This window comes from Sphingomonas sp. Leaf412, assembly GCF_001425405.1.
Lineage (GTDB): Bacteria > Pseudomonadota > Alphaproteobacteria > Sphingomonadales > Sphingomonadaceae > Sphingomonas.
This window is the reverse complement of record NZ_LMQP01000001.1, coordinates 103,801-161,471: the sequence shown is the minus strand read 5'-3', so window position 1 is coordinate 161,471 and position 57,671 is coordinate 103,801. Positions and strand designations below refer to the sequence as shown.

Sequence of the window (57,671 nt, the reverse complement as noted above, 5' to 3'; positions counted from 1 at the left end):
CCGCATTGACGCGGCGCAGCTTGCCGCCGGCCCAGAACACGATTTCCCTGTCGCCCGGCGTCCAGGCGAAATTGGGGTACACGCCGGTCACGGCCCAGGTCTCCTGCACGTCGCGGTCGAGCGGGCCGTAGACGATGCGTTCCACGCCGGTGGCGAGGTCCTTGACCCACAGCTTCGACACGTTGTTGTCGCGGCGGACGAAGGCGATGCGCTTCCCGTCGCGCGAAGGCGTCGGGCGGACCGAGCCGCCGACGCCGGAAACCGCGGTGGTCACTTCCCCGCTGTCGATGTCGTAGCGTTCGATCTCGAACAGGCTGGTGCGCGAATTCTGCGCATATTCGAAAATGGGGCCGGGGGAGACGTTGCGGGTGTAGAAGATGCTCTTCCCGTCGGCGGCGTAGATCGGCTCGCCCAGTTCCTTCTGCAATTGCTCGCTGGCGCGCTTGACCAGCTGCACCCCGCCGCCACCCGACACGTGGTACAGCCAGACCTCGCCCGTGCCGAGCGAGCGGCCGGTGGTGAAATGCTTCTTCGCCGCGATGAAGCGGCCGTCGGGGCTCCACGTCGGCTGGTTCAGCAGGCGGAAGTCCTCCTTCGTCACCTGCCTCTTGTCGCTGCCGTCGGTGTTCATGACCCAGATGTTGTCGCCGCCGCCGCGATCGGAGGTGAAGGCGATGCGGCGGCCGTCGGGGGAGAAGCGCGGCTGATGCTCGAACGTCAGCCCTTCCGCGATGCGGGTCGGCGTGCCGCCCGCGATCGGCATCGTGTAGATGTCGCCGAGCAGGTCGAAGGCGAGCGTGCGGCCGTCGGGGGAGACGTCGACGTTCATCCAGCTGCCTTCGTCCACCGCGATCCGCGCCGTCCGCGTCGTCAGGCCGCGGGGGGCGTTGACGTCCCATTTTGCGGGCTTCTTCGCCGCGGCGGGCGCGGGAGTCGCGGTCGGCGCGGGGGCGACGGGTGCGCCGGTGGGGGCGGGCATCGGGGCCGTCGCCTCGTTCTCGGGCGCCTGCGTCTTCTCCACCGGCTTTTCGACCGGGGGCGCGACCTGTGCGGACAGGTGGCCCGCGAACAGCGCGAGCGCGATGGCGGTGAGGGTACGATGCGTGACGGTCATGGAAATCCCCTTGATCGCGCGGGAACCTAGACGATCCGTCGCGCGCGTCACGCGTCAAATGCTTCGCACCCCCGTATGCGCGTGGCATGGAGGGGAATGACCACGATCCGCATCCTCGTCGACGCCGACGCCTGCCCGGTGAAGGACGAGATCTATCGCGTCGCGTGGCGGCTGGCGGTGCCGGTGACGATCGTCAGCAACCAGCATCTGCGCATTCCCGCGCATCCGCTGGTGACGCGCGTCGTCGTGGACGACGGGTTCGATGCGGCGGACGACTGGATCGCGGAACGCGCGGATACGGCGGCGGTGGTGGTGACCGCGGATATATTGCTCGCGGATCGGTGCGTGAAGGCGGGGGCGACGGTCCTGTCGCCGACGGGGAAGGCGTTTACGTCCAGCTCGATCGGCAATGCGGTGGCGGTGCGCGCGATCATGAGCGACCTGCGCGCAGGCGGCGAGCAGATCGGCGGGCCGAAGCCGTTCGCGAAGGAGGATCGGTCGCGGTTCCTGTCCGCGCTCGATGCGGCACTCGTGCGGTTGCGGCGGTGACGCCGTCATTGCGAGCGTAGCGCGGCAATCCCGTGTGGCGCGCGGCACCCTGGGTTGCTTCGCTACGCTCGCAATGACGCGGTGGTCGCCAGCAGCGCGAAGGTCGCGAGCCAGTGCGCGCCCGCGTAATCGTCGTCGAGGTGCGGCAGGCTGGCGGCGAGATGCGCCTCCGCCGCGTGCAGCGCGGGCGACGCGACCGGGTGGCCGGGGCCGAGCGCGCTGGCGATGCCGCGCCAGCACCACGCGCGGCTGAGGTTCAGGCCGTCGAGGTGCGCGATCTTTCCGTCGCTGCGGTCCGACACGGTGGCGGGGGTGAACAGCGTCGCGGGTTCGCCGCCCGCCAGGTCGGGAAGGAAGGCGTCGAACCACGTCGCGAACGCGTCGGCGGGCAGGATGCGGCTCATCAACAGCGCCTCGACCAGCGCGGGCGACAGGAAGTCATCGCCCGATGGTTCCCACGCCTGGCACGCGCGGTCGGTCGCGAACCAGTCCCGTGCGCGTTCGCCGATCAGCGCGGCGAGCGCGGGATCGTGCGTCGTCGCCCAGTCGTGCGCCAGCACCAGCGCGAAGGCGGTGTTGCCGTGCGTGCCGGCGCGGACGGCGTAGGTCAGTTTCGGCAGGTAGCCCGCGAACCGCGTGGCGAAGGCGCGGGCGAGCGGCTCCAGCGCATCCCCCCAGCCTGCATCGTGGCGTGCGGCCTCGTCATGCAGCGCGAGGAGCCAGCCCCAGCCGTAGGGCCGCTCGAACCCCCCGCTGTCGGGGCGGTCGAGATAGGCCAGTTCGCCCGCCACCAGCGCGGGGGTCAGCATCGCGTCGGCGCGGGTGTTGACCGCCGCTGCCTCGGGCATGTCGGGGGCGCGGCGCAGGAGCGTCAGCAATTGCCACCACGCGTGGACGCAGCTGTGCCAGTCGAAGCTGCCGTGGAAGATCGGGTGGAGCGCGGACGGGGTCGCGGCATCCTGCGGCCCCGACAGGACGTGGTCCAGCTTGTGCGGATATTCGCGCCCGACATGCGCCAGCGTGATGCGGGCGAAGCGCGCGGCCGTGTCGGGATCGATCATCTCACCACCCACCATAACAGCAACAGGTTGAAGCCGAGCAGCGGCACTGCGGTCGCCACCTGCGCGCGGATCACGCCGTAGCGGTCGCGCAATTCCAGCAGCGCGGCGGGCACGATGTTGAAATTCGCCGCCATCGGGGTCAGCAACGTGCCGCAGAAGCCCGCCAGCATCCCCACCGCCGCAACCGGGGCGGGGTCGCCGCCATATTGCCGGATCAGCAGCGGCACGCCCACCGCCGCGGCCATGACGGGGAAGGCGGCGAAGGCGTTGCCCATCACGATCGTGAACAGCGCCATGCCGAGGCCGTAGGCGACGACCGCGCCCGCGATGCTGCCCGCCGGGATCGCCTGTCCGACCAACCCGCCGACGACCTCCCCCACCCCCGCCAGCGCGAACACCGCGCCGAGGCTGGCGAGGAGTTGCGGCAGGACCGCGGCCCAGCCGATCTCGTCCAGCAGGCGTCGTCCGGCGCGCAGGCCCGCGAGCGGGGCGGGGCGCAGGATCAGGTGGCACAGCAGCATGGCCACCAGCACGCCCGCGGTCAGCGCGACCAACGTCGCCTGTTTGGGATCGATCAGCGTCGGCATCCGCTCTGCCGCCAGCGTGCCCAGCAAGGCGCAGGCGGGGATGACGAGCGCCAGCGCGATCAGCGGCTTTCGCAGGTCGGTCGTGCCCTCCGCCGCCGGTTCGCCGCGGCGCATCCTGCCCGACGTGGCGACGCCCACCAGCGCCAGCACCAGCAGGCCGTTGCCGAGATCGCCGATGCGGTCGCCCGCCAGGAAGGACGCGGCGATCAGCGCATGGAACGCGGCATTGGCCCAGCGCCGGTCGTGCGCGCCGAGAAGGGCGACCCCCGCGAACACCAGCCCGGCGACGGTATAGACGAAGCCGAGGCCGATCATCGGCTGCGGCCCAGCCTGCGATCGAGCAGCCAGAGCCGGAAACCGTGGATCGCGAAGGCGGCGATCGCGGTCGGGATCGCCCAGACCGACAGCTGGAACGGCGCCAGGACGATGCCGTACCCCTCCAGCACTCCCTTCATCAGCAGGATCGATCCGATCGCGATGAAGATGTCCTCGCCGAAGAACAGGCCGATATTGTCGGTCGCCGCCGCCAATGCGCGAACATGGTCGGGGTCGTCGTTCCCCTGCGCCGCCGCCGCCGCCTCCGCCATCGGGGCGACGAGGGGGCGGACGGTCTGCGCCGGTCCGGCGATGGCGGTCAGGCCGAGCGCGGCGCTGACCTGCCGGAACAGCAGGTAGCCCGCGAGCAGCCGCCCCACGGTCAGCCCGCGCAGCCCCGCGACCAGCCCGCGCGCGCGATCCTGCAACCCGAACCGTTCCAGCAGGCCGATGACGGGCAGGACCATGTAGATGGCGGTGACGTAGCGCGTGTCGTTGAACGCCTTCCCGAAGCGCGCGAGGATCGCAAGCGGGTCCAGCCCCGCGGCGAGGCCGGTGGCGAAGGCGGCGACGACGATCACGAGCAGGGGGTTGAAGCGCAGAAGGAATCCCAAAGCGATGATCGCGATGCCCGACAGGACCAGCATCAGCGGTTCGCCTTTCCGTATCCGCCGCCGCCGGGCGTTTCGATGACGAACGTGTCGCCCGCCTCCATCCGCGCCGCGGCGACCGCGCCCAGTCGCTCGATTCTCCCATCCGCGCGCTCGATGCGGTTCGCGCCGGTCGCGCCGTCCCCGCCGCCCGCCATGCCGAAGGGGGGGATGCGGCGGCGGTTGCTGAGGATGTTGGCCTTCATCGGGTGCAGGAAGCGCACCCGTCGCGTCGCGCCGTCGCCGCCCGCCCACGCGCCGCCGCCGCCGGAGCCGCGACGGATCGAGAATTCCTCCAGCAGGACGGGGAAGCGCGTTTCGAGCACCTCCGGATCGGTCAGGCGGCTGTTGGTCATGTGCGTCTGCACCGCGCTCGCGCCCGCGAAGCCATCGCCCGCGCCTGCGCCGCCGGCGATCGTCTCGTAATATTGCAGCGTGTCGTCGCCGAAGGTGAAGTTGTTCATCGTCCCCTGGCTCGCCGCCATCGCGCCCAGCGCCCCCATCAGCGCGTCGGTGACGACCTGGCTGGTCTCGACATTGCCCGCGACGACGGCGGCGGGGAAGCGCGGATTGAGCATCGATCCCTCCGGCACGATCAAGGTCACGGGGCGCAGGAAGCCGTCGTTGAGCGGCGCGTCGTCCGCCACCAAGGTCCGCAGCACGTACAGCACCGCGGCGCGCACCACCGCCAGCGGGGCGTTGGTGTTGCCGGGCCGCTGATCGCTGGTGCCGGTGAAGTCGACCGTCAGCGCGCCCGCATCGCGATCGACGCGGACCGTGACCCGCACGGTCGCGCCGTCGTCGGTGGCGTAGGCGAACGCGCCGTCCGACAGCGTCGCGATCAGGCGGCGGCAGAGCGCCGCCGCATGATCCTGCACATGCGCCATATAGGCGGTGACGACGGCCACGCCCTGTTCGGCCGCCAGCCGTTCCAGCCCCGTCGCCCCGCGCGCGCAGGCGGCGAGCTGCGCGGCGAGGTCGGCCATGTTCTGGTCGATGTTGCGCGCAGGGTGCGGGCCGCTCGCCAGCAGCGCGCGCAGGTCGGCGGCCCGCAGGATGCCGTCGGCCATGACGGTCACGTCGTCGAACACGATCCCCTCGTCCGCGATGCTGCGGCTGTCGGCGGGCATCGATCCGGGGCTGGTGCCGCCGACGTCGGCATGATGCCCGCGCGCGGCGACGAAGAAGGCGGGCCGGTCCTGCCCCGCGAACACGGGCTGGACGACCGTGATGTCGGGCAGGTGCGTGCCGCCGCGGAACGGGTCGTTGACCGCATAGGCCTCGCCGACTCGCATCGCGCGCCGACTGGCGATCAGGTGGCGGACGCAATCGCCCATCGAGCCGAGATGGACGGGGATGTGCGGCGCGTTGGCGATCAGGAAGCCATCGGCGTCGAAGATCGCGCAGGAGAAGTCGAGCCGCTCGCGAATGTTGACCGAGGCGGCGCTGCGCTGGAGCGCGGAGCCCATCTCCTCCGCCAGCCCCATGAACACGCCGGCGAAGATGGCGAGGCGGACGGGGTCGGCGGCGGCATCCGCGGTGGCGGCGGCGCGGGCAACGGTACGCGTCAGGCGCAGCGTGCCGTCGTCGAGCACCGCGGCGGTCCAGCCGGGCTCGACCACCGTGGTGGAGGTCGCATCGACGATCAGCGCGGGCCCGGCGATGCGCGTGCCCGACGCGAGGGCATCGCGGCGGGCGAGGCGCGTGGGGCGGGTTTCGCCGTCCATGAAGGCATCGACGCCGTCGTCGGTCGCCGCGGCCGTCGCCTCATGGCCCGCGGCCAGTGGGCGGGTGGGGGCGACCGCCTCCACCTGTATCCGTTCCACCACCAGCCCGTCGTCGCCGGTGAAGCCGAAGCGTTCGCGATGCGCGACGTCGAACGCGGCGGTCATCGCGGCATCGTCCGCGACCGCCACGTCGATGCCCTGATCGGTGCGGGCATAGCGAAGCAGCGCGGTGGCGATCGTCGTCGATCCGGGCAGGTCGGCCTGCGTATCGGCGGCGAGCGCGGCCAGTGCCGCGCGCCATGCGGGATCGGCCAGCGGAATGCCCAGCGTCCGCTGCCGGACGAGGCGGCGGTCCGCCAGCGCGATGCCGTAGGCCGACAGGACGCCCGCCAGCGGATGGACCAGCACCGTCTCCATCCCCAGCGCGTCGGCGACGAGGCAGGCATGCTGCCCGCCCGCGCCGCCGAAGCTCATCAGGGCATAGCCCGCGGGATCGTGGCCGCGCGCGACCGACACCGCCTTGATCGTGTTGGCCATATTGGCGACCGCGATGCTGACCAGCCCGGCGGCGGCGTCCATCGCATCGGGGCGCGTGCCGGTCGCGGCCTGTACCTCGTCCAGAAGCGCATCGAGCCTTGCGGCGGCGGCGTCGGAGTCGAGCGGCTGGTCGCCGGTTGGGCCGAAGACCGCGGGGAAGAGTTCCGGCCGGATCTTGCCGAGCAAAAGGTTGCAGTCGGTGACGGTCAGCGGCCCGCCGCGGCGGTAGCAGGCGGGGCCGGGGTCCGCGCCCGCCGATGCCGGGCCGACGGTGAAGCGTCCGCCGTCGAAGGCGCAGATCGATCCGCCGCCTGCCGCGACGGTATCGATCCGCAGCATCGGCGCGCTGACGCGCGTGCCGCCGATCACCGCTTCCTGCCGCCGTTCGAAGTCGCCGGCCCACAGCGACACGTCGGTGGAGGTGCCGCCCATGTCGAAGCCGATGACGCGGTCCGCGCCCGCCGCTTTCGCCGCCGCCGCCATGCCGACGATTCCGCCCGCGGGGCCGGACAGCAGCGCGTCCTTGCCGTGGAAGGCGTGGCCGTCGACCAGCCCGCCGGACGATTGCATGAAAAGCGCGCCGGTGCCGAGCGCCGCCTCCAGTCCCGCGACGTAGCGGCGCAGGACGGGCGACAGATAGGCGTCCGCCACGGTGGTGTCGCCGCGCGCGACCAGCCGGATCAGCGGGGCGACGCGGTGGCCGACCGATACCTGTGCGAAGCCGATGCCGGTCGCCAGATCGGCCAGCGCAGCCTCGTGCGCCGGATGTTTCCAGCCGTGCATCAGCACGATCGCGATGCTGCGCAGGCCGTCGTCATAGGCCGCGCGGAAGGCGGCGTCGGCGGCGGCGAGGTCGAGCGCGCGGACGACGTTGCCGTCGACGTCGACGCGCTCGTCCACCTCCACCACGCGCGCCGCCAGCGGGGGCGGGCGGCGGATGTCGCGCGCGAAGATGTCGGGCCGGTCCTGATAGCCGATCGTCAGCGCGTCGCCGAAGCCGCGCGTGATCGCCAGCAGGGTCGGTTCGCCGCGCCGTTCCAGCAGCGCGTTGGTCGCGATCGTGGTGCCGATGCGGACGTCGGTCGCGGGCAGGGGGCCGTCCGCGATCCCGGTCAGTCGCCGGATCGCCTCCACCGCGGCATCGTCGTAGCGGCCGGGATCGACCGACAGCAGCTTCGCGACCGCGATCGTCCCGTCGCTGCGTTCCGCCACGACATCGGTAAACGTGCCGCCGCGGTCGATCGCGATGCGGACGAGGGCGGGGGGCGTATCGGTCATGCCGTGCCTTATCGCGCCGGGGGCGGCGCTGTCTGCCCCACTTTACCCGGTCGACGCGTCCGGACGGGGAAGGAAATGCCGGCGGCGGTTCGTCAGCGCGCCCAGCCGGGGGCCGCGTCCTCCAGCGTGGCGAGGAAGGCGTCGGCGCTGGCCAGATAGGCGTCGCGCACGTCGGGCTTCATCCGGTCCCAGTTGGCGTACATCTGCACCATCCGCCGGTTGCGGCGGAACCGGCGTTCGTGGCGCGACAGGAAATGCCAGTACAAGGCGTTGAAGGGGCAGGCGTCGGGGCCGACCTTCTTCTTCACGTCGTAGCGGCACGTCCCGCAATGGTCCGACATGCGGTTGATGTACGCGCCGCCGCCGGCATAGGGCTTCGTCGCCAGTCGCCCGGCGTCGGCGTGCTGGCTCATCCCGATGACGTTGGGCAGCTCCACCCACTCATAGGCGTCGACGTAGACGACCAGGAACCAGTCCGAGACATGCCTTGGGTCGACGCCCGCCAGCATCGCGAAATTGCCCAGCACCATCAGCCGCTGGATATGGTGCGCATAGCCGTGGTCGCGCGTGTTGCGGACCGCCTCCGACAGGCACAGCATGTCGGTGTCGCCGGTCCAGTAGAGTTCGGGCAGCGCACGCGTCGCCTTCAGCGCGTTGGCCTCCGCGACCTCGGGCATTTCCAGCCAATAGTAACCGCGGACATATTCGCGCCAGCCGATGACCTGGCGGATGAAGCCCTCCGCCGCGTTCAGGGGCACGTCGCCCGCCTCGTACGCATCCGCCGCCGCCTGCGCGACCTCGATCGCGGTCAGCAGGCCGAGGTTCAACGCGGGGCTGAGCCAGCTGTGGTAGAGCCAGTCCTGCCCGGTCACCATCGCGTCCTGATAGGTGCCGAAATCGGGCAAGGCGGTGCGGACGAAATGCGCCAGCGCGCGGCGCGCCTGCGTCGCCGTGACGGGCAGCGCGAATCCCTCCAGCCGGCCGAAATGCGTGTCGAAGCGGGTGGCCACCAGCGCCATCACCTCGTCCGTCACGTCGTCGGGCGTGAAGCGCATCGGTTCGGGATAGTTCAGCCCGCGTTTCGGGGGCGCGCGGTTTTCCTTGTCCAGGTTCCACTGTCCGCCCTCCGGCTTTCCGTCCGCGGTCATCAGCAGGCCGGTCTTCCGCCGCATGTCGCGGTAGAAGAATTCCATCGTCAGCTCGTTGCGCGCCTGCGCCCAGGTCTGGAATTCGAGCGTGGAGCAGATGAAGCGATCGTCGGGCAGGATGTCGACCGGCAGGCCGGTTTCGGTCTGCCAGCCCTCCATCGCCTCCTTCACGCGCCATTCGCCCGGCTCCACGACGCGGATCGCGGTGGCGCGGTGGCGTTTCGCCGCGCGCGCGACCTCGCCGCCGAAGCTGCCGGTGTTGCCCTTCGCGTCGAGGCGGACGTAGTCGACGGTCCAGCCCTTCGCGCGCAGCTCGTCCGCGAAATGGCGCATCGCGGACAGGACCAGCGCGATCTTGCGCTGGTGATGGCGGACGTAGGTCGTCTCGTCCGCCACCTCCATCATCAGCACGACCGCATCGTCGGGCGCGACGTCGCGCAGCGAGGCGAGGCCGTGCGACAATTGGTCGCCCAGAACGGGGATGAGGATCGTCATGCGTGGGGTCAACGCACGGGCGGGGGCGCGGATGCACAAGCGGATCCGGGTCGCGCGGCGGGCGCGGAGCGGACGGCTACCGGCTCCAGCGCGCGAAGATCGCGGTCGGCAGCGCGATGCCGCGCGCTTCCTCGCGCACCGCAAGTTCGCCCGCCTCCACCGTGCCGGGCAGGTCCGCGAACGCCTGTCGCAGCATCTCCCCTATCGCCAGCGCGGACATGCGCACGGCGTAGACGGTCAGGAACAGGAAGCGCGATTCGGCGTCCAGCAGCCGGCGGCAATCCGCGATCAGCGCGGGCAGATGCTCCTCCAGCCGCCAGACCTCGCCCGTCGGGCCGCGGCCGTACTTCGGCGGATCGAGCAGGATGCCGTCGTAACGCCGCCCGCGCCGCACCTCGCGCGCGGTGAATTTCGCGGCGTCGTCGATCATCCAGCGGACCGGCGCCTCCGCCAATCCCGACAAGCGCGCGTTGGCGCGGGCCGCCTCGACCGACTTCTTGCTGGCATCCACATGCACCATCTTCGCGCCGGTGCTGGCCATCGCCAGCGTGCCGACGCCGGTATAGCCGAACAGGTTCAGGCATTCGGGCGTCGCCATGTCAGCGACGTGCGCCTGCATCCACGTCCATACGGGCGCCATGTCGGGGAAGAAGCCCAGGTGCCGGAACGGCGTCGTCTGCGCGGTGAAGCGGACGTCGTGCCACGCCAGTTCCCACCCGTCGCGGGGGATCGACCGGGCATATTGCCACTGGCCGCCGCCGTCCTCGTCGCTGCCGGGCACGAATTCGGCGTCGGCGGACCAATCGTCCTGCGCGGGCGCCCACAAGGCCTGCGCCTCCGGCCGGACGAAGCGGTAGCGGCCGTAGCGTTCCAGTTTGCGGCCGTGCCCGGAATCCAGCAGCGCATAGTCGCGCCACGGTTCGCCGACGAGGGTGACGAGCTGCATCAGGCCCTCGGCGTCGCCCGCTCGGCGATATAGGCGCCGACTGCGTCGAACGTGGCGTCGAGCGTGACGCAGCGTTCCTCGCGATCGAACAGGTCGCCGACGCGGGCGGGCAGGCCGGGGCGCTGGCCGGTCGCCCGCTCCACCGCGTCGCGGAACTTCGCGGGATGCGCGGTGGCGAGCGTCACCATCGGAACGCCCTCGACCGCCTGCCGCCGTGCGGCGGACAGCGCGATCGCGGTGTGCGGGTCGATCGTCTGGCCTGCATCGTCGCTGGCCCAGCGCATCGCCAGCGCCATGTCGTCGACGTCCACGCGCTCGGGCACGAACAGGCCGCTCGCGCCGTCGCGCTGCGCATTGGTCAGCCGCATCGCGCGGGTCGCTTCGAACCCCTGCATCTGCGCCGCCAGCGCATGGCCGTCGCGCGCGCCGAGGTCGAACAGCAGGCGTTCGAAATTGCTCGACACCTGGATATCCATCGACGGGGTCGGGGTGGCGACGACCTGCCGGCTGGAATAGTCGCCGTCGGCCAGCGCGCGCGCCAGGATGTCGTTGACGTTGGTCGCCACGACCAGCTTGGCGACCGGCAGGCCCATCCGCGCGGCGACATAGCCGGCGAAGACGTCGCCGAAATTGCCGGTCGGCACGCTGAACGCGACCGCGCGATCCGGTGCGCCGAGACGGACCGCGGCGTAGAAATAATAGACCACCTGCGCCATCAACCGCGCCCAGTTGATGGAATTGACCGCGCTCAGCCGAAAGCGGGAGGAGAAGGCGGGGTCGTTGAACATGGCCTTCACCAGCGCCTGCGCGGTGTCGAAATCGCCGCGGATCGCGATGTTGTGGACGTTGGGCGCGCCGACGGTGGTCATCTGCCGCCGCTGCACCTCGCTGACCCGGCCTTCGGGGTGCAGCATGAAGATGTCGATGCCGCTGCGGCCCGCGACCGCGTCGATCGCGGCGGAGCCGGTGTCGCCGCTGGTCGCGCCGACGATCGTCAGGTGATCGTTCGTGCCGGTCAGGAAGCGTTCGAACAGCAGCCCCAGCAATTGGAGCGCCACGTCCTTGAACGCCAGCGTGGGGCCGTGGAACAGTTCCAGCAGCCACTGGTCGTGATCGAGCTGTACCAGCGGGGTGACCGCGGCGTGGCTGAAGCGGCCGTAGGCGGCGGTGCACAGGTCGCGCAACTCGCCCTCGTCCATGACGCCCGCGACGAACGGGGCCATGACCGCGACCGCGGTGTCGACGTAGGACAGGCCCGCCAGCGCTGCGATCCGGTCGGGCGTGAGGGTCGGCCACGTCTCGGGCACGTACAGTCCCCCGTCGGAGGCGAGGCCGGCGAGCGTGACTTCCCGGAAGTCGAGCGCGGGCGCGGTCCCGCGGGTGCTGACGTAGCGCATCGCGGCTCGCTACCCGTGCGGGCGCGCCGCCGCAACCGTCCGCCGCCGCAGCGCGACCGCGTAGATGATGCCCGCCACGCCCGCGAACAGGAACCATTGCACGCCATAGGCGAGGTGGTTGTTGGGGACGAGGCCGACGTCGGGGCGCGTGTTGGCCTTCAGCCCCGCGCGCGGCGCGTCGGCGACGAGCAGCATCGCCTGCGGCGTCGCGGCACCGACCAGCCGGGCGATCAGCGGGGTGGAATCGGGCGCATGGCTGACCCAGCCGGTGACGCTTCCGCCGCCCCAGGCCACGGTCGCCAGCGGATCGCGCGTCGTGCCCAACTGCACCTTCGCCCCGTTCGCGCAGGTCGCGATGATGCGGAACCCCGCGCCCCCCGCGCCCGCGCGTGCGGTCCGGACGGGGGGCATGCAGTCGAGGAATGTGCGGCGGAACAGCAGGCGTTCGTCGGGGGCGAGTGGAAAGGCGACCGGCGGGCGCGCGGGATTGGCGGCGAGCTGCGCCAGATACGCTTCCTTTTCGGGCAGGCGCACGAGCAGCTGCCACAGGCCGAGCGCGATCATCGCCGCGATCGCGATGCCGACGACCAATGTGGCGACGACGGGAACGCGCCTCACGGCTCGATCCGCCCCTCGCGCGCGGCGTTGCGATATTCCAGCGCGAGCAGCCAGCCCTTCGCGAGGCGCAGGCTGGCCATCACGCCCGCCAGGGTCAGGGGCACCCACAACAGGACGTGGACCCACCACGGCGGGGTGAAGCTCAGCTCGACCGTGATCGCCAGCGCGACGACGATCGTGCCGATGATGAGGGTCAGGAACGCCGCGGGCCCGTCGCCGACGTTGAATTCGGAGAAGCGGAGCCCGCAGGCGGGACAGGTGTCGGCGAAGCGCGCGAAGCCAGCGAACACGGTCTTCTCCCCGCACCGCGGGCACGCGCCCTTCAGGCCGGTGTCGATCGGGCGCGGCGCCGGCAGCGCCCGATCGTCATCCATCGATTAGCCGCCGTGGACCGGCGCGCCCCAGCCGCCCCAGACGTAGACGGTGACGAACAGGAACAGCCACACCACGTCGACGAAATGCCAGTACCAGGCCGCCGCCTCGAACCCGAAATGCTGCTTCGGCGTGAAGTCGCCCCGGTACGCGCGGATCAGGCACACGATCAGGAAGATCGTGCCGACCAGGACGTGGAAGCCGTGGAAGCCCGTCGCCATGAAGAAGGCGGCGGAATAGTTGATGCCCTTGAACGGGAAGGGCGCGTGGGCGTATTCATACGCCTGGATCGAGGTGAACAGCGTGCCCAGCGCGACCGTGAGCCACAGGCCCTTCAGCACGCCGTCGCGGTCGCCGACGCCCAGCAGGCCCCAGAACCCCTTCTTCTCGCCACCGCGCTGATCGTGGATCAACGCGTGGTGCGCCCAGGTGATGGTGGTGCCCGAACACAGCAGGATCAGCGTGTTGAGCAGCGGCAGTTCGAAGGCGTTGATGACCTCCAGCCCCTTGGGCGGCCATTGCGCCGCGATCGCGGCAGCCCCCTCGGCCGCGCGTTCGACCTGACCGTCGACGATCTGCATCGCGGTCGGGAACAGGGCGAAGTCGAAGAAGGCCCAGAACCAGCCGACGAAGAACATGACCTCCGACGCGATGAACAGGATCATGCCGTAGCGGAAATGCAGCTGCACGACCGGGGTGTGGTCGCCCGCATGCGCCTCCCGGATCACCTGGTGCCACCAGCCGTAGAAGGTCATCAGCACCGCGGCGAAGCCGATCAGGAACACCCAGCCGCCGCCGGTCGCCTGATGCATGTACATGATGCCGCCCGCCGCCATGATGAAGGCGGCGACCGATCCGATCAGCGGCCAGGGGCTGGGGGGCAGGATGTGGTAATCGTGGTTCTTGGCGCCGGCCATCGTGGCTTCCCCGTTCGTGTCTTGCGCTTCGCTTAGCTTGCCGTCTTCGCGGAATCCACCGGGTAAAACGTGTAGCTGAGCGTGATGGTGTCGATGTCCCGCGTGTCGGGATCGGTCAGGATCCTGGGATCGACGAAATAGATCACCGGCATCCGTTGCGTCTCGCCGGGCTTCAGCGTCTGTTCCGTGAAGCAGAAACACTGGATCTTCGTGAAATATTTGCCCGCCACCGCGGGGGTGACGTTGTACGTGGCGGTGCCCGTGACCGCCTGCGCGCCGCGGTTCGTGGCGGTGAAGAACGCCATGTCGCGCGCGCCAATGTCGACGGTCTCGCTCTCCTGCTCGGGCTCGAACCGCCACGGCAGCTTCGCGCTGGTGTTGCTGTCGAAGGCGATGCGGATCGACTTGTGGACGCCGCCGGGCGCCGTGTTGCCGCGCCCCGTCGTGCCGTTCAGGCCCGTCACTTCGCAGAACATGCGGTAGAGCGGCACGCTGGCGAAGGCGAGGCCGGTCATGAAGCAGATGCCGAGGACCGCGAGGATCGCGGTGCGCGTGGTGCGGTTCATGTACCCATGCCCTGGTTGATCTTGGCGATGGTGATGAAGAAGATCAGCACCACGAACCCGCCCAGCAGCAGCCCCATGACGATGGCGCGCGCCTTCTGCCGCTTGCGGATGATGTCGTCGTGATCGGTCATGCCAGCCACCTGTCGGCGACCAGCGCCCCGAAAATGATGAAGAGGTAGAGGATCGAGAAGGCGAAGAGCTTCTTCTCATATCCCATCGGCTTCGATGCCTTTGCGCCGGCCGCGACCAGGGCGGCCAGAACGCCGAACGCGGCGGTCAGCACGACCGCGGTGATGCCGTAGATCGCGCCGGTCAGGCCCAGCGGCCACGGCGCGATCGCGACGATCGCCATCGGGATAGTGTACAGCCCGATCTGCCGCCGCGTGACCTTCTCCCCCGCCACGACGGGCAGCATCGGCACGCCCGCCTTCGCGTAATCCGCCTCCATGAACAGCGCGAGCGCCCAGAAATGCGGCGGGGTCCACAGGAACACCAGGCTGAACAGCAGCACCGGCAGCAGCGCGACCTGCCCCGTCGCCGCGGCCCAACCGATCAGCGGGGGGAAGGCCCCCGCCGCGCCGCCGATGACGATGTTCTGCGGTGTCCGCCGCTTCAACCACACGGTGTAGATGAGGACGTAGAAGAGGATCGACACCAGCAGGATCGCCGCCGCGGCGAGGTTTACCGCCAATCCCATCAGGATCACGGAAAAGGCGGACAGCCCCACGCCGAAATGTAGCGCCGCCTGCCGGTCCATCCGTCCCGCGGGCAGCGGGCGCCCGGCGGTACGTTTCATCACCGCGTCGATATCCGCCTCATACCATTGGTTCAGCGCGCCGGCCGCGCCCGCGCCCAGCGCGATGCACAGGATGGCGGTGAAGGCGAGGACGGGCGCGATCTGCACCGGCGCGGCCAGCATCCCGCACAGGCCGGTGAAGACGACCAATGTCATCACCCGCGGCTTCGTCAGCGCGAGGAAATCCCGCCAGTCGGCGGGGGGGAGCAGGGGCGCGGCGATCGTCATGGTCTGTTCCGGCGCCTTACGCCGTTGGCGAGGCAGGGGAAAGGGGGCGTGCGCTTATGGTCGTAGCCGCCCCAGCCAGTCGAGCAGCAGCCGCGTCACCTCCGCCGGTCGCTCCTGCTGCGTCCAGTGGCCGCAGCCGTCCAGCATATGCCCTTCCAGATTCGGCACGTGCGGCGCCATCGCCGCGACCGGATCGGGGACCGCGCCGAACAGCGTCGAGGCCGGATCCTTCGTCCCCCCGATGAACAAGGCGGGCTGCTCGATCCGCCGTCCGGCGAACGCTTGCGTCCAGGCGAAGTCGCGTTCGTGGTTGCGATAGCGGTTCAGCGGACCGCGAAGCCCCGACCCCTCGAACTGCGCCACGTAATAATCGAGGTCCGCGTCGGTCAGCCAGGCCGGGAAGGGCGCCGGGTCCTGCAATCCTTGCAGCAACGGCGCGCCATGCGGCTTTTCCGGCCATGCGCCCGCGGGGGCGTCGCCGCTGATCGCGTAGATGAACTTGCGCAGGAAATCGCGCACGTCGGGTTCCAGTTCGCCCTCCGCGACGCCGGGCTGCTGGAAATATTCCTGGTAGAAGAAGCGGCCCTTTTTCGTGAACGCCTCGCGGAAGACATCGGTGAACGGCCGCTTCGCCACCCCCATGAACGGCACCGACAATGCCGCCACCGCGCGGAAGCGATCGGGCCGGGTCAGCGCGCCGTGCCACACGATCGGCGCGCCCCAGTCGTGCCCGACCAGGATCGCAGGCTCGCCCGGCCGCAGCGCATCGGCCACGCCGACGAGATCGCCGACCAGGGATTCCATGTCGTAGGCCGCGATATCGGCGGGCTTGTCCGACCCGCCATAGCCGCGCACGTCGATCGCGCAGGCGGTGAACCCCGCCGCCGCGACCGGGCCGATCTGGTGCCGCCACGAATACCAGCTTTCCGGAAAGCCGTGGACCATCAGGACCAGCGGCCCGTCCCCCTCCACCCCGGCGCGCAGGCGCACGGCGCCCGCATCGATCATGCGCAGTTCGCTCATCCCACCCTCTCCCGATAATGATAGCCATAGTGATCGCACAGGAAGCCGAGTCCGCGATAGAGCGCGATGGCGCGGGCATTGTCGGCCGCGACCTGCAACGCCGCATATGTCGCACCCGCGCCCGCGCCCCAGTGCAGCAGGGACGCCACGCAGTGCCGCGCCCGCCCCTGCCGCCGCGCGTCGGGATGCGTCGCCACTGCCTCCAGCACCAGCACGCCGTCCGCCACCGCGGCATAGGCGACCGCACGATCGTCGATCCGCGCGAAGGCCGCGGGTATCGCGAGCCGTGCGAGCGGTGCGGCGTAATCCTCCGCCATGCCGTCGATCGCCAGCGACAGCGTGGATCGCGTCGCCAGCCATGCCGCGTCCGGGGCGGTGGTCAGGATGACGCCGGCGTCCGGTACGGGCGCTCGATCCAGTGGTCGTCCCAATGTCCGCGTCCGTCCGTCGGGCGGCGCGAACCCCGCCGCGTCGAGCGCGGCGTCGACGGCGACCAGATCCGGCACGCGGACCCGCGCGACCTGCCCGGCGTAGATCGCGGCGATCCGCGCCACCGTCGCGGTATCGAGCGTCGCGTCGGGGCCGAGCGGGCTGGCCGAATTGATCCGGCGGCGCGGGCCGCCCGATACGGCGACGGCCCACGTGTCGACCGTCTCGCATCGCACGGGCGGAAAGGCCGCGGCGCACGCCCGCTCGATCCGCCAGTCCAGGCCATCGTCCATCCGCGGACGGTGCGGGTCGGCGGCGTGCGCGTCAATCGTAGGCGTTGGGGAGCCAGCGGCGGGTGACGATCACCTCGTCGCCCTTGCGCGCGTTCGCGTAGAGGATGCGGGCGAAGGCGGTGGGGACGCCGATGCAGCCGTGCGTGACCCAATCCTCCTCCACCGGGCTGCCGTGGATCGCCACCCCGCCCCAGGTCAGCCGCAACATGTACGGCATCGGGGCATTGTCGTAGGTGCTGGAATAGTGGTCCGCATGCTTCTGCAAGATCGGGAAGCGGCCCGTGGGCGTCGGCTGCTCCGGCGGGCCGATGACGATATAGGAGCGGCCGATCTCCACGCCGCCGCGATAGACGTACAGCCGCCGTTTCGTGACGTCGACGACGATGCGCGCGGGGCCGGTCGTCTCGCCGTCGTCCTCCCACACATAGTCGCCCGGCCCCAGCGGGCGGCCGACGTCGAGGATCGTATGCACGTCGGGCACGCCCGCGGCGCGCGCCTGTGCGGACGCGGGCGACAGCAGCAGGATCAGGAACAGCGCGAATCGGGTCATGGCGCGACCTTGCGCGCCGTGCGGGCTTGCGCCAGCCGCTAAAAACGGGACGTTTCGATACGGGACGGCACCGGACGTGCGATAGAGCGTTGGGAACCGATGAAGAAATCCGGGAGTGACGGCGGCATGGACGATACGGGGAGCCTCGCGATCTCGCGCCGGGGCATGATCGCGGGCGGGGCCGCGTCGGTGGCGATCACCGCCGCCCCCGCGGTGGCCGCGGCCGCACCGGCCGCGGCGGGGGCGACGATGCCGGTGTCGATGACGGTCAACGGCACGCGCCGCTCGCTGGTCCTCGACACCCGCACGACGTTGCTGGACGCCTTGCGCGAGCATCTCCGCCTGACGGGGACGAAGAAGGGGTGCGACCATGGCCAGTGCGGCGCGTGCACCGTGCTGGTCGACGGGAAGCGGATCAATTCCTGCCTCAGCCTGGCGGTGCAGCACCAGGGCGATTCGATCACGACGATCGAGGGGCTGGGCACCCCCGGCAAGCTGCACCCGATGCAGGCCGCGTTCGTGAAGCACGACGGCTATCAATGCGGCTATTGTACGCCGGGCCAGATCTGCTCCGCGGTGGCGGTGCTGGACGAGATCAAGGCGGGCAGCCCGAGCCACGTGACCGCCGACGTCACGCGCGCCAGCCCGCTGACGACGACCGAGATGCGCGAGCGGATGAGCGGCAATATCTGCCGCTGCGGCGCCTATTCCAACATCGCCGACGCGATGGCCGACGTCGCCGGAGTCACGGCATGAAGCCCTTTACCTATCAGCGCGCGAAGACGCCCGCGGAGGCTGCCGCGGCGGTGGCGCGGACGCCGGATGCGAAGTTCATCGCGGGGGGCACCAACCTGCTCGACCTGATGAAGCTGGAGATCGAGGCGCCCGCGCACCTGATCGATGTGCAGGACCTGAAGCTGGACCGGATCGAGAAGACCGGCGACGGCGGGCTGCGCATCGGCGCGCTGGTCAGCAATACCGCGCTGGCGAGCGACATGCGCGTGCGCAGGGATTACGCCGTCCTGACGCGCGCGATCGTGGCGGGCGCGTCGGGGCAGTTGCGCAACAAGGCGACGACCGCGGGCAATCTGCTCCAACGGACTCGCTGCCCGTATTTCTACGACACCAACCAGGCGTGCAACAAGCGCAGGCCGGGGTCGGGCTGCGCCGCGATCGGCGGCTATTCGCGGCAACTGGGGGTGATCGGCACGTCGGACGCGTGCATCGCGACCTATCCCGGCGACATGGCGGTGGCGCTGCGCGCGCTGGATGCCACGGTCGAGACGGTCGATGCGGCGGGCGCGACGCGGTCGATCCCGATGGCGGACTTCCACCGCCTGTGGGGCGACACGCCGCATGTCGAGACCGCGCTTGCCCGCGGCGAACTGGTGACGGCGGTGACGCTGCCCCGGCCGGTGGAAGGCACGCACATCTATCACAAGGTGCGCGATCGCGCGTCCTACGCCTTCGCGCTGGTCAGCGTCGCGGCGGTGATCCGCAAGGACGGGACCGGGCAGCTGGCGGTCGGCGGCATCGCGCCGCGGCCGTGGCGTGTCGAGGCGGCGGACGCGGCATTGCCGCAGGGGGCGAAGGCGGTGGCCGGGCGCCTGCTAGCCGGCGCGCGCCCGACGCAGGACAATGCGTTCAAGGTGCCCCTTGTCGAACGCACGATCGCAGCCGTTCTGGCGGAGTCGAAGGCATGAAGTTCACCACGCCCGCGGGCACGAACCCGATCGACCGGATGACGATCGTCGGCAAGCCGGTCGACCGGATCGACGGCCCGGCGAAGACGACGGGGACCGCGCCCTATGCCTATGAACGCCACGATGTCGCGGCGAACCAGGCGTACGGCTATATCGTCGGCGCGGGGATCGCAAAGGGACGGATTTCGGCCATCGACCTGTCCGCCGCGCAAGCCGCGCCCGGTGTCATCGCGATCGTCACGCACCGCAATGCCGGCACGCTGACGAAGGGCGATTTCAACACCGCGCCCCTGCTGGCCGGGCCGGAGGTCGCGCATTATCACCAGGCGGTCGCGATCGTGGTCGCGGAGACGTTCGAGCAGGCGCGCCATGCCGCGGGGCTGGTCCGTGTCGACTATGCGCGCGGCAGCGGGAAGTTCGACCTCGACAAGGCGCTGGAAACCGCGCCGTTGAAGGCGGATGACAAGATGTCCCCGCCAGTCGTGCGCGTCGGCGATTTCGGCGCGGCGTTCGCGAAGGCGGCGGTGACGCTGGACCGGAAGTATACGACGCCCGACCACAGCCATGCGATGATGGAGCCCCACGCCAGTATCGCGGCGTGGGAGGGGGAGAAGCTGACGGTCTGGACCTCGAACCAGATGATCGCATGGGCCGCGGGCGACCTGGCCAAGACGCTGGGCATCGCGAAGGAGAATGTCCGGGTCGATTCGCCCTATGTCGGCGGCGGTTTCGGCGGGAAACTGTTCCTGCGCGCCGACGTGGTCCTGGCGGCGCTGGCCGCGCGCGAAGCGAAGCGGCCGGTGAAGGTGGCGCTGCAACGGCCGTTGATCGCCAACAACACCACGCACCGCCCCGCCACCGACCAGCGTATCCGCATCGGATGCGCGAAGGACGGCACGATCCTCGCGATCGCGCACGAGAGCGGATCGGGCGACCAGCCGAACGGCGGGCCGGAGAATGCGGTGGCGCAGACGCGGCTGCTTTATGCGGGGGCTAACCGGCTGACGTCGCTGCGGCTGGCGGTGCTGGATCTGCCCGAGGGCAACGCCATGCGCGCGCCGGGCGAGGCGCCGGGCCTGATGGCGCTGGAAATGGCGATGGACGAGATGGCCGAGAAGCTGGGCATGGACCCGGTCGCGTTCCGCGTCGCCAACGACACGCAGGTCGATCCGGAGAAGCCGGGACGAAGGTTCTCGCAGCGCAAGCTGGTCGAATGCCTGCGACAGGGCGCCGACAAGTTCGGCTGGGCGCGGCGCAACGCCAAGCCCGCCAGCGTGCGCGACGGGCAATGGCTGGTCGGCATGGGCGTCGCGTCGGCGTTCCGCAACAACATGAACATGACGTCGGCGGCGCGCGTGCGCCTCGCCGATGGTCGCGTGACGGTCGAGACCGACATGACCGACATCGGGACGGGCAGCTATACGATCATCGCGCAGACCGCGGCGGAGATGATGGGCGTACCGCTGGATCGCGTGTCGGTGAAGCTGGGCGATTCGTCCTTCCCCGTGTCGGCCGGATCGGGTGGTCAATGGGGCGCGAACAGCGCGACCGCGGGCGTCTACGCCGCGTGCGTGAAGCTGCGCGAGGCGGTGGCGCAGAAGCTGGGCTTCAACGCCACGGATGTGGTGTTCGAGGGCGGGAAGGTGACGTCGGCGGGGCGCAGCGTCAGCCTGTCCGACGCGGGTACGCTGAGCGTCGAGGACAAGATGGAATATGGCGACCTCGCCAAGGAGCAGCAGCAGTCGACCTTCGGCGCGCATTTCGTCGAGGCGGCGGTCCATTCGCTGACCGGCGAAATCCGCATCCGGCGGATGCTTGCGGTATGTTCGGCGGGGCGCATCCTGAACCCCAAGTCGGCGCGCAGCCAGGTGATCGGCGCGATGACGATGGGCGTCGGCGCGGCGTTGATGGAGGAACTGGCGGTCGACAGGCGCTTCGGCTTCTTCGTCAACCACGACCTGGCGGGATATGAGGTGCCCGTCCATGCCGACATCCCGCATCAGGAGGTCGTGTTCCTGGACGAGGTCGACCCGACGACATCGCCGATGAAGGCGAAGGGTGTCGGCGAGCTGGGCATCTGCGGCGTGGCGGCGGCGGTCGCGAACGCGATCTACAACGCCACCGGCGTGCGGGTGCGGGATTATCCGGTGACGCTGGAGAAGCACATGGCGAAGTTGCCGGTGGTCGCTTGAGTTTCGTCATTACGAGCGGAGCGAAGCAATCCAGCGGGTCGCGCGTGGCGGTGGATTGCTTCGCTCCGCTCGCAATGACGGAGGCGGGGCGTCAGAAGTCCTCCGCCGCCAGTGCGTACAATTGCGCGGCCGGCGCGCTGGCCGCGGCTTCCAGTCCCAGGGCCTCGGGGACGACCTGCTCCAGATAGAAGGCCGCCACCGCGCGGCGGACGTCGTCGGCGTCGTCGGTGCGGGCGAGCTTTTCCAGCAGCCAGCCGCAGGCCGCGACCGACAGCATCGTCAGGAAGGGGTAGCTCGCCGCCTGCCGCTCGTCGGTGTCGGCGGTCTGCAACCGGCGACCCACTTCCTCGCACGCGTCGACCAGCGCGATCAGGCGCGGGTGGTGCGCCTCCGACCGCATGTCCGCGATCAGCGTCGCGAAGGCGGCGCCGTTGGACAGCGACAGCTTGCGCCCCACGAGGTCCGCGGCCTGGATGCCGTTGGTGCCTTCGTAGATCGGCGTGATGCGCGCATCGCGGAAGAATTGCGCCGCGCCGGTCTCCTCGATGAAGCCCATCCCGCCGTGGACCTGGATGCCGAGCGACGCGACCTCGTTGCCGATGTCGGTCGCATGCGCCTTGGCCAGCGGGGTCATGATCTCCAGCCGGTCGCGGGCCGCGGCGTCGCCCGCGGCGGCGCGGTCGACCTGCGCGCAGGCGTAATAGACCAAGGCGCGCGCAGCCTGAGTCTGCGCCTTCATCCGCATCAGCATGCGGCGCACGTCGGGGTGGCCGACGATCGCGGCGGGCTTCCCCTCGCGCACGCCCTGCACGCGTTCGCGCGCATAGTCGGCCGCCTTCTGCGTCGCGCCCTCCGCGACCTGCACGCCCTGAAGACCCACGTTCAGCCGCGCATTGTTCATCATCGTGAACATCGCGCGGATGCCCCCGAACTCCGCGCCGATCAACTCGCCGATGCAATCGTCCGCGTCGCCGAAGGACAGGACGCAGGTGGGGGAGGCGTGGAGGCCCATCTTGTGCTCGATCGACACCACGCGCACGTCGTTGGGCGTGCCGTCCAGCCGGACCTTGGGGACGAGGAAGAGCGAGATGCCGCGCGTTCCCTCCGGCGCACCCGGCGTGCGGGCGAGGACGAGGTGGACGATATTGTCGGTCAGGTCGTGGTCGCCGAAGCTGATGTAGATCTTCGTCCCCTTCAGCAGGAACGTGCCGTCGCCGCGCGGGGTCGCGGTCGTCCGCAGGGCGCCGACGTCGCTGCCCGCCTGCGGCTCGGTCAGGTTCATCGTGCCGGTCCATTCGCCGGTCGCCAGTTTCGGCAGGTACGTCGCCTGCTGCGCGGGCGAGCCGTGGTGGGACAACGCCTCGATCGCGCCGACCGTCAGGATCGGGGCGAGCGCGAAGCCCATGTTGGCGCCGCCCAGCGTTTCCAGCACCGCGGCCTGCACGACGAAGGGCAGGCCCTGCCCGCCGTGATCCTCGCCCACGCCGATCGTGCCCCAGCCGCCGTCGACATAGGCGCGATAGGCGGCGGCATAGCCCGCGGGCATCGTCACGCCGTCGGGCGACCATGTCGGCCCGTTCGTGTCGCCGCGGCGCGCCAGCGGGGCCCATTCGCCCTCCGCCAGCCCCGCGATCCCCTCCAGCACCGCGTCGATCGTGTCGGAATCGACGCCGGTATCGGCGATATGGGCGAGGACGAAGCGCTGCTCGGCGACGGGGGCGGTATAGGTCATTTCTCTCTCCGTTCTCCTCCCGCTATAGCCGCGGTCGATGGCCGCTCAAGCACCCGAAATCCTTGGCTTCGACCAAGACGCGGTCGCGCGCGCCGCCGCCGCGATCGCGCGGGGCGGGATCGTCGCGGTGCCGACCGAGACGGTGTACGGCCTCGCCGCCGATGCGCGGGTGCCCGAGGCGGTGGCGCGCATCTATGCGGCGAAGGGGCGGCCGTCGTTCAATCCGTTGATCGTGCATGTGCTGGACGTGGCGGCGGCGGGGCGGCTGGCGGTGCTGGACGAGGATGCGCGGATGCTGGCGGCGCGTTTCTGGCCGGGGCCGCTGACTCTGGTGCTGCCGTTGCGGGGCGATGCGGGGCTGGCGGGCGCGGTGACGGCGGGGCTGGGGACGGTGGCGATCCGGGTGCCCGCGCATCGCGCGATGCGCGCGCTGCTGACGGCGAGCGGCGTGCCGCTGGCGGCGCCGTCGGCCAATGCCAGCAACCATATCAGCCCGACGCGGGCGGCGCATGTCGCCGGGAGCATGGGCAACAGGGTGCCGTTGATCCTGGACGACGGCGCGTGCGCGGCGGGGGTGGAATCGACGATCGTGGCGGGGCGGACGATCCTGCGCCCCGGTCCCGTCACGCAGGAGATGCTGGCCGCGGTCCTGCCCGTCGCGCCGGGGCGCACCGCGCATGTCAGCGCGCCGGGGCAGCTGGCGCATCATTATGCGCCGCGCAAGCCGGTGCGGCTGGACGCGGTCGAGCGGGACGGCGACGAGTGGCTGATCGGGTTCGGTGCGGTGGCGGGGGACGATAACCTGTCGGCGGCGGGCGATCCGGTGGAGGCGGCGGCGCGATTGTTCGATGCGCTCCACCGCGCGGATGCCAGTGACCGGGTGCGGATCGCGGTGGCGCCGGTGCCGGCGGGGGGGATGGGCGCGGCGATCAACGACCGGTTGCGGCGCGCGGCGGGGTGAATGGCCATGTCAGTGTGTCCCCGCGAAGGGCACCCATCAAAGTAATACTTTGATGGGACCCAAGGCGGGGACCCAGTCTGGGCTCCCGCCTTCGCGGGAGCACAGGGAGGGGCGGTGGCGACCGCCATCCTGGTGAATCGCGAATCGCGTAAGTGACTGTTTTCGCTGCGTCGGGAATCGCGAATGTTGCGAATGTTGAGGCGCTGGCGCGGTATTGTGGGCTGGACGCGGTGGTGGATCGGTTCGGCGATGGGAAAGAGCGGTCGGCGCGAAGCATATGAGGTTCGCGGCGTGTAGGACAGGCTTGTTCGTTGAACGGGCGTTCCTGTCGGTGCGATACCGTCCCCTCTCCCGGCTGGCGCTAGATGCGTTCCGCCGCGTTCACCACGTCGGTCGCGCGGAGTGCGGCGAGGAGGCGCATGAGCTGGTGGGCGTCGTGGACCTCGACGTCGATCGTGTTCGCGTGGAATTGCGTGTCGCGGGTGTCGAGGCGCAGGTTGATGATGTTCGCCTTGTGCTGCCCGATGATCGTCGCCAGCGCGCCCAGCGCGCCGGGTTCGTTCTTCACCTCGACCGAGATGCGCGCCGTCGCGCCTTCGGTCTTGTCGCCCCATTGCACGTCGATCCAGTCGGTCTCCTCGTCCGACCGCTCGGCGAGATCGGCGAGCGTCGCGCAGTCGATCGAATGCACCTCGATCCCCGCGTCGGGGCGGCGCAAGCCGACGATGCGGTCGCCGGGCACGGGGTGGCAGCAGGTGCCCAGTTCGTAGGCGACCCCCGCGGTCAGCCCCTTGATCGAGATGGCGGAGGATTGCGGCGCGGTCGCGGTTTCGGCCGCGGCCGATCCGGGCATCAGCGCCTCCATCACCTGCCCGTCGGTCAGCGTCCGGCGCGCGATCGCCTGCATCAGCGCGCCTTCGTCGGGCAGGTTCATCCGTTTCAGCGCGGCGTCGAGCGCGCCCGGCCCCAGCGTCGCGGGCAGGCGCGCGACGATATCGTCGTACAATTTGCGTCCCAGCGTCACCTGCTCGTCGCGCTCCACATGGCGCAGGTGGCGGCGGATCGCGGCCAGCGCCTTTCCGGTGATCGCGAAGTTCAGCCAGTTGGCCTGCGGCACCTGCGCGTTCGAGCGCAGCACCTGCACCTGGTCGCCGTTCTCCAGCACCGTCCGCAACGGCACGACGCGGCCGTTCACCTTCGCCCCCACCGCCTGATCGCCCAGATCGGTGTGGACCGCATAGGCGAAGTCGATCGGGGTCGCGCCCTTGGGCAGCTGGATCAGCTCCCCCTTCGGCGTGAAGGCGAAGATGCGATCCTGATACATCGCCATGCGGGTGTGTTCGAGCAGCTCCTCCGGCGTGGCGGCGGTGTCGAGGATCTCGACCAGGTCCGCGATCCAGCCGGGCTTGCTGTCGGGCTGCACCGGCGGCCGGTGGTCGCCCGCCTGCTTGTACGCCCAGTGCGCGGCGAGGCCGAATTCCGCCTCCGCATGCATTTCGGGCGTGCGGATCTGGATCTCGATGCGGCGATTCTCGGCGTGGATCACGCTGGTGTGGAGCGAGCGATAGCCGTTGCGCTTGGGGGTCGAGATGTAGTCCTTGAACCGGCCGGGCACCATCGGCCAGCGGCGGTGGACGAGGCCCAAGGCGCGGTAGCAATCCTCCTCCGTCGGCACGAGCACGCGGAACGCCATGATGTCGCTCAGCTGTTCGAAGCTGATGTGGCGTTCCTGCATCTTGCGCCAGATCGAGAAGGGATGCTTCTCGCGCCCCGACACCTCCGCCTCGATCCCGCTGCGCGCCAGCAGCAGTTTCAGGCCCGAGCCGATCTTCGCGATCCGGTCCCCGCCGCCCTCCTGCAATTGCGCCAGCCGGCGATCGATCGATTCGTACGCCTCGGGTTCGAGCTGCCGGAAGGCGAGCGTCTGCATCTCCTTCATGAATTCGTACATGCCGATCCGCTCCGCGAGCGGGGCGTAGATGTCCATCGTCTCCTTCGCGATGCGGCGGCGCTTCTCCGGCTTCGCGATGTGATGGAGCGTGCGCATGTTGTGGAGCCGGTCGGCCAGCTTCACCAGCAGGACGCGGATGTCGCCCGACATCGCCAGCAGGAACTTGCGCAGATTCTCCGCCGCGCGCTCGTTCTCGGTCTGCGCCTCGATCTTGCTCAGCTTCGTCACGCCGTCGACCAGGCGGGCGACGTTGCCGCCGAAGATGCGTTCGATCTCCTCCGACGTGGCGACGGTGTCCTCCACCGTGTCGTGCAGGATCGCGGTCGCGATCGTCTCGTCGTCCAGCCGCAATTCGGTCAGGATGCCCGCCACCTCGATCGGGTGGCTGAAATACGGATCGCCGCTGGCGCGCTTCTGCGTCCCGTGCGCGTTGACCGAGAAGACGTAGGCGCGGTTCAGCATCGCCTCGTCGGCGTTCGGGTCGTAGGCCAGGACCCGGTCGACCAGCTGGTATTGTCTCAGCACGGGATCAGCATGGGGCGGCGCATCGGTGCATTGCAACAACAATGGCCAACAAAAAACGTCCCCCGCCGCGCGGGGCGACGGGGGATCGTGACGGAAGGAGGGCCGGGCGCGCGGCGCGTCCGGGGGGAGGGGGGAATCAGTTGCTGGCGACGGCGGTCGTCGCGGCCTTGCCGTTGCACTTGCCCAGCTGCGCCGCGTCATAGGCCTTGCCGCCCGCGCTGAACGAGGACAGCGCGCCGATGTCGCGCGCGACGAGCTGGCACAGCACCAGATCGCGCTCCGGCGCGCGGGCGGCGACGAAGGCGCCGTTCTGCAACTGCCACGCGGTGGAGCGGGTGATGAGGCGATCCTTCGCCGGCTTCGCCGCCGGGGTCGCGACGTAATAGCCGGACGTCTGCGCCTGCACGCCGGCGGCGGCGAGGAGGGCGGCGGAGGTGATGACGGCGGAAACGAAGCTGCGGAACATGGAAAGCCTCCCTGGGGTCGGTTGCTGATCGCTACCTAGATATTGCGGATGCGAGTTGCAAGGGGAAACTCGCACTTGCGAGTACGGATTTGCAACCTATTATTGGGACGGGCTTTTGCGCTTGCGCCATCGGGGCGCGGCGCTACCCTTTTTGCGGACGAGGAGACGCCGTTGGGCGAGGTGCGTGAAAACCTGAAGGAATGCAGCCTGCCCGCGGCGCTGGAGTCGATGGGCGAGCGCTGGGCGTTCCTGATCCTGCGCGCGGCGTTCAACGGACTGCACCATTTCGAGGAATTCCAGCAGGAGCTGGGGATCGCGCGCAACATCCTGGCCAACCGGCTGGCGCGGTTCGTCGAGCACGGCATCATGGAGCGCGCGTCCGTGCCGGAGGACCGGCGCAAGATCGTCTACAACCTGACGCCCAAGGGGTTCGCGCTGCTGCCCACGATGATCGCGTTGCGGCAATGGGGCGAACGGTGGGAAACCGGATGCCCCGCGTTCCCAATCCTGGTCGACGTGCGCGACGGCCGTCCGATCCGGCAGGTCGCGGTGATGAGCCACGACGGCCGCGTGCTGGACAAGGGCGACCTGCACTGGGCGCTGCCGGGCGACGTCGACGCCCTGGCGCAGGCCGCCGAATAAGCGGGAACCGCGGGCGCCGCCGTTCGGTTGGCGGCGATGACCGGACGAATCGACTGGGATGCGATCCCCTGGACCAATGTGGCCGGCCACGCCGCGATCTTCGCCGCGGCGATCCTGGCCGCGCTGATCCTGCACGTCGCGATCGTGCGCATCGCGACCCATGCCGCGCGGCGGACCCCCGGCAGCGCGGACGATGCGATCGTCGCGCGGATGGCGCCGCCGCTGCGCTGGGTCCTGGTCGCGGTGGGCGTCGCGGTGGCGGGGCGGTTCCTGCACCCCGATGCGGAGCCACCGGCGTGGTTCCGCCAGATCACGGGGCTGGCGATCCCGGCGCTGATCGGGTGGATGGTGCTGGCGGGATGGCGCGCGGTGGTGGACGTGGTGACGATCCGCGCGGACATCAGCGTGGAGGACAATCTGCGCGCGCGCCGCCGCCGTACGCGCGCAGGCATCCTGGGCCGGATCGGCAGCCTGTTCATCATGTTCGTGACCCTGTGCCTGATGCTGCTGAGCGTGCCGGGCATCCGGACGCTGGGCGTCACGCTGATGGCGTCGGCGGGGATCGTCGGCCTGGTCGTGGGCGCGGCGGCGCAACCCGCGCTCAAGAACCTGATCGCGGGCATCCAGATGGCGTTCACCGAACCGATCCGGCTGGACGACGTCGTCATCGTCGACAACGAATGGGGGCGGATCGAGGAGATCCGGCTGACCTTCATCGTCATCCGGCTGTGGGACGACCGCCGCCTGGTCGTGCCGGTGGCCAAGTTCCTGGAGCAGAGCTTCCAGAACTGGACGCGCGAGACGAGCCAGTTGCTGGGCAGCGTGTTCTGGCACCTGGACCCCGCGACGGACGTGGCGCGGATGCGGGAGAAGCTGGCCGAGGTCGTGCAGGCCAATCCGCGCTGGGACCGGCGTTTCTTCAACCTTCAGGTCACCGACATGAAGGCGGACGCGATCGAGGTCCGCGCGCTGATGACCGCGAAGGATGCATCGACCGCGTTCGACCTGCGCGCCGACGTGCGCGAGGCGATGCTGGCGTGGCTGCGCGCCGAGATGCCGGAGGCGTTGCCGCGGCGGCGGGTGATGTTGGAGTAGCGGTCGCCCGTGCTCCTGCGAACGCAGGAGCCCAGAGCAGAAAGAGCCGCCGGCCGTCGTTCTGCGTAACCCTAGGTTCCCGCTTTCGCGGGAACACGAATAATCAGGCGGGTTCGCCGACGTGGACGTCCTCCAGCGCGTTCAGGAACAGGTCGCACCACCAGTGGACGTCCTCGCGCCGGACGTTGTCGATCAGCACCTCCCAGCGGCGGATGCGTTCCTCGCGCGGCATTTCCAGCGCGGTGGCCAATGCGTCGGACATCTCCTCCGCGCTGTGCGGGTTCACCAGCACCGCCCCGGTCAGCTGCGCCGCGGCGCCCGCGAAGCGCGACAGGATCAGGACGCCGGGATCGCGCGGATCCTGCGCGGCGACGAATTCCTTCGCCACCAGGTTCATGCCGTCGCGCAGCGGCGTGACCAGCGCGATGCGCGCTGCGCGATACACGCCCGCCAGCTCCGCGCGGGGAAACCCCTTGTTCACGTAGCGCAAAGGGGTCCAGTCGATGTCGGCATATTCGCCGTTGATGCGGCCCGACAGGCCGTCCAGCGTGGCGCGGATCTCCTGATACGTATCCACCTTCTCGCGGCTGGGCGGCGCGATCTGGAGCATGTACACCAGGCCGCGGCGATCGGGGTGCGAGGCGAGGAAGCGTTCGTAGCCCGCGAACCGTTCGGGCAGGCCCTTCGAATAGTCGAGCCGGTCGACGCCGACGATCAGGCTGCGCCCCGTCGCGGACATGTACATCCGGTCGCGCGCGAAGATGGCGCCCTGCGTCGCGGCGGCGGCCTCGAACTCCGCGGTCTCGATCCCGATCGGGGCGGGGATGGCGCGGATCGTGCGGTCGCCGACGGTGACATGCCCGTCGCTGCCGATCGTGCCGCCCAGTTGCGTCACGACGTAATGGCGGAAATTCTCCAGCCAGTCGGCGGTCTGGAACCCCACCACGTCGTAGGCGAACAGCGCCTCCACCAGCCGGCGGTGGCTGGGCAGCGATACCAGCAGGTCGGTCGGCGGCCAGGGGATGTGGAGGAAGAAGCCGATGCGGTTGGTGACGCCGCGGGTGCGCAGTTCCTCCCCCAGCGGGACCAGGTGGTAATCGTGGACCCAGACCACGTCCTCGTCCTCGATCAGCGGGCGGACGGTGTCGGCGAAGCGGCGGTTGACGCGGGCATAGCCGCTGTTGAAGTCGCGTTCGAACTCGGTCAGGTCGACGCGATAGTGGAACAGCGGCCACAATGTCCGGTTCGCGAAGCCGTTGTAATATTCGTCGATGTCCTGGTCTTCCAGGTCGATCACCGCGGTCGTCGTCGGCCCTTCGCGTTCGTAGGTGATGGCGCCGTCGAAGGTTTCGGTCGTCCCGCCGCTCCACCCGAACCACACGCCGCCGCGTTCGCGCAGCGCCGCCAGCAACGCCACCGCCAGCCCGCCCTGGTTGCCGCCGGCGCCCTGGTTCAACTGCTGGACGCGGTTGGAGATGACGACGAGGCGGCTCATCGCACCGCGGTCCACGGACGGCTGAGCATCACCGCGCAGTTGATGAGGCCGACGAGCGAATACGTCTGCGGATAATTGCCCCACAATTCGCCCGATGCCGGGTCGATATCCTCCGACAACAGCCCCGCGGGGGTGCGGCGCGACACCATCTCCTCGAACAGCACGCGCGCGTCGTTGGTGCGACCGGTGGCGTGCAGCGCCTCGATCAGCCAGAAGGTGCAGACGTTGAACGCGGTGTGGGGGAGGCCGAAATCATCCTCCGTCGCGTAGCGCAGCATGAAGCTTTCGCGGCGCAGGCCCTCCTCTACCGCGTACAGGGTCGAGCGGAAGCGGCGATCCTCCGGCGCCAGGAAGCGCAGGTCGAGCAGCTGGATGATGCTGGCGTCCAGATCGTCGCCGCCGAAGGTCGCGGACATGCGCTGCGTATCGGGGCGCCACGCCGCGGCCTCGATCGCGGCGCGCATCGTGGCGGCGCGGTCGTTCCAGAAGGCGGCGCGATCGGCGAGGCCCAGCACCTGCGCCGCATTGCCGAGCCGGTCGCAGGCGGCCCAGCACATCGCGGCGGAATAGGTGTGGACATGCGCCTTCGTCCGCAATTCCCACAGGCCGGCGTCGGGCTTGTCATAGGTCGCCCATGCGCGTTCGCCCACCTCCTCCAGCGAATGGAAGTCCGCCACCGTCGCCATGCGCAGCAGGCGGTGGTCGAAGAACGCCTGCACGTTGGACAGCACGATCTGGCCGTAGGCGTCGTGCTGCACCTGTTCATACGCCTGGTTGCCGACGCGCACCGGCCCCATGCCGCGATAGCCGGGCAACGTGTCCGCCTCCCGCTCCGTCAGCGTCGCTTCCCCGCCGACGCCGTACAGCGGCTGGATATGCCCGCCCTTCGACGCGTCGACGATGTTGCGCAGGTAGCCCAGATACCCTTCCAGCACGTCCAGCGCGCCGAGGCGGTTGAGCGCCTGCACCGTGTAATAGGCGTCGCGGATCCAGCAGTAGCGATAGTCCCAGTTGCGGCCCGAATCGGCATGTTCGGGTAGCGAGGTCGTCAGCGCGGCGACGATCGCGCCGGTCGGTTCGTGCTGGCACAGTTTCAGCGTGATCGCGGCGCGGATGACGACGTCCTGCCATTCCAGCGGGGTCGCGAGGCCGCGGACCCACAGGCGCCATTCCTCCGCCGTGCGTTCCAGCATCTGCGACATCGTATCGTCGAGGCGGCCCGCGAAGCTTTCGTCGGGGCCGAGGAAGAAGTGCAGCGGACGTTCGATGCGGAAATGATCCTCCAGCCGGAGGTGGTCGATCGGCGCGTCTGTGGTCAGCCGCAACGTCTGGTCGCGCATCAGGAAGCGGATGTGGTTCGACCCCTGCGTCGTGTCGGTCGGCTTCCCCCAGTCGGTCGCGACCCGCGCGACGACGCGGATCCGCGGGCTGCCCGATACCGGGCGGACGATGCGGGCGAAGGCGGTGGGGCGATAGGCGCGGCCGTCGCGCATGAAGCGGGGGCAGAAGTCCACCACCTCCACCGCGTTCCCGCCCGCATCCTCGTGCCGTGTCACCAGGATCGCGGTGTTGCGCAGGTAGTGCTGCGTCGTGCGGACGTTGCCGTCGAGTTCGATCGACCAGAAGCCGGTACCCGGATCGTCGCGGTCGAGCAGGGCGCAAAAGGCCGGGTCGCCGTCCACGCGCGGCACGCAGCCCCACACGAACCGGCCGGTATCGTCGACCAGCGCCGACACCTGGCAATTGCCGATCGGCCACAGATTCATCCCGCTCATGCGTCGCCCCCCGCGCGTTCGATCCACGCGCGCACCGCTGCCGGATCGGGCAGGCGATGGCGCGCGGCGGTGATGCGGGGCGGACCGACCAGCACGCCCGCGCCGCCCGCATCGTAGGCGGCGACGAACCCGTCCTCGTCGGTCACGTCGTCGCCGAAGAACAGCGGCCGGGTCCCGGCCATGGCGGGGGTGGCGAGGAGCGCCGTCAGCGCGGCGCCCTTGTCCCCCGGGGCGCGGACCTCGACCATCATCTTACCCCGCTGGAGCACCAGTCCGTGGCGATGGGCGACATCGCGTGCCGCATCGTCGGCCACGCCCTCCAAAGCGGGCGTATCGCGGAAATGGAGCGCGGTGCCCAACGACTTGCGTTCGAGCAGCAGGCCGTGACGGTCCGCGACGGCGGCGAGATCGGCGTGGGCCGCGGCGAGCGCGGGCGGGACGGTGGCCGCGATCGCCGCCGCGGCGGGCGCGCGCCGCTCCGCGCCATGACTGCCCGCGACCGCGACGGACCGCGCGAAGGGGCCGAGCAGGTCGTCCAGCTGCGCGATCGACCGGCCGCTGAGGATCGCGACCCGGCCGGGACGACGCGCCGAAAGGCGGGCGAGCGCGGCGAGAAGCGCGGCGGAGACGACGACCGCGTCCGGCCGCGCGGCCAGATCGATCAACGTGCCGTCAAGGTCGAAGAACAGGCTGACCGTCGCGTCGGTCGGGACGGAGGGCGCGTCGAGATCGGGTCGGTGCGGCAGCGGATCCAGCATGACGGGTCAACCGATGCGGGACGGCACCGTTCCCTGCCCGATTGCTGCGGGTGCGAAATGATTTGCGGGCGGGGGCGCCGCGCGCGTTATGCCCGTTGCAGCGCCGTCGCGCGCATGCTGCCGATCAGGGCGGGGCGATCGCGCGGCGCGGTGCCCAGGACCATCTGCGACAGGAACTGCTGGAGCGTGTCGTACCCGGGGGTATCGCCCTGCCGCACCATCGAGGCGCGGATCAGGACGCCGTCGCCGACATAGCCCGCCATCGCCGATTCGAGCCGTGCCCAGCGCTGGTCGCCCGCGGTCTGCGGCATCGCCTCGCCCAGGCGGGTCCAATAGGCCACGTCCTCGGTCCGCGATCCGGCCTGCGCCGACAGCAGGACCGCCGGAACGGTCACCCCGGTCGCGAGCGGGAGCGACACCAGCCGGCGGTCGACGATCGTGAAGCCGACGGCGGGATAGCATACCTCCGGCCGGTGGAGCTGGAGCAGGTCGCTCTGCGCCGCGCCATAGGCGGCCAGAAGCATGACGTCGTCGACCTGCGGCGCGTCCCGCCGGTACGTGCGCGCGACGCGGTCGCTGTAGAGGCGGGAGGCGAGGCTGCCCGGGGTTTCGGGCATGACGATGTCGCCGCCCTCGCCGATCGACCAGGCGGCGAAGCGGCCGGGGATGACGCCGGTCATCTCCTCGCCCTCCGGCAACAGCCGCAGCGTGCGGCGCGGGCGGAGGAATTCCGCCCCGCCCAGCGCCGCCGCGCAGCCCGCGCCGACGAACAGGTCGCGCCGGCCGATCATGCCGCCGCCCCCGCGCCGCGACGGCGGGTCACGATCGCCTGGAACATCATGTCGACGAGGAACATCAGCGCGATCGCCAGGGTGAAGAGGACCAGGCCCGTCGTGACGTGCAGGAACCCCTGCGCCGCGGCGTTGCCGAAATAATAGGTGATGAGGATCAGCGCCAGGACGCGCAGGATGTTCACGAACACCGCGATCGGCACGATCAGCGCGACCATCATCCCGGCATAGCGCCACGACGCGCGATGCATGAGGTAGATGTAGAACAGGCTGATCGCGGTCAGGCCCATGAGCGAGTTCATGCCCGCGCAGGCATCCTCCACCAGCAATTGATATTGCGCCACGGTCAGCGACACGCCCTCGCGCGAGATCGGATAGCCCAGCGGCGTCAGGATATGGACCGCGGCGAAGGACACGAAGGTCTGGAGCGGGGCGGTGATGCGGTCGATCACCCAGCCCGGCGGGGGGATGACGAAGCCGATGTAGAACAGGGGGAACAGGTTGCGCTTCCATTCCGACCATCCGGCCAGGAGGTACAGCACCACCGCGAAGACGATGTACAGGCCCGCGGCCTCCAGGCTGATGAAGTCGTAGGCGCGGCCGAACGTGTACAGCGCGAAGGCGAAGAGGAGCGGGGGGGACCCACAACAGGCGCCCGGCCCCGGCCGCGCCGTCGAAGCGCAGCTTGTTGTAGCTGAACAGCCACAGGCCGGTGGCGAGCACGATCGGGCCGTGCGCGCCCATCTCGGTCGACCAGGTCTGCTTCCCGATGTTGACGAGCGTCGGGATCGCCAGGAGCAGCAGGCCCGCGATCAACGGCCAGTGGCGGACGAGGACCCCGCGCGCGCTGCCCGGATCGGCGGTCCGCCAGCCGCGCGCGGGAAGCGCGTCAGATGTCATTGAGGTACGAACCGACCACGCGGACGCGGTCCGCGGTCAGTTCCTCGATCAGCGTGCGCATGTCGCGGACGTAGCTCTTGTTCCGCTGCGCCACGACCATCGCGTAGCGCATGACCGACGCGATGCGGCGCGCATCGGCGAAGGTGTTCGCGGGAGGCGTGTCGATGATCGTGAGGTCGTAGTCGCGGACGCAGGCGTCGATCAGCGCCTTGAACCCGGCGCCGCCCAGCAGCTCCTGCGCCTCCGGTGCGGCCTGTCCCGCGAACAGCAGCGACAGGCCGGGGATCACGTCCTCGTGGATGGCGGAACGTACCGCCAGGTCGTCGCGCGACAGGCAGTCGTACAGGCCGGGGCCGGCGGCCGCGGGCTGGAAGAACCCTTCCAGGCCCGGCGAACGCATGTTGCCGTCGATCAGCAGCGTCTTCACGCCCGTCTGCGCCAGGCCGACCGCCAGATTGGCGGCCACGTACGAACAGCCCGTGCCCTCCTCCGGGGCGCAGACCGCGAGCGAGCGGCGCCCGTCGCGCAGGTGCTGCGCGATCAGGTGGGTGCGCAGGACGCGGATCGATTCGGCGCGCACGCCCGCCGGTTCGGACAGGAGGTGCAGGTCGGTCGACAGCCGGAAGCGGGCGCCCGCGTCGGCGGACGCGCGCGTCGCGATCGCCGGTTCGGGCGAGATGGTCGCTGTATCCATGGCCTTAATATCCCCCCTCGGTCGCGGTGCGGCGGAACGGCAGCAGGCGCGCCAGGAAATTGCCGCCGCGTCCGCCCCGTGCCCCGCTCTTCGCCTTGCCCATCACGCCCAGCAGCGGGACGTCGCGGAAGCCCAGATCCTCGCTGCTGCGCACGCGACGGCCGAGCAGTTCGACGACCAGCGACGCGAGCAGGCCCAGCGCGAAGCCCAGGCCCAGCGATCCGAAGATCACGAGCGGCCATTTCGGGAATTCGGCCGAGGTCGGGACGACCGCGCTGCCCAGCAGTTCGAGGCCGGTTTCGTCCGACTGGCCCTGCTGCTGCAATTCGGCGGCGCGTGCCGACGTCTTGGCATATTGATCGCGCAGCACGCGCACGTCGGCGCTCAGCTGCTGCGCCTCCGCCACCTTGCCGCGCTGCGCCAGCACCTTCGCCTGCTGCGCCGAATACAGGTTGGTGATCGACGGCCCCGCGGCGGCGACGGCGGGCGCCGACCGCTGCGCGGACGCGACCGTGGACAGGATCGCCTGACGCTGACGCTTCATCGCGAGCAGTTCGGGATTGTTGGGGCCCAGCACCTTTTCCGCGTTCGCGATCGCGGCATTGGCCTGTTCCAGCTGCGGCGAGACCGTCGCCTGCGCGGCGGCGATCTGTGCCGCGGCGGGCGCGGGCGAGGACGAGGCGAGCGCGTTGAGACGGGTCGAATCGGTGTCGGTGTCGTTTTCCGCCAGCACGATGCCGTTGGAGCGTTCGAACGCGGTCTTGCGCGCTTCGGCCGCGGTCAGTTCGGCGCGGATGCGCGACGCCTGCTTGCGGAACCAGTCCGCATTGTTCGCCGCATCGTCGCGCTTGAAGCTGAGCGCCTGGTCGACATACGCCTGCCGGACGGTGTCCGCGATCCGCGCCGATTGTTCGGGCGAGTTGGACACGAACTGGATTTCCAGGATGTTGCTGGCATCGACCAGGCCGGTGCTGGTGTTGTCGGACACGCGCTGCGCCAGCCAGCGGCGGAAGTCGCGCGTGTCGGACGGGTCGCGCCGCGCATAGGCCGCCTGCAACGCCGGATCGGCCATCCAGCCGAGGTCGTCCACGACCCGGCCCGAGATGCGATAGTCGCGGATCAGCTCGCCCTGCGTCTTCACATAGGCGCGGCTGAAGCCGGAGGAGATCGCCTCGCCGGTGACCGGATCGGGCTTGAACATGTTCAGCATCACGCGCGAGCTGGCCTGGTAGCGCGGCGGGAAGCTGCGCGCGACGAGCACCGCCGCGACGAAGCAGCTCAGCGTCGTCGCCAGGATGATCCAGCGGCGTGCCCACAGGATGCGGAAGAATTGTGCGATGCTCATGGGGTCACCCCGTCAGTGTTGCGCGTCACGATCAGAAGAACCGCTCGCCGACCTTGATCGAATCGCCGCCCATGATCGGTTCGTCGAGGCCGATCTTGACCTCCTGACCGTTACGGAAGACCTTCACCTTCTTGTCCGAGCCGCGATCGGTCACGCCGCCGGCGCGGGCCAGTGCCTTGCGCACGGTCATTTCCCTGTCGACCTTGTACGCGCCCTGGCCGTTGATCGCGCCCGAGATGTAGAAGATCGGCGCCTCCGGCAGGAACAGCTTGTCGCCGGGCGTGACGTACGGGTCCTGATCCGGGCCGCCGCTGGCGATCGTGGCGATCGGCAGGGACAGGGTCGATCCGTCGGCGCGTCGCAGCTGGATCGCGTCCGCCGCGCTGGCCTGCGCCCCGCCCACGCGGGCGAGGATTTCCGACACGCGATAGGCGCGGTCGACGGGCACGAGGCCCGGCTGGCTGACCTGCCCCAGTACCGTGACGTAGCGGCTGGTGTAGGTCGCGACGGTGACCGCCACGACCGGATCGGTGTAGAAGCCGCCCGCCTGCAACCGCTTGCGGATATCGTCGCGCAGCTGGAGCACGGTCATGTTCGCGGCCGGGACCGAGCGCAAGTACGGCAGCTGGATCGTGCCGTCGGCCTGCACCTGCACGCGCGCGGCGAATTCGGCGCGGCCGAGCACCGACACCTCCACCACGTCGCCGGTGCCCAGCACATAGCCGTCGGCGAGCGGCGCCGGGGGCACCGCGGCGGGCGCGGCGGCGGCGGGGGTGGCGGGCGCCGTCGGGCGCGGCTGCTGCGCCACGGCGGCGGTCGACAGCAACGTCGCGGCGAGGCCGGGAAGGGTGAACATGCGGACGCGGACCATGATTGCGATAGGCTCCATCAAATCCTCACGCTGGTTCGGATGCCGGCGTAGAAGCTGTTATAGTCGAAGAACGTGCCGTTGGCTTCGCGGTCCTGATATCCGACATCGAGGGCGACGCTGAGCGGGCGACCGCTGTCTATAGCCCAGGTGGCGCTGACCTGACGCTGAACGGATTCGGTTAACGCGATGCCGAACACGCGGCCTGCGCCCGCATAGTTGCGGTCGTCCAGCACGCCGCGCACCGACAGGGAATGCGCGCGCGACAGCTGATAGGTGGCGCCGATCGAGTAATTGTTCCCGACCTGGTACAGCGCGTCGGTCCCCAGCGACGGGGACACGTCGCGCGAGAAATTGCCCGTGACCTGAAGATCCGGCGTCGGAACCGCGGTGATCGACACGTTGTACCCGACGCTGTCGAACGATTCGGTGCCGTCGTCGTCGGGCTTCAGGCTGATCCAGGACACGCCCGCCGACGCCGTGATGATCGCCCCCAGTTCGCGCTTCCCGGTCAGTTCGAAGCGGTCGGTGGTGAACCCGCTCTGCGTGAAGATGGCGGGGCGATCGGGGTAATCGGTCTGGTTGCGCAGATATTGCGCGGTGAACGACCCCAATGCGGGCGAATCATAGGCGACGCCGCCGCCGTAGCGGGTGGAATCGTAGTTCGCGATCGACCGGCGATCATTGGAATTGGTGCCGCGCGAATAGCCGAAGCTGGCCATCGGCTTCAGCCCGTAGGGCGACGTGCCGAACTTCGCCGACGCATTATAGTCCTGCGTCGTCTCGGTGTTGCGGATGCTGTCCGCGCCCGGGATCAGCAGCGGCACGATGTCGCCCGGGTCGCTTTGCCGCCGGGCGAAGTTCGCCGACAGGTCCAGCGTCACGGGACCGGCCATCAGGTTGGACACCCCGCCGAACGACAGCCGCTCGCGGTTCAGCCGCTTGTTGCGGCGGTAGAAATCGTAGCCGGCGGAGGCGTTGATCGTGAAGGTGTTGCGGCCCAGCGGGCGCGACACGATCAGGTCCAGCGACGGGGTCGCGCGCTGATCCGCGCGCGTCAGGTTGCGTTCGAGCGCGCGTTGCGCATCCGATCGCGCGACGTTGCTGTCGTGGCGCACGGCCAGCGACGCCTCCAGCTGCGTGATCGCCTCGCGCCGCGGCTGCGCCGACGCGGTGCCCGGCGTCGCGGCCACCGCCAGCGTCGCCAGCGACGCCGTCCATGCGGACGTCCTGATACCCATCATATGTTTCCGCCCGAACCCCAAAGCCCGCTCATATCCCATCCCCCGGTCCGAAGGAAGCGCCGCGGAATGCCGGAAATTCATCGCCGCCCCATGATGATACGCCGGGCGGTGCCCACGAATTGCTTGAACGCATATCCCATGCGGCCCAGCCGGAACGCGTCCTGGACCTTCAGCCCCGACACATCCGGCCGCGGGCGGAACAATGCGGCGCAGGCGGCCAGGCGGGGGGCGATCAACCGCTTCCGGTTCGCCTGCGACGGCTGCATCCGGATGATGTCGCCTATCGGCAGGGGAGCGGTGACGATGCGGCCGCCGTCGCGCGCCGCGGCCACCGCCGCCACGCCCGCGGGCGTGCGCGCCATCACCAGGCTGCGCCCCTCCTGCTCATCGAAACTGGGATAGCCCGCGTCGTCGCCGTACCACGCGTCCGCCACCGCGACGTCGGCGACGCCGCCGATCGCATCGGGGCAGATCTTGCAGCGGAACTGCACTTCCTTCGACAGGTGGCCGCCCCAGCTGTCGGCGTAGCTCATCTCGCCGTGCGTGCCGTCCGCCATGTCGGCGCGCGCGGTGCCGGGCCAGCCGTGGCCGCGATAGCGGAAGCGCGCGACGCCCGCGGGATCGAGCCCCATCGCGCGCACGATCCGGTCGGATCCCGCATGGCTGGGGATGCCGCCGCAGAAGAAGGCGATCTTCAGCGGGATCAGCGCGTCCACGCGCGGATCGCGCGTCGCCAGCTGGCGCAAGGCGGATACGTCGCACGGCTTGCCCACGAAGGCGAAGCGGCGCCCGCTCGCCAAGGCGGCGTCGATCTGCGCCAGTGGGGACGAGGCGGCATAGCGCGATCCGGCACCCGCCAGCACCTGCGCGCGCGTGGTCGACCAGTGCAGGACGTTGCGCGTCGGCCGGTCGGGATCGGCGATCAGGTGCAGCGCGGCGTCGACCGTGCCCGATTCGATCGCGGCGATCAGCAGCGCGCTGGCCACCCCGCCCGACGATCCGACGAAGCGGACCTCGGGATCGGTGGCGTGGCCGGTCTCGCAGCTGTGATACGGACCCCAATAGGGATCGACGTGCGGCGCATCGCCCCAGGGGCGGCCGGCGGCCTGCGGCCCCACCCACGGCGCCACCTTCGCCCCCGGGCAGGCGGCCGCGATCGTCGCCTCCGCCGCGGCGTCGATCGGCGCGATCTGCCGCGGACGGGTGTAGCCCGGCGCGACCGTTTCCAGTTCGATGCCCCCGCCCGACACCCCCGCGCACAGGCCGCAGCCGCTGCACAATTCGCCGGCGAGCACGCGCGCGAGGGTGGGCGAGGCCGGCGGCGCGCGCCGGCCCGCGTCGTCGCCCGGAGGGACGAGCGGCGGGACGGCGTCGCGCCGGGGGGCGGATACCTGTTCGGTGACGGTCATGGCGTCGGATGCTTCGCGGATCGACCGGCCTATTTGGCGGCGTCGGCGGGGGCGGGCGTCTTCGTCGGCTTGCCGCCCTTGGGTTCGTAGGCGGCGTTGATCTTCACGTCCTTCTGCCCGTCCTTGATGATCGTGTCGAACTGCGACCGCACCTGACCCACGGTCTGCTGCTGGCCCAGCACGGCCAGCGCGGCGCGCTGCGCCTCCTCGCCCGTCAGCGGCGCGTCCTTGTAGCCGGTGATGCGCCCGATCTGGATCCCCTGCGGCCCCGGCGTCACGAACACCTTGCCCTCGCCAAGGTCGGTGATCGACTTCAGCGCCTTGGGATCGATCTGCAACGGGTCGATCGCGCCGTTGCCGCGGCGGAACGGGATCTTGTTCGCCTCCAGCAGCGCGACGATCCCCTCCATCGTCTCGATCGGCGCCATCTGCTTCAGGATCGCGGGCGGCACCTGCGGCGCCTGGATCTGGTCGAGCAGGATCACGCGGCGCTGTGCGAACAGTTGCGGATTGTCGCGGACATAGTCGGTGGCCTGCCCGGGCCCGACCTTCGGCACGCCGCGCGCGATGCTGCCTTGCAGCATCTGGATCAGCGCCAGTTCGCGCGCCTTCTGCAACATCATCGCCCCCTCCGGCGTCTTGTCGAGGCCCTTGTCGACCGCGGCGTCGGCCAGCAGCTTGCGGTTGACGACGGCGCGCAGGGCGGCGGGCTGCTGCTGCGCGGCGAGCTGCGGGTCCGCGCCCGCCTGGCCCAGTTCCATGCGGACCTCCGACGCGGTGATCTCCTTTCCGTCCACGGTCGCGGCGACCTGGCCCTCCGGGGCGGCGTCGCCACCCTTGCCGCAGGCGGCGAGGGCGACACAGGCGAGCAATAGCGTGGCGGAACGGTTCATCGCGGATGTCCTGAAAGAGTATGGCTGATCGACGGCACGCGTCATTACAGACGTTTCACGCCTTGTGCGATAGGGACGCATTCTTGAGACTTCATGAAACCCCCCGCGATGCCCCCCGCGTCGCGCCAGCTATTGGATACACGATGCCGTCGGCGCGCAAGCCCCTGATCTGTCTGGCCGCCTCCGGCGGCGGCCACGTCCGCCAGATCCTGGACCTGAAACCGGTCTGGCAGGACTATCCGCACTATATCGTGACCGAGGACACCGCGCTCGGCCGGTCCATCGCGGCGGAGGAGGAGGTCCATTTCGTGCCGCACTTCGCGCTGGGACAGGCGCGGCTGGGGGATCGCGGCGCGATGCTGTCGGGTGCATGGCGCAGCATCGTGGCGTCGTGGCGCATCATCGCGCGGCGCCCGCCCGACCTGTTCATCACCACGGGGGCGGGATCGCAGCTGTTCGTCATGATCTTCGCGCGGATGCGGGGCGCCAAGGTGGTGCTGGTCGATTCGTTCGCCCGCTTCCGCGCGCCGTCCGCGTTCGCGAAGCTGGCGGGGCGGTTCGCGCACGTGCGCATCGCGCAATCGGCGGAAAGCGGCGCGGCGTGGCCGGGCGCGCTGGTGTTCGATCCGTTCCGCATCGAGGAGGGCGCCGCCCCCGCCAAGGCGCCGCTGCTGTTCGCCACCGTGGGCGCGACGTTGCCGTTCGACCGGCTGGTGCGGCTGGTCGAGAAGGCGCGCGACGACGGGTTGATCCCCGAGGAGATCGTGGTCCAGCACGGCGACGGCGGCCACGCGATGCCCGGCGTGCGATCGGTCGAGGGATTGCCGTTCGACGAGGTGAAGGCGCTGCTGGAGCGGGCGAGCATCGTGGTGTGCCACGGCGGCACGGGATCGCTCATCACCGCGTTGCGCGCGTGGTGCCAGGTCATCGCGGTGCCGCGCGCCTTCGCGCGCGGGGAGCATTACGACGACCACCAGTCCGAGATCGTCGACGCGTTCGAGGAGCGCGGGCTGATCCAGCGCGCCGACACCGACGCGCAATTCGCCGCCGCGCTGATCGCGGCGCGGGAACGGCCGGCGCGGTCGGCGACGACCGATCCGGCGGCGCTGGTCGATTACCTGCGCACGCTGGCGGAGGCGACGCCGGGGCGGTGATCCGATGCCCTCACGGGCATGATGCCTGGCCGGCCCTCGCCCCCGCCCCGCCTCCCACGTCAGTATCGTGAATGGGAGGCGGGGCGGGGGCGAGGGCCGGCAAAGCCCCAGCGCCGGGAGGCGCGTCAGAACGCCTTCGGGTGGACGATCACCTTCAGCGTGTTGAAGATGATCGCGACGTCGCGCCACAGGCGCCAGCCGTTGATATACTCCAGATCGGCCTGGAGCCTGTTTTCCAGGTCCGATTGTTCGTGCGTCGCGCCGCGGAAGCCGCGGATCTGCGCCAGCCCGGTGATGCCGGGCTTCAGCGTGTGGCGCAGCCAATATTTCTGCGACACCTGCCAGAACAATTTGTCGCCCGCCAGGCTGCCCAGCGCGTGCGGGCGCGGGCCGACGATGCTCATGTCGCCCTTCAGCACGTTGAACAATTGCGGCAGTTCGTCGATGCTGGTCATGCGGATGATGCGGCCGACGCGGGTGATGCGGTCGTCGTCCTTCGACGCCGAGCGGTTGCCGTCGTGATCCGTCTTCGCCACGTGCATCGAGCGGAACTTCAGGATGCGGAACCGCTTGTTGCCGCGCCCCAGGCGGACCTGCGCGAACAGGACCGGGCCGGGACTGTCCCACTTTATCGCGATCGCCACGATCAGCAGCAGCGGGCCGGCGACCAGCACCGCGGCGCCCGCGATCGCCAGGTCCATGAGGCGTTTCTTCAGCCGGTTGCCGAGCGACATCGGCCCCCGCGCCACCACGACGGTATCGGTACCGTGGAAGCGCGAGATGCCGATCGCGCCCAGCGGGCTGCCCTGATCCAGCTGGATCTCGCTGGTGACGTTGTACGCCTTCATCAGCAGCGCCCATTCGTGGCGGCGCTCCTCCGTCGCCGCGACGACGACGCGGTCGTAGGGTTCGATCAGGAGCGCCAGCCGCGACAGCATGTCGGGATCGTCGATATCGGGCGACACCCCGGCGGCGCGCGCATCGAACACGTGCCGCGCGCCGGGCGCGGGCGCCACGCCGTCGACGATCTGCAATTCGCCCATCAGCCCGCCGCGCACCGGCTGCACGAACAGGACCGAGAAGGTCATGCGCAGCAGCATGATGAAGAACAGGGTGCTGACGATCGCCACGCCGAACGCGATCCGCGACACCAGAGGCCCGGCGTATTGGAAGAAGATCAGCAGCGCGATCGCACTGGTCGCGATCAGGAAGGCGGAGGAGGCGCGGCGCAGCGATTCGGACCGCTTGAACAGCGCTTCGTGCGCATAGGCGCCGTTGCGCAGGCCGACCAGGATGTGGATCGGCAGGATCAGCCAGCCAAGCTCCACCCCGTTCGGGGCCAGCCATTCCCAGTTGCGGACCGAGCGGCCGATCGCGAAACCGGCGCGGATCGCGGCGATGTCGCAGAGCAGTAGGCCCAGGTACAGCAGCACGCGGATGCGCTGCTTGTCCCACGCCACGCGGCGTCCTTCGCGGATCTGGAGCGAGGCGCCGGCGGCCGGAGGCGCCGTTCCGCCGCCTGGGTTAACGGGAACCTGGAGCACGGGCGTCGTTCCGATGCGCGGTGGCGGACATGGCGTTGCGTTCTCCCCTCGGGTGCCCGACCCGTCGTGGGTGGACCGCCGCGTTGCTTCCGGCCCTCCCCTATAATCGCATGATTCTTTCCAACCCCTTTGCACTTCCGCGCGCGCGAAGGCCAGCGCCGCGAATGCGTCGGACCGCATCCGCGGCGCCGTTCGTCACGTATAGGCCCCCGCGGCATGGTCCCCGCCCGCGGGACGGACGCCCCCGGCCAGGTCGTGGCCGAGGACCGCTTCGCGCAGCAGCCCGCGCGCGGCGCCGCCCGGCAGCAGGCGATAATCGCCGCCGCCGGCCCCGTTCCCCGCCGCGGTGGCGGCGCGATAATCGACGAAGCCGGGGTCGTTGCGCGTGGTCGCGCTGGCGCCGATCACGCTGCGCGCGCCGGCATAGGCCTGGCTTTCCAGATGCAGGCCCGCGGAATTGGTGCGGAATTGCGTGAAGTTGCCGCGGCAGCCGACGCCGTGCTGATACGCCATGTGCCCCGTCGCCGCCGCGTCCGCGATGTCCACGTCGCCCTTCACGTTCAACTGCGACGCCAGGTCGCCGTGGTGCCACATGCGACGGTGGTTGCGGCGGGTTCCGTTGGTGTTGTTGTCGTAGAAGACGTTGTACCGCCCCGCCGATCCGTGACCGGTGACGGTGTTGTGCGCCAGGCCGCAATGGTCGGTATGGCCGTGCACCGGGCCGTCGGACGAGATGCGGATCATCGGCCCCGCCGTCGCGCGGAGGACCTCGATCAGGTTCTGCACCGCCCAGAAGCCCGTGATCGTGTCCCCGGCCGCGGCGGCGGTCACCGTCAGCGGGCTGTTCGCCGGATTGGGATTGAGGAAGCGGTTCTGGAACGCGATCGCCCCCTTCGACGGATCGCGCACCGTGCCGTTGCCGGGCCGCGTCAGCGCGCAGGCGAGCGTGACCCAGTTTTCCCATGCCGCATCCGCGAGGTCGGTGGCGACCCCGCGCAGCAGCCGTTGTTCCCCGTTGGCGCCCGCGCCCAGCGTGGTCCCCGCCATGTTCGCGATCACCGCGCCGAAGAACCAATTGTCCGACCGCGTCAGCCAGCTTCCCGACACCGCATTGTTATCGAGCGCGACATCCTCCCAATGGATGTCCAGCCGCGCCGCCGTCTCGCCTTGAAGAAATGCGCTGCCGGTCCGCTGGACGGTCAGGTCGCGGAAGCGCAGGCATCCGGTCGCGACCGGGGCGGTCAGTCCCGCCGACAGGCGCGGGGCGAAGGCCGCCGCCCCCCAGGTCACGATCGCGCTGCCGCGCGCGACGGCGGGATCGCGCTCGATCGTCAGCGCCGCGACCCGCTGCGTCCGCGCCGCCGTCGCGCCGGCCAGGACGAACGTCCCCGCACCGATCCGCACGATCGCGCCGTCGACGCCGGTGGTGGCCGCATGAGCGGCATGGACGGCGTCGATCGCGCCCTTCACGCTGGCGAAGGGCGCGGCGGCGGCGGTCGCGGCGGTCGTCGACACCACGCCGGTCGCGTCGTTTCCCGTCGTCGCGACATAGGCCAGCGGCGGCGCGGCCGCGAGGGCGGCGTTCTTCAGGAAATAGCGCGGCGAGAAATCGCGCGCCGCGCCCTGATCCGCGCTGCGCAGGACCGAGGCGGCGCCGCCGATCCACGGATACACTTCCGCATCGACGGTCACCAGGCCCGGTGCCAGCGCCGCGACGTCGAGCGTGCAGGCGAAGACCGGCAGCGGCTGCTGGTCGCCCGCGCGCGTCGACAGCGTGGTGGCGGCGACGACCTGCGACACCGTCGTCGTTCCGTCGGTCGCGAGGAAGCGGACCGCCGCCACCATCCGGCCGGCACGGGCATTGCGGTGGAAGGCCACCGCCTCCAGCTCGATCGCGTCCGCCACGACGCGGCGATGCGGCATCGCCCAGGCCGCGACGGGTTTCGGACTGGTTTCCACCGAATTGTTGGCGACGCCCGGAATCGCGTCGGTGGCGTAGACGTAATCGTCCAGCGCCACCGTGGCCGGGGTATCGTCCGCATGGGCGGGATAGGCCAGTCGCCGCCGCCGCGTGAAGACGCGCGCGTCGACGTGGACGGTCGGCCGGGCCGCGGCGTCGAAGCCCGCGCGCGCGACCGCGATCGTCTGCGGCGCGGTGTCGGGGGCGAAGACGGGCGGGGGCGCTTCGGCCCATTGCGCGGACCACCCGTCGGCATCGATCGCGGTGACGGGGGCGACGGGGGCGATGCCCGTCGGGCGCGGTCGCGGACGCAGCGCCAGTCCGAAGGCGGCGCCGCGCATCAGGCGAGCGCCACGATGTCGGCGGCGGTCGTGCCGGTGGCGCGGACGTGGCCGACGCGCAGGTCGAGGATCTGGCCCGCGGCGACGTTCTTCAGCGTGACGTCGGCGACCGAATCGATGCAGCGGACCACCAGGGTGCCGCCGGTGCCGACGTACAGCGCGCGCGGCACGACCGGAAGCGCGACGACGTCGCTGGGCGTCACGGCCACCGCATCGCGGGCGGGATCGTTCGGGGCGGTGGCGAAGGTCGCGAAATTGTCGATCGGCATCGGTCGGTCCTTTCTCCATCAGGGAAGGACGCAGCACCTATGCCGGAAGGGGGGATGTAGGACAGAACAAAATAGGAACGATGATGCGCCGTGGCGAAGGAGGGACCGACGTCGCAGCCCATCGCGCTGCGAGAGCAGAAGCCGCCGACCTCGTGGCACGATGGATCCCGGAACACGTCCGGGGTGACGGCGTGTTCGTATCGGCCCGCCCGTGCTTCGCGATCGTCCCCGCCGTCGCGGGGGCACAGGCAGGCCTAGGCGAGCAGCGCCCAGCCGCCGAGGATCGCTATCCACGGCACCAGCGTCGCGACGCCGATGATCCCTAGGCGGGCGCCGACCGGCAGTCGGTCCGGGCGGACGGGGGCGGGGGCGGCGAACGATCGCATCAATTGTTCGTGGAGCGCGCGCGCGGGGGAGGCGGACCATTCGATCGGCGAGTCGCCGACCGGCACCACCGCCGCGGCGGGAGGCAGCGTCACCGCATAAGCGGGCGATTCAGCCTGTTCGTACGATCGTGCTGCCTGGGCCATCAACTACCTCCAGCCGCCAGTATCGCGCAGGTCCGGTAAAGGACGCGTGAAGCGGCAGGGTTAACGCGGTGCCTGCAACGGCACGGGGGCGGCGACCGCGTCGAGCGCGGCGGGATCGCGGACCGGGCGGTCGCGCGTCGTGTCGCGGTTCAGCGCGCCGTCCAGCCCGGCGAGCGCGGGGGTCAGCAGCGGGATGTCGCCCTTGCCGCGCACACGCGCGAAATGCGCGTCGGCGTCGTAGCCGGCGATGCCCGGGATCAGCAGCGGCGCCTCCAGCTGCCCCATCGCCGCCAGCAAGGCGGCGCGCGCGACATATTCGTCGGCGACCGCGGCGTTGTAGCTGAGGCGGATGTTGAGCAGGTCGCGCGCGAGATCGAGCACGTCCAGCGTGGTGCGGTCGCCCGCGCGCTGCTGCAACTGCGCGCCGTCGTAGGCGCGCTGCGCCGCGTCGACCGCGGCGGCATATTGATCGAGCGAGGCGCGCGCGGAGGTCAGGACGTTCCACGCCTCGTTCACCGACTGGTGCGTGGTGCGGACCGCGTCGTCGATCAGGCGCCAGTCGGCCTGGTTCGCCTGCGCCGCCTCGTTCCGGCGGGCGTTGCGCAGGCCGGAATCGATCAGCGGCTGGGTCAGGACGGCGCGGCCGACGATCTGCGTCGTGCGCAGCCGGTCGTCATATTGCGACACGCTGCCGTAGTCGGCGGTGCCTTGCAGGTCGAGGCGCGGGCGCGATTCGGCCTTCGCGGCCTCCAGCGCGGCGCGCGATGTCTTCTCGCGCGCCTGCGCGGCGCGGATCAGGGGGGCGTTGACCTCCGCCACCGACAGCGCCTGGTCGAGCGAGGCGACCTTCACGTCGATCGCGGCGGGGGCGGCAAGGGCGCCGGGGCGGGCACCGACGTCGCGCAGGAACGCGCCCTGCGCGCTGCCGAGCTGGCCCAGCGCGTTGGTGACCTGCGCGCGGCCGAAGGCGACGCGGGTCTCGATCTGTTGCAGGTCGCTGGACGTGATGTCGCGGACGCGGAACCGCTCCGCATTGTCGCGATACTGGCGGTCGAGCAGTTCCAGGTTCTGGCGCGCGATCGTGACCGCATTGGCGTCGCGTTGCAGCCGGACATAGGCGCCGACGACGGACAGCATCACCTCCGCCTCCGTCACGCGCAGCGAGTCGCGGGCGAAGCGCGATTCGGCCAGCGCGCCCGCCGCGGCGGCGCTGTTGCGGCCGAAGGTCAGCACGGGCTGGTTCAGTATCGCGCCCGCGGTGGACGTGAAGCCCTGCGCGCCGAGCCACCGGCCCGGCAGCACCTCGGTCCGGTTGCGGTTGAAATTGTACGCGCCGCTGACGTTCAGGGTCGGGCCGAACTGCGACCGGGCGGCGGGGTAGCGATAATCGGCGGAGCGCGCGTCGGCGCGCGCGGCCAGCAGGCGCGGGTTGCCGCGATAGGCGAGCGCCAGCGCCTCGGGCAGCGAGGTCACGGCGGGGGCGGGGCCGCCGTGGGTGACGCCGAAATCGTCCTCCGCGGGGAGATAGGCCAGGACGGGGCGATCCGCGCGTGCCGTCGTGCCGCGCGCGACGGTCAGCGCGGGCGCCGCCGTTCCCTGCGGTGCGACCGCGGCGGCGGCGGCGGCGGTGCTGGCATCCGGGCGCGCAACCTGCGCCGAAGCGGTGGACGCGAGCAGGATCGCGGCGAACGGCGTGATGGATTTCACGGGACGGTTCCTCAATTGTCGCGGAAGGCACGCGCGAACTGGTCGCGCAGCGGCTTCGTGATGTAGCCCAGCATCGATCGGCTGCCGGTCTGGATGAACACCTCCGCCGGCATCCCCGGGCGCAATTTCATCTCGGGATTGCGCGCCAGGTCGCGCTGGTCGATCGCGATGCGGACGGCGTAGAAGCTCTGGCGCGTGGCCTGATCCGTCGTGCGTTCGGGCGCGACGACCGTGACGCGGCCGTGGATCTCGGGCGTCGAGGGCGAGCTGAAGGCGGAGAAGCGGATGCGCGCCTCCTGCCCCTCGCGGACCTGATCGATGTCGGCGGGGCTGACCACGCCTTCCACGATCATGCGGTCGCGGTCGGGGACGATTTCCATGATCGTTTCGGCCGGGCGCACGACTTCCCCGATCGCGGCGAAGGCGACCTTGTCCACCGTGCCCGAATAAGGCGCGCGGATGACGTTGCGGTCGTGCGCGTCGGCGGCGGTGGCGCTGCGCACCTGTTCCTGGTTCAGCGTGCCGTTCACCGTCGCCAGCTGCGCCCCCGCGTCGGCGCGGCGGGTGTCGTTCATCTGGAGCAGTTGCTCGTTCGATTCGGTGATCCGCGCCTGCGTCTGCGCGATCTGCGCGCGCAAGGATGCGATCGTACCCTGAAGGTCGGCGCCGGTGCGTTCCAGCTGGTTCAGGCGGCCGATCGTCACCAGCCCCTTGTCCCACAATTCCTTCACGCCGCGGCGTTCGGGTTCGATCAACGCGGTCTGGCGGTTGAGCGCGACGATCTGCGCCTCATACCCCTCGATCTGCTTGCGGTATTGCGCGTTGCGGGCGGCGATCTGTCCCCGCATGCCGCCGGCCTCCGCGCGGCGGATGCGGAACAGCTTCTCCTCGTCCGCCATCGCCTTCACCGCGCCCGCGTCGCGGCGCTGCGTCAGCTGCGCGGGAAAGGCGATGGACGGCGTGCCGAGGCGTTCCGCCTCCAGCCGGGCGCGCTGCGCCAGCAATTGATCGACCGACAGCGACGACAGTTCGGACTGCACGCCCGTGACGCTGTCGTCGAGGCGCATCAGCACGTCGCCCTTCTTCACATGATCGCCGTTGGCCACGTACAATTCGGTGACGATCCCGCCGGCGGGATGCGCGATCCGCTTCACGCGCGATTCGGCGCCGACCTGCCCGCCCGCGATCACCGCGCCGCCGATCGGCACGACCACCATCAGCAGCCCGATGCCCAGGACCAGGACCGCGATCAGCGACAGCGACAGGCGGAGGCGGCCGCGCATCTGCGCATTGGGATCGAAGGCCATGATTTGGCGATCGCCCAGGGTCGCGGCGGCGGGAAGGGTGGTGGCGGTCACGCGGCATTCTCCACGCCGGAAACGGCCTGCGGGCCGCGGCGAGTCGGGGCATCGAGGGGGGCATTGAGAGGCGTTGGGGGCTTCATGATGCGGCTCATGACCTCGTCGCGCGGGCCGAACGCCTCCATCCGGCCGTCGCGCATGAACAATACGTGGCTGACCTGCGCCAGTGCGGAGGGGCGGTGCGCGATGACGATCGCGATGCCGCCGCGTCCGCGCACACCGGCGATGGCGGCGGCCAGCGCATCCTCGCCCGCGGCGTCGAGGTTGGAATTGGGTTCGTCGAGCAGGACGACGAAGGGATCGCGGAACAGCGCGCGGGCAAGGCCGATGCGCTGGCGCTGCCCGGCCGACAGCTGCGCGCCCTCCGCACCGACCGGCGTGTCGTAGCCGCCCGGCAGCTTCACGATCATGTCGTGGACGCCCGCGGCGGTGGCGGCGGCGATGACCTCGTCCGAGGTCGCGCCATCGTCGAAGCGGGCGATGTTCTGCGCCACGGTGCCCTCGAGCAGCTCGACCGTCTGCGGCAGGTAGCCCAGGAAGGCGCCGAACGCGTCCGCATCCCATTGATCGGGGGTCGCACCGTCGAGGCGGATCGTGCCGCGCACCGCCGGCCACACGCCGATCAGCGCGCGCGCGAGCGAGGTCTTGCCCGCCGCGCTCGGCCCGATCACGCCCATCGCCTCGCCCGCCGCCAGCCGGAACGTCAGGCCCTGCGCGGTCACCCGCTCCACCCCCGGGGGCGCGATGGCGAGTTGATCGACCGAAAGCTCGCGCGTCGGCGCGGGCAGGACGACGTTGCCGTCCGCGGGCGCGGGCAGATGGGTGAACATGGAATTGAGGCGATGCCAGCCGGTCCGGGCGGCGGTGAAGCCCTTCCAGTTCGCGATGGCGGTGTCGATCGGCGCGAGCGCGCGGCCGGACAGGATGGAGGAGGCGAAGATGACGCCGCCCGACGCCTTCCCGTCGATGACCAGCAAGGCGCCGACGGTCAGGATCAGCGATTGCAGGAACAGGCGGAAGATGCGGCTGGCGCCGCCGATGCTGCCCACCGCGCGCGACAGGCGGTCCTGCGCGGCGAGGTGATGCTGGTTCACCGCTACCCAGCGGTCGCGCATCCGCCGCTGCATCCCTAATGCGGTCAGCACCTCGGCATGGCGCAGGTTGCTTTCCGCCATGCCCGACCGCCAGGCGACGATCTGTCCGACGAGGCGCGAGGGCTTCTTCGTCGCGCGTTCGGTCAGGAAGGTGAAGCCGATCATGACGATCGCGCCCGCCAGCGCGGTCACGCCGAGCCAGATGTGGAGCATCGTCAGGATGGCGAGGAAGAACAGGATCCACGGCAGGTCGAGCAGCGCGGCGGGACCGCCGGAGGACATGAAGGATCGGATCTGGTCCAGGTCGCGCATCGGCGTCATGCCGTCGCCGCCCGCGCGATGGCCCTTCAATGCGGCGGCGCTCATCATCCGCTGCACCTCCGGCGCCAGTTCCTGGTCCAGCGCGCTGCCGACGTCGGTCAGGATGCGCGTGCGCATCGCGTCGAACACGCCCTGGAACACGTATACGACCGCGACCATCGCCAGCAGGCTGAACAGCGTCGGCAGGCTGTGGCTGGGCAGCACCGAATCGTACACGAGCATCATGTAGATGGAGCCCGCCAGGACCAGCACGTTCAGGATCGCGCTGAGCACCGCGACGGTGACGATCGCGGTGCGATAGCGCGCCAGCGCCGCCCCGATTCGGGTCGTGCCGTCGGCAAACCCCAGAACGCTCATGACCGCAAAACTCCCACCCCGGACCCGACCGTCCGACTAACGGATTGTGGTGTGGGAGTCGTTAACGATGCCCCGTTTCGGGACGTGCGCCGGCCGACCTTCGTCGCACGCGGCGCGGCACCGGCTGGGCGGGTGGGGGGAGGCGGGGAGAAGCGGCGCGGGGAGAGGGCGCGCGGGTCAGGCGGCGCGGCGCACCGGCTGGTTGAAGCGGGCCAGGTCGAACGGGTGGTCGAAGGCGATGCCGGCGCGGCCGTCCTCCGCCCAGCGGATCGTGGCGGCCGAGGGTTCGCCCTCGATCAGTTCGATCGTGACGGGGTAGCCGATCGCCTCCGCCGGGAATTCCACGCCGTCGACCATGACGCCGGTGACCGACAGGTCGCGGACGCGGACCTCGGCGCTTTCCTCGCCCAGTTGCAGCCGGGCGGCGCGCAGCATCAACTGGCGATCGGCGCGGCTGGTCTTGAAACCGACCGGTTCGGCGGCGCCGCCGGCGCGCGCCAGCTGGTCGCGCACGGTGTCCGAGCGTTGCGGGCGACCGTAGACGAACCCCTGGATATGGCTGCACCCCAGGTCGCGGATCAGCGCGATCTCGTCCTGCTGCTCGACGCCTTCCGCGGTGGTTTCCATGCCGAGCGTGTCGGCCAGGTTCACGATCGCCTTGATGATCGCGGCGTTGCGATTGCCCGGCTGGATCGCGCCGCGGACGAACGACTGGTCGATCTTGATCTTGTCGAACGGCGCCTTCTTCAGATAGCCGAGCGACGAATAGCCGGTGCCGAAATCGTCGAGCGCCAGCCGCACGCCGATGCCCTTGAGCGCGCGGAACATGCGGTCCGACGACGCATCCTCGTTCAGGAACACGCCTTCGGTTATCTCCAGTTCCAGCCGGTCGGGCGCGAGCCCCGCGGCCGCGATCGCGCTGGTGACGATGCCGGGCAAAGCGGCATTGGCGAACTGGATCGGCGAGACGTTCACCGCCACGCGCACGCCGCCGGGCCATGTCGCGGCCTGCGCCACCGCGGTGCGCAGGACCCATTCGCCGATCGGCTCGATCAGGCCGCATTCCTCCGCCACGGGTACGAATTCCGCCGGGCTGATCGGCCCGCGTTCCGGGTGGTCCCAGCGCAGCAGCGCCTCGTAGCCGACGATCCGTTCGTCCGCGGTGGACACCACGGGTTGATAGGCGAGATACAATTGGTCCGATTTCAGCGCATGGCGCAGGTCGTCCTCCAGCCGCTTCCGGTTCTGCGCCCCTTCGAGCAACGCGTCGCGATAGAAGCGGTGGACCCCGCGCCCGTCCGCCTTCGCGGCGTAGAGCGCCAAATCGGCGTTGCGCACCAGTACCTCGGGCGTATCGCCGTGCAGCGGCGCGATGGCGATCCCGATCGAACAGCCGATCGACAGCGTGACGTCGTCGATCGAATAGGGTTCCGACAAAGCGGCGATGATCGCGTCCGCCAGCGCGCCCAGCCGATCGGGGTCCCCCTCCCGCGGGACGACCACCTCGAACTCGTCGCCGCCGAGCCGGCCGACCAGTCCGGAATCGCCGACGGTGCGTTGCAGCCGGGACGCGACCTGCTTCAGCAGCTCGTCGCCGACCTGGTGCCCCTGGGTATCGTTCACCGCCTTGAACCGGTCGAGGTCGAGGAGGAGCAGGCCGGTCGTGCCCTGCCCCGATTGCGGCGACAGGATCTGGTCCAGCGAGTGGCGCATCCGCTGCCGATTGGCGAGGCCGGTCAGGCTGTCGAACAGCGCCAGCCGCGCGATCTCCGCCTCCGCCCGGCGTTTCTGCGTCAGGTCCGAACCGGAGCCGACGAACCCCTGGAAGCGGCCGTCGGCGTCGAGCAGCGGACGGCCGGAGATCGACCACCACCGCTCGCCCCCACCGGGCGCGGCGGGGCAGACGGGGTAATCGGCGAACGAGGTGCGCGACGACAGGTGGAAGGCGAGCGTGCGCGCGGTTCCGGTCGCGGCGGCGTCGAGCCGGAACAGGGCCGTCAGCGATTCGCCCGCGGCGGACACGCCGAAGGCCGCGAACTCGCGCGCCACCTTGTCCGACAGATAGGCGATGCGCCCGTCGCGATCGGTCTGCCAGAACCAGCCGGGGCCGTGCGTTTCATATTCGGTGACCAGCCAGGTCGCGCGCTGTTCCGCGGTGCGGGCGGCATGGACCGCGCCCAGCGCGGCGACGCGCTGTCGCCCGACGCGGACGGTGACCGCGACGAAGGCCAGCGCGACCGCACCGGTCACGACGGCGGCGATCCCGGGACCCGCGGTGGCCAGCGTCGCGGCGACCAGGCCGACCGCGAAGGCGACGGCCGGGCCGCGCAGCGATCCGATCGCACCCGCGGTGACGAGCAGGACGCCCGTCGCGGCGGTCGCCGCGGCCAGGCGGAACGCCGCCGTGCCCAGCGCGGCGCCGTCGGCCGCCAGCACGACCAGCACGATCGCGATCCCGGCGGTGCAGGCGGACAGGCACGCGACCCGAGCATGGCCGCGCATGCGCCGCCGCCCGGGACCTTTCAGCAGGAACCAGCCCGCCAGCGCGAAGCCGGCCCCCGCGACGCCCGCCACCGCGATCGCGGCGGCAAGCCACCAGCGCTGTTCCCTGATCGCCGCGGCATCGAGCAGCAGCGGCAGCGCGACGACCACGATCGTCACCAGCGGCCACAGCGGCGCCGCCGCGGCCAGCGCGCCCTCGCGATCGTCCGCGACCGCGTCGTCGCGCGTCGGCGCAAGGCCCAGCGCCATGCGCAGGCCGATGCGTCCCGGCGCGGAGGCGGCTGGGAAAACGTCGCTCATACAGCCTCCTAGCGCGACGATGGTTGCCAAATCGCTTAGGTCCCACCGGCCTGCGAATGCCGTCCGCATCGAACGCGTTGCCCACCGCGCGCGGTGGCCGTACATGCGCGACGCATGACGACCCTGATCCGCGAAACCGACCTGATCGAGAGCGTGGCCGACGCGCTCCAGTACATCTCCTATTTCCATCCGAGGGATTACATCCGCGCGCTGGGCGACGCCTATGACGCGGAGCAAAGCCCGGCGGCGAAGGACGCGATCGCGCAGATCCTGACCAACAGCCGCATGTGCGCGGAGGGGCATCGCCCGATCTGCCAGGACACGGGCATCGTGACGGTGTTCGTGAAATGGGGGCAGCAATGCCTCCTGGACAGCGCACGGTCGTTGCAGGAGGTCGTCGACGAGGGCGTGCGGCGTGCGTACCTGCATCCGGAGAACAAGCTGCGCGCCTCCATCCTGGCCGATCCCGCGTTCACGCGGCGCAACACGCGCGACAATACGCCCAGCGTGCTGCACGTCGAGATGGTGCCGGGCGACAAGGTGCACATCGACGTCGCCGCCAAGGGGGGTGGTTCGGAAAACAAGAGTAAATTCAAGATGATGAACCCCAGCGACTCGATCGTCGACTGGGTGCTGGAGATGTTGCCGCAGATGGGGGCGGGGTGGTGTCCGCCCGGGATGCTGGGGATCGGCATCGGCGGCACCGCGGAGAAGGCGATGCTGCTCGCCAAGGAAAGCCTGATGGGCCAGATCGACATGGCGCAGCTGAAGGCGCGCGGGCCGAAGAACGATATCGAGGCGCTGCGCATCGAATTGTTCGACAAGGTCAACGCGCTGGGCATCGGGGCGCAGGGGCTGGGCGGCCTCAGCACCATCCTGGACGTCAAGATCGCGGACTGGCCGACGCATGCCGCGTCCAAGCCGGTCGCGATGATCCCCAATTGCGCCGCCACGCGCCACGCGCATTTCACGCTGGACGGATCGGGGCCGGTGTTCCTGGAGCCGCCGAAGCTGGACGAATGGCCCGACGTGAACTGGACGCCGGACAAGGCGGCGATCCGCGTCGACCTCGACACGCTGACGCCCGATGTCGTCGCGACGTGGAAGCATGGCGACCGGCTGCTGCTGAACGGCAGGATGCTGACGGGCCGCGACGCGGCGCACAAGCGGATCGCGGACATGGTGGCGGCGGGCGAGGAGCTGCCCGTGTCGTTCCGCGGGCGCGTGATCTATTACGTGGGGCCGGTCGATCCGGTGGGCGAGGAAGTGGTGGGGCCCGCGGGGCCGACGACGGCGACGCGGATGGACAAGTTCACGCGGCTGATGCTCGACCAGGGCTTGCTGGCCATGGTGGGCAAGGCGGAGCGCGGCCCGGCGGCGACCGCGGCGATCGCCGACGCCAAGTCGGCGTACCTGATGGCGGTTGGCGGCGCGGCATACCTCGTCGCGCGCGCGATCAAGGGATCGAAGGTGGTGGGCTTCGCGGACCTGGGGATGGAGGCGATCTACGAGTTCGAGGTCGCGGACTTCCCGGTCACCGTGGCGGTGGATGCGGACGGGCAGAACGTCCACCAGCTCGCGCCGCTGGTGTGGCGGGAGAAGATCGCGCGCGAGGGGTTGCTGGCGGGGGTTTGAGGATGTCGTCGCGGGTCGTGGCGATGGACCCGCGACGAAAGGGGCGGCTAGCGAGGCGGCCTTTCCGATGATGGCACCGTGATCTTCCGGTCGCCCGTGTCAGCCGGGATCGCTTGACGGCGGGTTCGCCGCCCCCTCCCGCTGCTCCGTCAATATCTGCCACCCGGTGATGAACAGCGCGCCTGCCAGCGGGCCGACGACGATGCCGGCGAGGCCGACCAGTTCGATGCCGCCCAGCGTCGTCACCAGCACCAGCCAGTCGGGGATGCCGGTGTCGCGACCGACCAGGATCGGGCGCAGGATGTTGTCGGCGAGGCCGATGACCAGCACGCCCGAGGCGACGACCACCACCGCCTGCCAGATCGCGCCGGTCGCCAGCAGGTAGACCGCGACGGGCGCCCACACGATCGCGGGACCGACCGCAGGGAGCAATGCGGCGATCGCCATCAGCAGGCCCCACAGCATCGCGGCGGGCAGGCCGACGATGGCGAAGGTGATCGCGCCCAATGCGCCCTGTACCAGCGCGACGACGCCCGAGCCCTTGATCGTGGCGCGGACGACCGCGACGAACTTGTCCGCCAGCCGCTCCGCCACCGGGCGTTCCAGCGGCAGCGCGCGGACGACCGCGGGGCCGAGCTGCTCGCCGTCGCGCAACAGGAAGAAGCTGACGTACAGCGCGACGCCGAACGCCAGCAGGAAGGCGGCGGCGTTGGCGCCGATCGACAGCGCCTGCCGCGCGATCAGGCTGACGCTGTTGCCGACCGCCTCGGACAGTTTGGCCTGCACGCGCTCGAACGTGTTGAACCCCGAACTGTCGAGCAGCCGCTGCATCCGGTCGGGCAGCGCATCGTGGACCTGGCGGAAATATTGCGCGACATCGACCTGTCCGCTGCGCATCTGGACGTAGACGCCCGCGGCCTGGTCCACGACCATGCTGGCGATGACCAGCGCGGGGATGACGACCGCGACGGTGATGATGAGCATGGTGACCGCCGCGGCCATGTTGCGCCGGTCGGGCCACCGCGCCAGCAGCCGCTGGAACAGCGGCTGGAACAACAGCGCCACCAGCAGCGCGGACAGCAAGGCGCCGACGAAGCCCGAGACGACGAGCAGCAGCGCGATCGTGGCGATCGCGAGGAAGAGGAGGAGGCCGCCGTTCTCGACGTGGCGGCGGGAGATGGTCATGTCGTCAGGCTTTCGATGGGACGGCCCGCGGCGGGGCAGATCGTTGCGCGAGGGTAACGCTGTTTGCGGGCGAAGGCTCCGAGGCGCTTGACAGCGCGACGCTGTTTGTGTACAAAACAGGAACATCAAGATGGTGTGAGTCGGGCCTGACGGGCCGGGGCGGGGACGCTTCGGGACGTGACCGGTCTTTTGGCGTTCGGCTTCGTCGTGGCTTCTGCGGCGATGCGTGGGCGTCGTGGCGGGCTTGTCTGGGAAGCCACGGGGTTGCGATCCCGATGGCGTGGGGCTGGCGGCGCGGTGGATCCCGGGACGGGCCCGGCATGACGATGGCTTCATTGTTCGCGCGAAGACGCGGAGGCGCGGAGGCGGTGCGTCT

At 70.2% G+C, this 57,671-nt stretch carries 48 protein-coding genes and 1 pseudogene (1 of these 49 running past the window's edge); 9 read left to right on the top strand and 40 right to left on the bottom strand.

The window, feature by feature from the left end; all coding sequences use genetic code 11:
* Positions 1-1,114, bottom strand: the 5' portion of a protein-coding gene (locus tag ASG29_RS00690) for an amidohydrolase family protein (RefSeq protein ID WP_055978736.1). Its footprint begins 2,288 nt before the window's first position; only the first 1,114 of its 3,402 coding nucleotides appear in the window; it begins with the start codon at positions 1,112-1,114; the stop codon falls past the left edge of the window.
* 96 nt (positions 1,115-1,210) lie between these two features.
* On the opposite strand from ASG29_RS00690, the gene ASG29_RS00685 reads away from it, so the two are divergent.
* Positions 1,211-1,663, top strand: coding sequence for a YaiI/YqxD family protein (locus tag ASG29_RS00685; protein ID WP_055978733.1), 453 nt, complete (start codon positions 1,211-1,213; stop codon positions 1,661-1,663).
* Positions 1,664-1,725: 62 nt separating this feature from the next.
* Here ASG29_RS00685 and ASG29_RS00680 read toward each other — a convergent pair whose 3' ends face one another.
* The 16 genes from ASG29_RS00680 to ASG29_RS00610 form a co-directional block, all read right to left on the bottom strand.
* Entirely contained in the window at positions 1,726-2,724 is a 999-nt protein-coding gene (locus tag ASG29_RS00680; RefSeq protein WP_055978730.1) for a DUF2891 domain-containing protein, read from the bottom strand.
* A complete protein-coding gene (locus ASG29_RS00675; RefSeq protein WP_055978727.1) occupies positions 2,721-3,626 on the bottom strand; it encodes a 5-oxoproline transporter, DUF979 family subunit in 906 nt (301 codons plus the stop codon). The genes ASG29_RS00680 and ASG29_RS00675 overlap by 4 nt, the downstream gene beginning before the upstream one ends.
* Positions 3,623-4,273, bottom strand: coding sequence for a DUF969 domain-containing protein (locus ASG29_RS00670; RefSeq protein ID WP_055978723.1), 651 nt, complete (start codon positions 4,271-4,273; stop codon positions 3,623-3,625). The genes ASG29_RS00675 and ASG29_RS00670 overlap by 4 nt, the downstream gene beginning before the upstream one ends.
* Positions 4,273-7,818, bottom strand: a complete 3,546-nt coding sequence (locus tag ASG29_RS00665; protein ID WP_055978720.1) for a hydantoinase B/oxoprolinase family protein — start codon at positions 7,816-7,818, stop codon at positions 4,273-4,275. The genes ASG29_RS00670 and ASG29_RS00665 overlap by 1 nt, the downstream gene beginning before the upstream one ends.
* A 92-nt stretch (positions 7,819-7,910) precedes the next feature.
* Positions 7,911-9,461 carry a cryptochrome/photolyase family protein gene (locus ASG29_RS00660; protein WP_055978718.1) on the bottom strand — a complete coding sequence of 517 codons (1,551 nt, stop codon included), beginning with the start codon at positions 9,459-9,461 and terminating at the stop codon, positions 7,911-7,913.
* 76 nt (positions 9,462-9,537) lie between these two features.
* Entirely contained in the window at positions 9,538-10,407 is an 870-nt protein-coding gene (locus tag ASG29_RS00655) for a class I SAM-dependent methyltransferase (protein WP_055978714.1), read from the bottom strand.
* A complete protein-coding gene (gene thrC / locus ASG29_RS00650; protein ID WP_055978711.1) occupies positions 10,407-11,804 on the bottom strand; it encodes a threonine synthase in 1,398 nt (465 codons plus the stop codon). The genes ASG29_RS00655 and thrC overlap by 1 nt, the downstream gene beginning before the upstream one ends.
* Positions 11,805-11,813: 9 nt before the next feature.
* A complete protein-coding gene (locus ASG29_RS00645; protein ID WP_055978708.1) occupies positions 11,814-12,422 on the bottom strand; it encodes an SURF1 family cytochrome oxidase biogenesis protein in 609 nt (202 codons plus the stop codon).
* Complete coding sequence (locus ASG29_RS00640) at positions 12,419-12,796, bottom strand: DUF983 domain-containing protein (RefSeq protein ID WP_055978705.1); 378 nt, start codon at positions 12,794-12,796, stop codon at positions 12,419-12,421. The genes ASG29_RS00645 and ASG29_RS00640 overlap by 4 nt, the downstream gene beginning before the upstream one ends.
* 3 nt (positions 12,797-12,799) lie before the next feature.
* Positions 12,800-13,711, bottom strand: a complete 912-nt coding sequence (locus ASG29_RS00635; RefSeq protein WP_055978702.1) for a cytochrome c oxidase subunit 3 — start codon at positions 13,709-13,711, stop codon at positions 12,800-12,802.
* Between the two features lie 32 nt (positions 13,712-13,743).
* Complete coding sequence (locus ASG29_RS00630) at positions 13,744-14,277, bottom strand: cytochrome c oxidase assembly protein (protein WP_055978700.1); 534 nt, start codon at positions 14,275-14,277, stop codon at positions 13,744-13,746.
* Positions 14,274-14,408: a hypothetical protein gene (locus ASG29_RS17700; RefSeq protein WP_268796195.1), complete on the bottom strand. Its 135-nt coding sequence runs from the start codon at positions 14,406-14,408 to the stop codon at positions 14,274-14,276. Before ASG29_RS17700 ends, ASG29_RS00630 begins: the two co-directional genes overlap by 4 nt.
* Entirely contained in the window at positions 14,405-15,301 is an 897-nt protein-coding gene (locus tag ASG29_RS00625; RefSeq protein ID WP_055978696.1) for a heme o synthase, read from the bottom strand. Before ASG29_RS00625 ends, ASG29_RS17700 begins: the two co-directional genes overlap by 4 nt.
* A 54-nt stretch (positions 15,302-15,355) precedes the next feature.
* Positions 15,356-16,324, bottom strand: a complete 969-nt coding sequence (locus ASG29_RS00620) for an alpha/beta fold hydrolase (protein WP_055978693.1) — start codon at positions 16,322-16,324, stop codon at positions 15,356-15,358.
* Positions 16,321-17,046: a GNAT family N-acetyltransferase gene (locus tag ASG29_RS00615; protein ID WP_055978690.1), complete on the bottom strand. Its 726-nt coding sequence runs from the start codon at positions 17,044-17,046 to the stop codon at positions 16,321-16,323. The genes ASG29_RS00620 and ASG29_RS00615 overlap by 4 nt, the downstream gene beginning before the upstream one ends.
* A gap of 31 nt (positions 17,047-17,077) precedes the next feature.
* Positions 17,078-17,596 (bottom strand): L,D-transpeptidase family protein, encoded by a 519-nt coding sequence (locus tag ASG29_RS00610; RefSeq protein ID WP_082515537.1) that lies wholly within the window; start codon positions 17,594-17,596, stop codon positions 17,078-17,080.
* A gap of 126 nt (positions 17,597-17,722) precedes the next feature.
* On the opposite strand from ASG29_RS00610, the gene paoA reads away from it, so the two are divergent.
* The 3 genes from paoA to paoC are packed head-to-tail and all read left to right on the top strand — an operon-like array spanning position 17,723 to position 21,491.
* On the top strand, positions 17,723-18,352 hold the full coding sequence (paoA, locus tag ASG29_RS00605) for an aldehyde dehydrogenase iron-sulfur subunit PaoA (protein ID WP_055978687.1): 630 nt from the start codon (positions 17,723-17,725) through the stop codon (positions 18,350-18,352).
* Entirely contained in the window at positions 18,349-19,299 is a 951-nt protein-coding gene (locus ASG29_RS00600) for an FAD binding domain-containing protein (protein WP_055978683.1), read from the top strand. The genes paoA and ASG29_RS00600 overlap by 4 nt, the downstream gene beginning before the upstream one ends.
* Entirely contained in the window at positions 19,296-21,491 is a 2,196-nt protein-coding gene (paoC, locus tag ASG29_RS00595; protein ID WP_055978680.1) for an aldehyde oxidoreductase molybdenum-binding subunit PaoC, read from the top strand. The genes ASG29_RS00600 and paoC overlap by 4 nt, the downstream gene beginning before the upstream one ends.
* Before the next feature lie 91 nt (positions 21,492-21,582).
* Here the strand turns inward: paoC and ASG29_RS00590 are convergent, their stop codons facing one another.
* Positions 21,583-23,223 carry an acyl-CoA dehydrogenase gene (locus ASG29_RS00590; protein WP_055978677.1) on the bottom strand — a complete coding sequence of 547 codons (1,641 nt, stop codon included), beginning with the start codon at positions 23,221-23,223 and terminating at the stop codon, positions 21,583-21,585.
* Between the two features lie 37 nt (positions 23,224-23,260).
* On the opposite strand from ASG29_RS00590, the gene ASG29_RS00585 reads away from it, so the two are divergent.
* Positions 23,261-24,184 (top strand): L-threonylcarbamoyladenylate synthase, encoded by a 924-nt coding sequence (locus tag ASG29_RS00585; RefSeq protein ID WP_055978675.1) that lies wholly within the window; start codon positions 23,261-23,263, stop codon positions 24,182-24,184.
* Positions 24,185-24,545: 361 nt separating this feature from the next.
* Here ASG29_RS00585 and ASG29_RS00580 read toward each other — a convergent pair whose 3' ends face one another.
* Entirely contained in the window at positions 24,546-26,660 is a 2,115-nt protein-coding gene (locus ASG29_RS00580; protein ID WP_055978671.1) for a RelA/SpoT family protein, read from the bottom strand.
* A 136-nt stretch (positions 26,661-26,796) separates the two neighbouring features.
* Positions 26,797-27,126: a CC_3452 family protein gene (locus ASG29_RS00575; RefSeq protein ID WP_055978669.1), complete on the bottom strand. Its 330-nt coding sequence runs from the start codon at positions 27,124-27,126 to the stop codon at positions 26,797-26,799.
* 228 nt (positions 27,127-27,354) lie between these two features.
* Between ASG29_RS00575 and ASG29_RS00570 the strand changes: the two genes are divergently transcribed.
* Complete coding sequence (locus ASG29_RS00570; RefSeq protein WP_235532764.1) at positions 27,355-27,768, top strand: winged helix-turn-helix transcriptional regulator; 414 nt, start codon at positions 27,355-27,357, stop codon at positions 27,766-27,768.
* Positions 27,769-27,804: 36 nt separating this feature from the next.
* Positions 27,805-28,863, top strand: coding sequence for a mechanosensitive ion channel family protein (locus ASG29_RS00565; RefSeq protein ID WP_055978663.1), 1,059 nt, complete (start codon positions 27,805-27,807; stop codon positions 28,861-28,863).
* Positions 28,864-28,966: 103 nt separating this feature from the next.
* On the opposite strand, the gene ASG29_RS00560 is transcribed toward ASG29_RS00565, so the two are convergent.
* The 11 genes and pseudogenes from ASG29_RS00560 to ASG29_RS00510 form a co-directional block, all read right to left on the bottom strand.
* Complete coding sequence (locus ASG29_RS00560) at positions 28,967-30,358, bottom strand: alpha,alpha-trehalose-phosphate synthase (UDP-forming) (protein ID WP_055980620.1); 1,392 nt, start codon at positions 30,356-30,358, stop codon at positions 28,967-28,969.
* Complete coding sequence (locus ASG29_RS00555) at positions 30,355-32,133, bottom strand: glycoside hydrolase family 15 protein (protein WP_055978658.1); 1,779 nt, start codon at positions 32,131-32,133, stop codon at positions 30,355-30,357. The genes ASG29_RS00560 and ASG29_RS00555 overlap by 4 nt, the downstream gene beginning before the upstream one ends.
* Entirely contained in the window at positions 32,130-32,891 is a 762-nt protein-coding gene (gene otsB, locus ASG29_RS00550; RefSeq protein WP_082515535.1) for a trehalose-phosphatase, read from the bottom strand. The genes ASG29_RS00555 and otsB overlap by 4 nt, the downstream gene beginning before the upstream one ends.
* Before the next feature lie 86 nt (positions 32,892-32,977).
* Positions 32,978-33,682, bottom strand: a complete 705-nt coding sequence (epsI, locus tag ASG29_RS00545) for an exosortase-associated protein EpsI, V-type (RefSeq protein WP_055978655.1) — start codon at positions 33,680-33,682, stop codon at positions 32,978-32,980.
* Positions 33,679-34,302, bottom strand: a pseudogene (gene xrt, locus ASG29_RS00540) (exosortase); the annotation flags it as partial. The pseudogene xrt and the gene epsI, both read right to left, overlap by 4 nt.
* Positions 34,303-34,571: 269 nt before the next feature.
* A complete protein-coding gene (locus tag ASG29_RS00535) occupies positions 34,572-35,276 on the bottom strand; it encodes a CpsD/CapB family tyrosine-protein kinase (protein ID WP_055978651.1) in 705 nt (234 codons plus the stop codon).
* Between the two features lie 4 nt (positions 35,277-35,280).
* Entirely contained in the window at positions 35,281-36,621 is a 1,341-nt protein-coding gene (locus ASG29_RS00530) for a GumC family protein (RefSeq protein WP_055978647.1), read from the bottom strand.
* 31 nt (positions 36,622-36,652) lie between these two features.
* The gene (locus ASG29_RS00525) at positions 36,653-37,510 is read right to left on the bottom strand and encodes an SLBB domain-containing protein (protein WP_235532717.1); all 858 of its coding nucleotides are present in this window, start codon (positions 37,508-37,510) and stop codon (positions 36,653-36,655) included.
* A complete protein-coding gene (locus ASG29_RS00520; protein ID WP_235532716.1) occupies positions 37,510-38,733 on the bottom strand; it encodes an outer membrane beta-barrel protein in 1,224 nt (407 codons plus the stop codon). The genes ASG29_RS00525 and ASG29_RS00520 overlap by 1 nt, the downstream gene beginning before the upstream one ends.
* Positions 38,734-38,810: 77 nt before the next feature.
* Entirely contained in the window at positions 38,811-40,142 is a 1,332-nt protein-coding gene (locus ASG29_RS00515; protein WP_082515534.1) for a Coenzyme F420 hydrogenase/dehydrogenase, beta subunit C-terminal domain, read from the bottom strand.
* Between the two features lie 29 nt (positions 40,143-40,171).
* Positions 40,172-41,035, bottom strand: coding sequence for a hypothetical protein (locus tag ASG29_RS00510; RefSeq protein ID WP_055978643.1), 864 nt, complete (start codon positions 41,033-41,035; stop codon positions 40,172-40,174).
* Between the two features lie 143 nt (positions 41,036-41,178).
* On the opposite strand from ASG29_RS00510, the gene welK reads away from it, so the two are divergent.
* Positions 41,179-42,189: a beta-1,4-glucuronosyltransferase WelK gene (gene welK / locus ASG29_RS00505; RefSeq protein WP_055978641.1), complete on the top strand. Its 1,011-nt coding sequence runs from the start codon at positions 41,179-41,181 to the stop codon at positions 42,187-42,189.
* Between the two features lie 125 nt (positions 42,190-42,314).
* Here the strand turns inward: welK and ASG29_RS17300 are convergent, their stop codons facing one another.
* The 8 genes from ASG29_RS17300 to ASG29_RS00465 form a co-directional block, all read right to left on the bottom strand.
* Positions 42,315-43,649, bottom strand: a complete 1,335-nt coding sequence (locus ASG29_RS17300) for an exopolysaccharide biosynthesis polyprenyl glycosylphosphotransferase (RefSeq protein WP_235532715.1) — start codon at positions 43,647-43,649, stop codon at positions 42,315-42,317.
* A gap of 279 nt (positions 43,650-43,928) precedes the next feature.
* Positions 43,929-46,034: a hypothetical protein gene (locus ASG29_RS00495; RefSeq protein ID WP_055978640.1), complete on the bottom strand. Its 2,106-nt coding sequence runs from the start codon at positions 46,032-46,034 to the stop codon at positions 43,929-43,931.
* Positions 46,034-46,303, bottom strand: coding sequence for a spike base protein, RCAP_Rcc01079 family (locus ASG29_RS00490; RefSeq protein WP_055978638.1), 270 nt, complete (start codon positions 46,301-46,303; stop codon positions 46,034-46,036). The genes ASG29_RS00495 and ASG29_RS00490 overlap by 1 nt, the downstream gene beginning before the upstream one ends.
* A gap of 254 nt (positions 46,304-46,557) precedes the next feature.
* Entirely contained in the window at positions 46,558-46,833 is a 276-nt protein-coding gene (locus tag ASG29_RS00485) for a hypothetical protein (protein WP_156457820.1), read from the bottom strand.
* Between the two features lie 60 nt (positions 46,834-46,893).
* Positions 46,894-48,540: a TolC family protein gene (locus ASG29_RS16550; protein WP_055978635.1), complete on the bottom strand. Its 1,647-nt coding sequence runs from the start codon at positions 48,538-48,540 to the stop codon at positions 46,894-46,896.
* A gap of 11 nt (positions 48,541-48,551) precedes the next feature.
* Positions 48,552-49,898, bottom strand: a complete 1,347-nt coding sequence (locus ASG29_RS00475) for an HlyD family type I secretion periplasmic adaptor subunit (protein WP_055978633.1) — start codon at positions 49,896-49,898, stop codon at positions 48,552-48,554.
* On the bottom strand, positions 49,895-51,673 hold the full coding sequence (locus ASG29_RS00470) for a type I secretion system permease/ATPase (protein WP_055978632.1): 1,779 nt from the start codon (positions 51,671-51,673) through the stop codon (positions 49,895-49,897). Before ASG29_RS00470 ends, ASG29_RS00475 begins: the two co-directional genes overlap by 4 nt.
* 177 nt (positions 51,674-51,850) lie before the next feature.
* Positions 51,851-54,475 (bottom strand): putative bifunctional diguanylate cyclase/phosphodiesterase, encoded by a 2,625-nt coding sequence (locus tag ASG29_RS00465; RefSeq protein ID WP_156457818.1) that lies wholly within the window; start codon positions 54,473-54,475, stop codon positions 51,851-51,853.
* Positions 54,476-54,589: 114 nt separating this feature from the next.
* Between ASG29_RS00465 and ASG29_RS00460 the strand changes: the two genes are divergently transcribed.
* The gene (locus ASG29_RS00460; protein ID WP_055978630.1) at positions 54,590-56,110 is read left to right on the top strand and encodes a fumarate hydratase; all 1,521 of its coding nucleotides are present in this window, start codon (positions 54,590-54,592) and stop codon (positions 56,108-56,110) included.
* Positions 56,111-56,209: 99 nt separating this feature from the next.
* Here ASG29_RS00460 and ASG29_RS00455 read toward each other — a convergent pair whose 3' ends face one another.
* Positions 56,210-57,295, bottom strand: coding sequence for an AI-2E family transporter (locus tag ASG29_RS00455; protein ID WP_055978628.1), 1,086 nt, complete (start codon positions 57,293-57,295; stop codon positions 56,210-56,212).
* Positions 57,296-57,671: the final 376 nt, after the last annotated feature.

Bases quoted from the DNA above. Each gene is read 5' to 3' on its own strand.
- paoA (WP_055978687.1), top strand. From the start codon at position 17,723: ATGGACGATACGGGGAGCCTCGCGATCTCGCGCCGGGGCATGATCGCG.
- epsI (WP_055978655.1), bottom strand. From the start codon at position 33,682: ATGATCGGCCGGCGCGACCTGTTCGTCGGCGCGGGCTGCGCGGCGGCG.
- ASG29_RS00670 (WP_055978723.1), bottom strand. From the start codon at position 4,273: ATGCTGGTCCTGTCGGGCATCGCGATCATCGCTTTGGGATTCCTTCTG.
- thrC (WP_055978711.1), bottom strand. From the start codon at position 11,804: ATGCGCTACGTCAGCACCCGCGGGACCGCGCCCGCGCTCGACTTCCGG.
- ASG29_RS00600 (WP_055978683.1), top strand. From the start codon at position 18,349: ATGAAGCCCTTTACCTATCAGCGCGCGAAGACGCCCGCGGAGGCTGCC.
- ASG29_RS00640 (WP_055978705.1), bottom strand. From the start codon at position 12,796: ATGGATGACGATCGGGCGCTGCCGGCGCCGCGCCCGATCGACACCGGC.
- ASG29_RS17700 (WP_268796195.1), bottom strand. From the start codon at position 14,408: ATGACCGATCACGACGACATCATCCGCAAGCGGCAGAAGGCGCGCGCC.
- ASG29_RS00625 (WP_055978696.1), bottom strand. From the start codon at position 15,301: ATGACGATCGCCGCGCCCCTGCTCCCCCCCGCCGACTGGCGGGATTTC.
- ASG29_RS00660 (WP_055978718.1), bottom strand. From the start codon at position 9,461: ATGACGATCCTCATCCCCGTTCTGGGCGACCAATTGTCGCACGGCCTC.
- ASG29_RS00620 (WP_055978693.1), bottom strand. From the start codon at position 16,324: ATGAGCGAACTGCGCATGATCGATGCGGGCGCCGTGCGCCTGCGCGCC.
- ASG29_RS00590 (WP_055978677.1), bottom strand. From the start codon at position 23,223: ATGACCTATACCGCCCCCGTCGCCGAGCAGCGCTTCGTCCTCGCCCAT.
- ASG29_RS00685 (WP_055978733.1), top strand. From the start codon at position 1,211: ATGACCACGATCCGCATCCTCGTCGACGCCGACGCCTGCCCGGTGAAG.
- ASG29_RS00635 (WP_055978702.1), bottom strand. From the start codon at position 13,711: ATGGCCGGCGCCAAGAACCACGATTACCACATCCTGCCCCCCAGCCCC.
- ASG29_RS00555 (WP_055978658.1), bottom strand. From the start codon at position 32,133: ATGAGCGGGATGAATCTGTGGCCGATCGGCAATTGCCAGGTGTCGGCG.
- ASG29_RS00565 (WP_055978663.1), top strand. From the start codon at position 27,805: ATGACCGGACGAATCGACTGGGATGCGATCCCCTGGACCAATGTGGCC.
- ASG29_RS00525 (WP_235532717.1), bottom strand. From the start codon at position 37,510: ATGGAGCCTATCGCAATCATGGTCCGCGTCCGCATGTTCACCCTTCCC.
- ASG29_RS00520 (WP_235532716.1), bottom strand. From the start codon at position 38,733: ATGATGGGTATCAGGACGTCCGCATGGACGGCGTCGCTGGCGACGCTG.
- ASG29_RS00655 (WP_055978714.1), bottom strand. From the start codon at position 10,407: ATGCAGCTCGTCACCCTCGTCGGCGAACCGTGGCGCGACTATGCGCTG.
- ASG29_RS00680 (WP_055978730.1), bottom strand. From the start codon at position 2,724: ATGATCGATCCCGACACGGCCGCGCGCTTCGCCCGCATCACGCTGGCG.
- ASG29_RS00610 (WP_082515537.1), bottom strand. From the start codon at position 17,596: ATGACCCGATTCGCGCTGTTCCTGATCCTGCTGCTGTCGCCCGCGTCC.
- ASG29_RS00515 (WP_082515534.1), bottom strand. From the start codon at position 40,142: ATGACCGTCACCGAACAGGTATCCGCCCCCCGGCGCGACGCCGTCCCG.
- ASG29_RS00535 (WP_055978651.1), bottom strand. From the start codon at position 35,276: ATGGATACAGCGACCATCTCGCCCGAACCGGCGATCGCGACGCGCGCG.
- ASG29_RS00465 (WP_156457818.1), bottom strand. From the start codon at position 54,475: ATGAGCGACGTTTTCCCAGCCGCCTCCGCGCCGGGACGCATCGGCCTG.
- ASG29_RS00490 (WP_055978638.1), bottom strand. From the start codon at position 46,303: ATGCCGATCGACAATTTCGCGACCTTCGCCACCGCCCCGAACGATCCC.
- ASG29_RS00455 (WP_055978628.1), bottom strand. From the start codon at position 57,295: ATGACCATCTCCCGCCGCCACGTCGAGAACGGCGGCCTCCTCCTCTTC.
- ASG29_RS00485 (WP_156457820.1), bottom strand. From the start codon at position 46,833: ATGGCCCAGGCAGCACGATCGTACGAACAGGCTGAATCGCCCGCTTAT.
- ASG29_RS00460 (WP_055978630.1), top strand. From the start codon at position 54,590: ATGACGACCCTGATCCGCGAAACCGACCTGATCGAGAGCGTGGCCGAC.
- ASG29_RS00560 (WP_055980620.1), bottom strand. From the start codon at position 30,358: ATGAGCCGCCTCGTCGTCATCTCCAACCGCGTCCAGCAGTTGAACCAG.
- ASG29_RS00530 (WP_055978647.1), bottom strand. From the start codon at position 36,621: ATGAGCATCGCACAATTCTTCCGCATCCTGTGGGCACGCCGCTGGATC.
- ASG29_RS00665 (WP_055978720.1), bottom strand. From the start codon at position 7,818: ATGACCGATACGCCCCCCGCCCTCGTCCGCATCGCGATCGACCGCGGC.
- paoC (WP_055978680.1), top strand. From the start codon at position 19,296: ATGAAGTTCACCACGCCCGCGGGCACGAACCCGATCGACCGGATGACG.
- ASG29_RS00470 (WP_055978632.1), bottom strand. From the start codon at position 51,673: ATGAGCGTTCTGGGGTTTGCCGACGGCACGACCCGAATCGGGGCGGCG.
- ASG29_RS00630 (WP_055978700.1), bottom strand. From the start codon at position 14,277: ATGAACCGCACCACGCGCACCGCGATCCTCGCGGTCCTCGGCATCTGC.
- ASG29_RS00675 (WP_055978727.1), bottom strand. From the start codon at position 3,626: ATGATCGGCCTCGGCTTCGTCTATACCGTCGCCGGGCTGGTGTTCGCG.
- ASG29_RS00570 (WP_235532764.1), top strand. From the start codon at position 27,355: ATGGGCGAGCGCTGGGCGTTCCTGATCCTGCGCGCGGCGTTCAACGGA.
- welK (WP_055978641.1), top strand. From the start codon at position 41,179: ATGCCGTCGGCGCGCAAGCCCCTGATCTGTCTGGCCGCCTCCGGCGGC.
- ASG29_RS00615 (WP_055978690.1), bottom strand. From the start codon at position 17,046: ATGGACGATGGCCTGGACTGGCGGATCGAGCGGGCGTGCGCCGCGGCC.
- ASG29_RS00585 (WP_055978675.1), top strand. From the start codon at position 23,261: ATGGCCGCTCAAGCACCCGAAATCCTTGGCTTCGACCAAGACGCGGTC.
- ASG29_RS00575 (WP_055978669.1), bottom strand. From the start codon at position 27,126: ATGTTCCGCAGCTTCGTTTCCGCCGTCATCACCTCCGCCGCCCTCCTC.
- ASG29_RS00510 (WP_055978643.1), bottom strand. From the start codon at position 41,035: ATGAACCGTTCCGCCACGCTATTGCTCGCCTGTGTCGCCCTCGCCGCC.
- otsB (WP_082515535.1), bottom strand. From the start codon at position 32,891: ATGCTGGATCCGCTGCCGCACCGACCCGATCTCGACGCGCCCTCCGTC.
- ASG29_RS00495 (WP_055978640.1), bottom strand. From the start codon at position 46,034: ATGCGCGGCGCCGCCTTCGGACTGGCGCTGCGTCCGCGACCGCGCCCG.